The following is a 57,671-nucleotide window of genomic DNA, read 5'->3' on the forward strand; positions in this document are numbered from 1 at the left end:
GCCACCATAAGCCGAGGTGACCATCCGGCTGGCCCGCTGCTGCAGCAGATTGTCGTGCTTGAGGCGATAGGCGATCAGGTCGCTGATGGTGCCGATCTTCAGCCCGTGCGCTGCGGCGAATTCCACAAGGTCAGGCAGGCGTGCCATATCACCGTCGGGCTTCATGATCTCGCAGATCACGCCCGACGGATGACACCCGGCGAGCCGGCTGATATCCACGGCAGCCTCGGTATGGCCTGCGCGCATGAGCACACCACCATCGCGTGCCCGGAGCGGAAACACATGGCCAGGTGTAGCGATATCCGCCTGGCCTTTTTCCTCGTCAATGGCTGTTGCGATGGTCAGCGCGCGGTCACCCGCGGAAATCCCGGTGCTGACGCCCTCGCGCGCTTCGATGGAGACTGTAAACGCCGTTTCGTGACGCGAGGAGTTGTTGACCGCCATCATCGGCAGGCCCAGCGTATCGATCCGCGCAGCTTCCATCGGCAGACAGATCAGGCCCCGCCCGTGCAAGGCCATAAAATTCACCGCCGCGGCATCCGCAAACTGCGCCGGAATGACCAGGTCGCCTTCGTTCTCGCGGTCCTCGTGATCAACAAGAATGAACATGCGCCCCTGGCGCGCGTCTTCGATAATGTCCTGGATCGGCGAGATGCTGGCGCGCAGCGTCTGCTCGACGGGTCCCGGGGTTTCAAAACTCATGGATCACCTGGCCTCTGATATCCTGAGCATGGCTTTAGACCAGCCGCCCGCAGTTGACCAGATGCCAGCGCGATCAGACGCTGTGCATTTCCGCAAGGCGCGCAACGTAACGGGCCAGTGTGTCGATCTCCAGATTGACCTGGTCACCGACGGCCACATCACCCCACGTGGTCGCGACTTTGGTATGCGGGATAAAGTTGATCCCGAATTCCTGCCCGTCCACTTCGTTTACGGTCAGCGAGGTACCATTCAGGGCAACCGACCCTTTGGGTGCGATGAATTTTGCAAGCTCAGCGGGCGCATGCAGAACAACACGGGTACTGTCGCCCTCTTCGGTTACAGAGACGACCTCTGCGACCCCGTCCACATGACCGGACACGATATGTCCGCCAAGCTCGTCGCCCACACGCAGGGCCCGTTCCAGGTTCACCCGTTTGCCAGGCGTCCATGCGGTCAGATTGGTCCTGCTGACCGTCTCAGCGCTGATCTGCACTTCGTACCAGTCCGGGCCAAGGGCCACGACCGTCAGGCAGACGCCGTCCGACGCGATCGAGGCCCCCATATCAATAGCCGCGGTATCGTAAGCGGTGCTGATGCGCGCGCGCAGATCGCCTTCCTGCACGGTTTCGGTGATTGTGCCGATATCGGTGATGATTCCGGTGAACATTTCATGCCCCTGTGAAGTCTCTGCCCTGACCTAGCGGTGCGGTCAGGGCCTGGCAAGCCCTGCGGCTTGCTGCCGCCGGTTCATCGTCCTAGTCTGTCGCAACGCGCGCAACCGGCGGCGCCGGCAGAAAAGGCCTGAAGGCGATGCACACTCCAACTGCAAGCGATCGCGTTTTCATGTTCCTTCAGGGACCGCACGGCCCCTTCTTCGGCCAGCTTGCGCGCAGCCTGACGGCCTCCGGTGCCCGGGTCATCCGCGTGGGTTTCAACAGCGGTGATCGTGTATTCTGGCCGCGGCGCACAGAATATATCCCCTGGCGCAGATCAGCCGGTGACTGGAAAGTCGCCGTTCCGGAACTGCTGAGGCACCATGGCGTCACAGATCTGGTACTTTACGGCGACACACGCCCCATTCACGCCGACGCCGTTGCAGCCGCAAAGACCGCCGGGCTGTGTGTCCACGTCTTTGAAGAGGGATACCTGCGGCCGTGGTGGATCAGCTATGAGCGTGACGGGTCAAACGGAAATTCGGCTCTGATGGATCTGTCGCCACATGATATCTTGGCAGACCAGGGGACCGAAACACAGCGACAGCCTGCGCCACCCTGTCACTGGGGCGATATGCGCCAGCACATCTTTTATGGCGCTGTTTATCATTGGTTGGTCATGTTCGCGAACCAGACTTATGCCGGGTTTCGACCGCACCGAAGCCTGCCGGTTTCACGCGAATGCAGACTCTTTGCGAAACGGTTTTTTCTGATGCCACTGCACGGTCTGCAACGTCGGCTGGCGACCTGGCGTATCCGCCGCGGCGGTTTTGCCTACCATACCGTCCTCTTGCAACTCGAGCATGACAGCTCGTTTCTGGCGCATTCGCCCTACCGCCGCCAGTTCCAGTATCTCCGGGAGGTCGTCGACGGTTTTGCACATGGTGCACCGCGTCATCATCACCTTGTTTTCAAGGCCCATCCGCTCGAAGACGGCCGTGCGCCCCTGCGGCGGGATATCGACCGGCTGGCACGTGCCCGTGGCATCCGGAACCGGGTGCATTTTGTGAACGGCGGCAAGCTGGGTCCCTTACTCGATGAAGCCCGCAGCGCCGTCACCGTGAACTCCACTGCCGGGCATCAGGCGTTGTGGCGCGGGCTGCCGCTGCATCTCAGCGGCACGGCCATTTACGACAAGCCGGGGCTTGTGTCGCGCATACCCCTCGCCCGCTTTTTCGCTGAACAGCCGGCACCCGACCGGGCACTCTATGCCGCTTTTCGCAGTTTTCTGCTCAACTCCAGCCAGTTACCCGGCAGCTATTACGCCGCAGGCGGTCGCCGCCAGCTGTTGCGCCGACTGCCCGATCTGATGCTTTCCCGGACCGGTCCGTACGCCCGAACGGCTCCGAAAAGCGCGGCTCATCCGCAACAGTTTCGGGTCGTGAACAGTGCCTGAACAGCACAATACCTTGATTTTTCCGCACCTCAGCGGCTAGCGTTCATCCAAACACGCCGGCAAACCGGCGGTATGAGGCAGAAAATCAGGTCGAGGAGACCGAGCAGTGAAACCTTTCGGCATCCGGTGGGCGCACCCCATCGCTGTAGTGGCGGCCCTGGCCGTCTTATCGTCGTGCGGACTTCCCAAAACAGGCCCGAACAAGAAACAGATCTACAGCGGGTCTGTGCAGCAGGAAGGCGACGCCTTTGTGGTAGAGGTCAACGACCGGGTCACCCGCGCGACAGCTGTCGTGCCTGCCCTTGGGTTTTCGGACACCTTCCAGAATGCGGGTCTTATGGGGTCCGATACAATCCAGGCCGGTGACGTGCTGGGTCTGACGATCTGGGAAAACGTTGACGACGGCCTGCTTGTCGGAGAGACACAGAACGCGACGCTCCTGGAAACCGTACAGGTCGACGGCGCGGGCTTTATCTTTGTCCCCTATGCCGGTCGCATCCGTGCAGCGGGGAACTCTCCTGAAGCCATCCGTCGCATCATCACGGAACGCCTCGAAGAACAGACACCCGACCCGCAGGTCGAAGTGCGCCGTATGGCCGGCGACGGCTCGACCGTCTCTCTTGTCGGTGCGGTTGGCGGCCAGGGCGTCTATGCCATTGAACGGCCGACCAGGACACTGTCGACAATGCTGGCACGCGCGGGTGGTGTGACCATCGAGCCGGAGATTGCACAGATCACGGTTCTGCGTGGTCACGAATCGGGCCGCATCTGGTTCCAGGACCTCTACAGCTATCCCGAGCTGGATATCGCACTGCGGGGCGGTGACCGTATCCTTGTTGAGGAAGACACCCGTTCCTTCACATCACTGGGCGCCACCGGCACCCAGGCACGTGTATCTTTTGAATCGCAGAACCTGTCGGCTCTGGAGGCCATCGCACAGGTGGGCGGCCTTGTTTCCAGTTCCTCTGACGCCACGGGTGTCTTTGTGTTCCGCAACGAGCCGGACGTTATCGCCGCCGAAGTGCTGGGGCGCGATGATCTGGTGGGCGCGCAACGCATGATCTATGTCCTCGATCTGACACAGCCCAACGGACTTTTCCGTGCGCGGGATTTCGTAATCCGTGACGGCGACACGCTTTATGTCACTGAGGCCCCGCTGGCCCAGTGGAACAAAACGATCGCCGCAATCTTCGGGTCCCTCGTCGCACCGCTGGCGAATGTCGATCAGCTCGCCAACTGACGGCGCGTGGGCCGCGATCCTTCCATCTCTGATACCGCCGGGCCCGAATGCGCCCGGCGGATTTACGTTTACAACGGCGGTTTTCTGACCCAGCCGCGCGTGAAACGCATTCTCCAGCTCGCAGGTTTTACGGTTGCACTGGGGCGTCCAGGTGCCGAGGACCTGGTAGGTGTGTGGGGCAACAGCCCCACCGCACACCGCGGCGAGGGCGTGGCAGAAGCACGCAGCGCAGGTCTGGTACGTGTCGAAGACGCCTTTCTGAGATCACTGCGCCCCGGCCGCGCGGGCGAGCCACCGCTGGGGTTGACCATCGATACGAAAGGCGCGCACTACGACCCGGCGCAGCCATCGGATCTTGAGGTGCTGCTGGCCACGCACCCGCTTGATGACACAGTATTGCTGGACGCTGCACGTGGCGGTATGGCGCGTTTTAACGAGGCGCATCTGGGCAAATTCAGTGCAGTGCGCACAGATCTGCCGCCACCCCCGCCCGGATACGTTCTGGTCATCGACCAGACCCGCGGCGACGCCTCGGTGACAGCCAGCGGCGCCGACCGGAACAGGTTTCTCGAAATGCTGTTCGTCGCGCGGGAGGAACACCCCGGCGCACCCATTCTGATCAAAAGCCACCCGGAAACACTTCAGGGGCACCGCGACGGATACTTTGAACCGCAGGATGCAGGCGGTGATATCCATTTTCTGACGGACCCGATCAGCAACCAGACACTGTTTGAGGGGGCAATCGGTGTCTACACCGTGTCTTCTCAGACCGGGTTTGACGCCATTTTTTCAGGCCATCGTCCCCGCGTTTTCGGACAGCCTTTTTATGCAGGGTGGGGTCTGACGGAAGATGAGTTTCCGGTGCAGCGTCGCCAGCGGAAACTGACACGTGCACAGCTTTTTGCCGGCGCGATGCTGCTCTATCCGAAATGGTACAGCCCGTTCACAGATGATCTGTGCAGCGGCACCGAGGCACTGGAAATCATGGCTGCCGAGGCCCGCGCCTGGCGCGAGGACCACCAGGGCTGGGTCGCCTCGGAAATGCGCATGTGGAAGCGCAGCAGCCTGCAACAGACTTTCGGCCGATGGCAGCCTGTCATCTTTGAGGACGATCCCGGCAAGGCCCGCGCGACGGGTCGCCCATGGATGGTCTGGGCCGGAAAAGCAACCATCGGCCATCGGGACGCGACACAGGTCGAAGACGGGTTTCTGCGCTCCCGGGGCCTCGGGGCAGAACTGGTACCGGCCCTGTCTCTGGTGACCGACAAAACAGGCATTTACTATGATCCGGCGCAGCCGGGCAGGCTCGAAGCGCTGATCGCGGCGCGCGCGGAGCTGCGGCCCGATCAGGACCGGCGGGCCCGCGCACTGATCCGCACGCTTCGCGATCGCGGTCTGAGCAAATATAACACCGGAGGCCAGATGCCTGGTCTGCCGGAAGGGCACCGCGTTCTGGTTGCAGGTCAGATCGTAGACGATGCATCTGTGCGCAAAGGTGCGGGTCGCATTTCGGACAACGCGGCTCTGTTGCAGGCCGCCCGCAGGGCGCACCCGGATGCCGTGATCGTTTACAAACCGCACCCTGATGTTCTGGCCGGTCTGCGCGAAGGCGGCGATATCCCTGGTGACCTCGTTGATGTTACTCCTGGCAATGTTTCGGCATCAGCAGCTCTGGAAGCCGTATCCGAAGTCTGGACCATGACGTCCCTCATTGGGTTTGAAGCCCTGATCAGGGGTGTTCCGGTCACAACAACCGGCGCCCCCTTTTACGCCGGCTGGGGTCTGACGACAGACCTCGGAGACATTCCCCCGCGCAGACGCGCAAAACCCACGCTGGCCGGCCTGGTACATGCCTGTCTGATCGATTATCCGCGCTACACTGATCCGATAACCGGGTTGCCCTGCCCCGTAGAAACAGCAGTGCTCCGGCTGTCCGAGGGCGCTGCACCACCGCGCGGACCGACGCACAGGCTGTTGGCGAAGCTGCAGGGCCTTTTCGCCGGTCAGGCGCATCGCTGGCGGCGCTGAAACACCCCTCAGTTCCGGTTCAGGAACGTGGTCTGCGCCAGATGTGCAGGACATCTTCGCCCACAGTCGCACATGAAACCAGCCGGTAGCGGCCCGCTTGCTCCAGCCGGCCAAGGCCAAGAGCCCCGATCGAGGGAAGCCCCTCGGCACCGATCCCCAGCCCCGCTGTATACCCGACAAGCTGATCAACGAGATCCGCTTCGACGAGCGACGCCGCCAGAGCGCTGCCACCTTCACAGAAGACACGTGTCAGACCGTGAGCTGCCAGTTGCCGCATGATGTCGACCGGATCCAGCTGCGCACCGACCGTGGCACAGGGCAGCAGAACAGCCCCCAGATCTTCCCACGTCTGTACGAGGTTCTGGTCTGCGTCGCGACCATGGCACAGGATCACTGGTGTTTCGCGGGCCGTGCGCGCCAGCGCGCCCATGAGCGGCAGATCCAGCCTGCGGCTCACAACCACCCGTACCGGCTGCCAGCTGGTTCCAAGACCGCGCACGGTAAGAGACGGGTCGTCCTTGCGCGCTGTGCCGCCGCCCACCATCACGGCATCATGGCGGGCGCGCATTGCATGAACATGGCGGCGCGCCTGTGCGCCGGTGATCCACTGGCTCTGCCCAGTGCCCGTTGCGATCCGACCATCAAAACTGCTCGCGAGCTTAAGGGTCAGGAACGGGCGGTCCAGTTCCACGCGTGCGAAAAACCCAGCGTTGGCTTCGAGTGCCTCGTCCTGCAGCACCCCGGAGACAACCGGGATACCCGCCTCTTCCAGCATGCGCGCACCCTGCCCCGCAACACGCGGGTCCGGGTCCGGCGTCGCATAAATTACCCGTGCCACACCGGCATCAATCAAAGCCTGCGCACAGGGAGGGGTCTGTCCGTGGTGAGCACAGGGTTCCAGCGAGACGAAAGCATCGGCACCACCCGCCGCAGCACCGGCCTGTTCAAGCGCCATGGTTTCCGCGTGCGGCCGCCCGCCCGGTTGTGTCCAGCCGCGCCCGACAATGATGCCGTTTCGGACAATGACGCAGCCGACAGCGGGATTGGGCCAGACGCGTCCCAGCCCGCGGCGCCCCAGACCGAGCGCCAGTGCCATGAACCGCTGGTCGTTACTCACTCTTCCGGCGGCACGTCGGGCCGCAGCTCGCTCACAAATTTATCAAAGTCATCAGCAGCCTGGAAGTTCTTGTAAACACTGGCAAACCGCACATAGGCAACCGTATCAATACGGGCCAGCGCTTCCATGACGATCTCACCGATCTGCTTGGAGTTGATGTCGGTTTCGCCCATGCTTTCCAGCCGCCGGACAATACCCGATATCATCTGGTCGATACGTTCGGGATCTATGGGGCGCTTCTGCATGGATATACGTATTGACCGCTCCAGCTTGTCGCGATCAAAATCCTCGCGCTTGCCGTTGGACTTGATCACCACGAGGTCTCTCAGCTGTACCCGCTCATAGGTCGTAAACCGACCGCCGCAGGCCGGACAGAACCGGCGCCGCCGGATCGAAACGTGATCCTCCGCCGGGCGGCTGTCTTTGACCTGAGTGTCTATATTTCCGCAAAACGGGCAGCGCATGGGCCGTCCCCCTTCTCCAGTTCTCTGCCTCTTTTGTGGGGTCAGCGCCCCACTTGGCGATACTTATAGGCCACGGACTAAGTTTTGGGTAGAGGAGAAATCCGACCGCCTCATTTAGTGGCGGATCGTGGCTTTATCACGACGAAAGGAACTGCACCGCCACCTGGCGACGGTGCGGATGCCGCCGGTGTTCGAACAGATAAATGCCCTGCCAGGTGCCCAGAGCCAGCCTGCCGTTCTGGAAGGGAATGGACAGCGTCACCGGCATCATGGCCGCCTTGATATGCGCCGGCATGTCGTCAGGGCCTTCCATCGTATGGCGCAGATACCGCATGGATGGGTCGTCCGACGGTGGTACCAGCCGGTCGAAAAACGCGCGCAGATCGTGCTGCACGTCCGGATCTGCATTTTCCTGAACGAGCAGCGAAGCAGAGGTATGCCGCACCATAACCACCACAACCCCGTCCCCGCGCCCCTGCGCAAGGTCAGCGAGCGTCCGGGTGAACTCATAAAGCCCCGGACCATCGGTATGAATATCAATCAACTTCATGATGTCAGTCTCCGGCCCGGCTGTGCGGAACGCTCAGAAGCGATCCAGGAAATCGTCTACGGCCACGTCACAGAACTGATGGGCATGATGCACCGGGAGGTTCTCGCCTTTCCGGCGCACCGAGACCGAATAGGACGGCGGGGTGTTCTTCAGTGCATCATCCGGCGCCAGGGTAAACCCAACACCGGTTTCTCCCGGCACCGTTTGAGATGGCCCGCGTGGCGTCAGGATGTACAGGCGTTTGCGGGGACCATCGCGCCCGGTCCGCTGCGTATAGTCGGCAGCGGCGCACCAGATGTCCCGGGCCCCGGCACCACGGCTTTCGATGACCTCAAAGGTATTCGCCGACATCTCGTTCACTTCCAGCCGGTTGATCGTCAGATAAAACCGGGCGGTGACCGGCATTGCCAGTACAGTCAGAATGCATCCCAGAACCAGTGCGCGCATCGGCATTCCTTTCTCCGTTCGGTCACAGAGAAACCTATAGCGACTTTCCGCATCCGCCAAACGGGTTGACGCGCTATGGAAGGATTGGTCCGGCAGCTATGCCCCCGCGACAACAGAGGCTGACAGGAACTCACCGGAAAATACGATCGCCCTGCTCATCGATGACCTGTTTGGCCTTGCTGACCGACGCTTCTTCCGCCGCTTCACGACCCTGCAGTGTATCCGCGCGGATCAGCGTATGGCTGCGTGTTTCACCTTCAATCTCTTTTTCGACGGTCGCCGATATGCGGAACGTATTCCCCTCGGCAATCGGTGTTGGCGTAATGCGGAAGCCCTTGTGGGTCACGGGTTCAACCTCGGGTGATCTGTTCCCGCCGCCGCCGAAAAGGTTTTTGAAAAATGACATAGGTGCTCCCCTCTTCCTGTTACGTCTAACCTAGCGTGCAGCGCATACGCTGGAAAGGATGTCGCCCGGCGGATCACTCCCTGCTTCCTGACCCGCAAATAAGCGTTGTGGAAAGCTCCCCGGTACCAGTGCAGTTCCGAGACAGGTCAGTCACAAAGTTCCTGTGCCTGCCAATATCTGCGGAATGCCCAGATCAGTGCGGCTCGCTCCAGTGGGTAATATGCAATGTCAGCAGTTTCCAAGGCTGCGCCTTCCGAAATCCAGTCTTCGCCTGCCCTTTTTGTGTCCGCATCGGTACGGTCATCGTTTGCTTCGTAAAGGTAGCGTCCTTTTTCAAAAGCCTTCTTTAAAGCTGCGAACAACCGGTCAATATCCCGAAAATCGGCGTGAACCGTGAAACGCGTTTTGGCGTCGGCCAGCAACTCTCTGCGAACAGGAACCGGCAGACTCTTCCAGATTGTCAGAAAGTCATGGTTCCTGGGGCGGTGCCCGGTTTCGGACATCGCGATTGACTTCAGGTAGATTTCGAAACCGATCAAACCAAGCATTGCAGCGCCCGATCCGCTCGAATCCGCGTTAGGGGCAAGAAGCGCTTCGTCGGCCAGGTATTCTTCAGTCAGCGCAACCATTCGACGCGAAACTGATCGTCGGCGATCCCCCTGGAACAACCTCATCGCGGCGAGTTACTGATCGAGGAAACTCCGCAGTTTGCGCGACCGCGAAGGATGCTTGAGCTTACGCAGCGCCTTTGCCTCAATCTGGCGGATACGTTCGCGCGTCACGCTGAACTGCTGGCCCACCTCTTCGAGCGTGTGGTCGGTGTTCATCCCGATGCCAAAGCGCATGCGCAGCACGCGCTCTTCGCGCGGCGTGAGTGACGCCAGTACGCGGGTCGTGGTTTCCTTGAGGTTTTCCTGAATGGCGCTGTCCAGCGGCAGCACAGCATTCTTATCCTCGATGAAATCACCCAGCTGGCTGTCTTCCTCGTCGCCAATCGGCGTCTCAAGGGAGATCGGCTCCTTGGCGATCTTCATCACCTTGCGGACCTTCTCAAGCGGCATCTGCAGTTTCTCGGCCAGCTCTTCCGGCGTCGGTTCGCGACCAATCTCGTGCAGCATCTGGCGGCCTGTCCGGACCAGCTTGTTGATCGTCTCGATCATATGCACCGGAATACGGATCGTGCGCGCCTGATCCGCGATGGACCGGGTAATCGCCTGCCTGATCCACCACGTCGCATATGTGGAGAATTTATAGCCGCGGCGGTACTCAAACTTGTCCACCGCCTTCATCAGGCCGATGTTACCTTCCTGAATGAGATCAAGGAACTGCAGACCACGGTTCGTGTATTTCTTGGCGATCGAGATCACCAGACGCAGGTTCGCCTCGACCATTTCTTTTTTGGCCTGACGCGCTTCCTTTTCACCCTTTTGCACCTGTTGCACGATGCGGCGGAACTCTGAGATATCGAGGCCAACATACTGGCCGACCTGCGCCATATCCGCGCGCAGTTCCTCGACCTTGTCAGTGGAGCGTTCGATGAACATCTGCCAGCCACGACCGGACTTCTCGGCCATCCGCTCCATCCAGTTCGGATCAAGCTCGTAGCCCCGGTACTCTTCGATAAATTCACGGCGGTTGATCCGCGCCTGATCAGCAAGCTTCACCATCGCAGAGTCAATCTGCATGATGCGGCGGTTGATGCCATAGAGCTGGTCGATCAGCGCCTCGATACGGTTGTTGTGCAGGTGCAGTTCATTCACCAGCAACACGATCTCTGACCGCAGCTTCTGATAAAGATCCTCATCCGCCTGTGAAAAAGTCCCGTCCTCGTTCAGGGTGGCAGAAATCCGGCTGTCCTGCATTTCGCTGAGCTTGACGTAATCGTCGGCAATGATGTCGAGCGCTTCCAGCACCTGCGGCTTGAGCGCTGCTTCCATGGCCGCAAGGCTCATGTTGGCCTGTTCGTCCTCATCGTCGTCATCGTCCTGGGCAATCGGGTTGCCGTCGGCGTCGAGTTCGGGGCTGTCGTCCTCTTTTTTAACGGCGGTGCCGTCTGCGGCAACAACAGGCTCGTCCACGGCCCCGTCTTCGTCCATCTGATTGCCGAAGGTCGCTTCGAGGTCGATCACATCGCGCAGCAGAATTTCCTCTGACAGCAGTTCGTCGCGCCAGATCGTGATCGCCTGGAACGTCAGCGGGCTTTCGCACAGGCCGGCAATCATCGTATTGCGACCGGCTTCGATCCGTTTGGCGATGGCGATTTCGCCCTCGCGGCTCAGCAGCTCGACCGAGCCCATCTCGCGCAGGTACATCCGCACCGGGTCATCAGTACGGTCCAGCTTTTCAGCTGTACCAGACGAAACGGCAACCTCGCGCGCGCCATCTGTCGTGGTCAGTTCGGTGGAACCTTTGGCCTCTTCGTCCTCGGCATCCTCGTCTTCGATGATGTTGATGCCCATCTCGGAGAGCATCGACATCACGTCCTCAATCTGCTCCGAACTCACCTGATCAGGCGGCAGGACCGTGTTGAGCTGGTCGTATGTGATGTATCCCTTCTCGCGCGCCTCGCCGATCATCTTTTTGACGGCGGCCTGGCTCATATCGAGAGAGTGACCGGCTTCCTGGTCGTCGGGTTTGGCGTCTTCACTGGTGTCTTTCGCGGCCATTCAAAACTCCTGCATCCGAATCGATTCGCTGCGCCGAATCACTCAAGAATCATCTAGTGTTTTTGGGAAATCTTCCACCCGATACACCCGAATTTCTGCATCTTACGTATTCAGATATGGTTAATCGTGCGTTTTTTGCTTCTGTATGGTCTGCAACAGCGCGTCGAATGCACTGCGTTCGTCACGACTGATTCGCATCCCGTTGTCACCTACGTCGTACTCGGCTCTGTCTTCCTGTCCGCTGCGTCGCGCAATGTCGGCCGCGCGCGCTGCCTCTGACAGGCGCCAGGTCAGACCTTCGTCGGCCTCACCTGACATATCTTCTGCTGCTTCGCTGATTTCTGCGGTCAGTCCGCGTTCACTGCTCAGCTTGGCAAGCTCCTCGGCAACGGTCATGCGCGCTTTGTCCGGATCACCCGGCGCGCGGATACACGGCACCACCGACACGTGGCGCTGCGATAGCAGGTTTTCAAGGGCGTCTGCGCCAATTTTCTCGTCCAGTATCGCCCGGCACCCGGCTTCGGGCTGGCCCGCTGCCTGCAGGAGCGTATTCCGGAGAGTGTGGTGGAACGGATCGGAACAACGCATCTGTTCCAGCCCCGTCTCAAATTCCTCGATGAGCGCGGGCCGGGTTACAAGCACCGCCAGAATAACGGCCTCACGCAGCCGCTCCGTTGCCGCATCGCTTTCGGCGGTTGCCAGAACAGAGGCGCGGGTTGTCGCAAGTGCGTGCGCCGGTGGTTTCTGCCAAGTCCCGCGTGTGCCGGAACCCTTGCTGCCTGTCCGCCGGTGCCGGAAGAGCTGCCAGCGCAGATCCTTGATTTCCTGCCCGTAATGGCTGCGGATCGAAGGGTCCCTGATCAGCTGAATCTTTTCCCGAAGCGCTTTGTCCAGAGCCGCCTTGCGTTCAGGGCTGTCGAAAACGCGCCCTTCTGTTTCCCGCTGCCACAGCAGGCTGACCATGGGCATCGCTCCGTCCAGCAGCTTCTGCAGGGCACCCGGCCCCTGTGAGCGCAAAAGATCATCCGGATCCTGCCCTTCAGGCATCAGTGCGAACCGCAGGGACCGGCCTGCCTCCAGCAGAGGCAGTGCAAGATCGATCAGGCGCATCGCGGCGCGCAGCCCTGCGTTATCGCCATCAAGGGCAATCACCGGTTCCGGCGCGATCCGCCACAGCATCTGCAGCTGGCTTTCTGTTATCGCTGTCCCCAGTGGCGCCACAGCGGCCTCAAACCCGGCAGAGGCCAGCGCAATGACATCCATATAGCCTTCGGCGACGATCAGTTGTGCGCCCTTACCCGCCGCCGTTCTCGCAGGTCCGTGATTGTAAAGGCTGCGCCCTTTGTCAAACAGCTCGGTCTCCGGCGAATTCAGGTACTTGGCGTTGTCGCCGGGGTCCATCGCCCGCCCGCCAAAGGCTGTCGCGCGGCCCCGGGCATCGCGGATCGGAAATATGATACGACCACGGAAGGTGTCATAGGGCTTGCCACCTTTAGCGGACGGCTTGGCCAGCCCTGCGCCCAGGATCAGCTCGTCAGCAACATTCTTGCCCTTCAGGTGATCCCAGAGTCCCTGCCACTGATCCGGCGCAAACCCGATCTCCCAGCGCTCCAGCGCTCCGGCGTCCAGCCCGCGACGGTCAAGGTAAGCCCGCGCCTCGGCCGCGGCACCGGTATTCAGCTGCAACCGGAAAAACCGGACAGCCATCTCCATCACGTCAGCCAGTTCCGTCCGGCGGTCCGCTTTTTCCTGCGCCAGCGGGTCGCGCTCGGGCATGGTCATGCCCGCCTCACCGGCCAGGATGCCAACAGCCTCCATAAAACCAACATTCTCGGTTTCGCGCACAAAGGAGATCGCATCACCCTTTGCATGACAGCCAAAGCAGTAATAGAACCCTTTGCGGTCATCGACATGAAACGACGCCGATTTCTCCTGATGAAAGGGGCAAGGTGCCCACATGTCACCCTTGGCCTGGTTGGATTTGCGCGCGTCCCACATGACCTTGCGCCCGACCACCGAGGTCAGGCTCAGGCGGGTGCGCAGTTCATCCAGGAATCCGGGTGGCAGGCTCATTCAACGTTTATCGGCAAGCCCCGGCGGCGAGTCCACCCGCAACCGTCTGCCCCGGGGAAAAAGGCCGTTCCGTACTGACAGGAAAAACCGGCTGAGGTCACTGACCCAGCTTCAGGCACTCCTCGTACCACCAGCTTTTCAGATCCTCGTTTTTCAGATCGCCGCGCTTTTTTTCATAGATGGCCGGCGCCAGAAGAGGGATGATGTTATTGTACTTTTCCGGCCAGGACGCGTCCGCTGAAAGCGTCGCGGGCAGGTCGCGTTCTTTCACGCCATCAAGGCGCGCCTGTTTGACAGCGGCGACGACGTCGGACTGGTGCCCACAGCTGATCTCTTTTTCTGTCTGTGCGGCCACAGGCAGGGCAGTCAGGGCGAAAACAACAGGAACAATAAAACGCAGCATAGGTAACCTCCGGTGATTTCCGCCAGTTTAACCCCGCGCGGCAACACCTTCCATAGCTGTTTTGAGCTCGTGCACCAGGGTACTGGCCATAGAACGGAACACCAGGATCAGAAAACTGTCGGCCCCTGTTCGTGTAACAGATGCGTTCATATGCGTGATCTGGCTGCGCACAGTATGGCCGCGGCGAAACGCCGTAACGCGCAGGTCCACCGGGACGAGGCGCGCCAGCACGTCGTCAGCACCGGGACCGGTCAGTGTAACAGCCGCCCAGGCGTCGGACTGATCGGTCAGTGCGGCCGTTCCGGTCAGTGATGCATCCGGCGCCGGCCCGGCAAGCAGCGCCGTGTCTCTGCCAAACCAGATTGCCCGGGCACCTGCCCTGCCCGTGGACCGGTTCGGCGACGGGAAAGCCATACCGTGCGCAGTCTCAAGTGCGGCGGAAAATGCCTTTTCCTGCCCCTGATACGGCGCAAGCGTCGTCAGCACACCCATTTCCGCCTCTTCGAGCGAAACCTTTCCGACAGTCAGCGGCAACAACCCCTCACAGGGGCTTCTGGCGATCAGTTCAGCCACGCAGACGCCCTCCTTCCGGATCGACAAACACAGGGTCACAGATTTCAACGTCCGTTTCGATGTTCCGCAACCCGTCGACAAGGCGCACGGTTTCTCCCACGCGCTCTGGCCCGCGCGCGATGAACCCAAGGCCGATCATGTGGCCCAGCGTCGGCGAGAAGGCGACAGACGTAACATATCCCTGATCATGCACACGGGTGGTCGGTGTACCGGAATTAAACAGATGTGCCCCGGCGGTCATTTCGCCCGTGCGGCTGACGGGCCTGAGCCCGACCAGACGCTGGCGCCCCGGATCCACCAGACCTTCGCGGGCGGCCATTGTCTGGCCGATACAGTCCTTCTTCGCACTGACCATCCGTGCGAATCCGATATCAAACGCAGTGGTGCGCCCATGGATTTCCGAATGCGTTATGTGACCTTTTTCAATCCGCAGCACGTTCAGCGCTTCCATACCATATGCACCGCCGCCCGACCTTTCGGCCCCGTCAACGAGCGTCCGGAACAGACTGTCTCCGTAGCGTGCCGGCACCGCAATTTCATAGGCGTGCTCTCCCGAGAAGGAAATACGGAACAATCGGCCCGCGACACCGCACAGAGATACAGGACCACAGGACATGAATGGCCATGTGTCATTGTCGAGAGGAGCGTCCAGCAGTTCGTTCAGCAGTTCACGTGACTTTGGCCCCGCCACCGCAAACTGTGCCCATTGCTCAGTCACAGAAGTCATACGCACGTTCAGGTCAGGTCTCAGAACCTGATGCACAAATTCCAGGTGCTGCATGACATTGCCGGCTGCTGCCGTTGTTGTGGTCATCACATAGTGTTCAGGCCCCAGCCGTGCGGTGGTGCCGTCATCCATGACGTGGCCGTCCTCGCGGAGCATAAGCCCGTAGCGCACGCGGCCTTCCCTGAGGGTTGAAAAGGTGTTGGCATAGACAAAATCCAGCAGCGCTGCGGCGCCCGGACCCTGTATATCAATCTTGCCCAGCGTCGAGACATCGCAGACACCGACGGCACTGCGCACAAAACCAACTTCCCGGTCACAGGCTTCGCGCCAGGTCTGTTCTCCGGACCGCGGAAAATACGACGGACGGTACCAGAGCCCCGCCTCGATCATCGGCGCGCCCATGCCGGTACTGGCCGAATGGGATGTCGTAAAGCGCTCGGGCGCAAATCCTTTACCCTGTGCCCCTGCCCCCATGGCCGCAATCGATACCGGCACGAAAGGTGGCCGGTAGGTCGTCGTTCCTGTCTCCGGTATCCCCCGCCCCGTCGCATCAGCCAGTACCGCCAGAGCGCCGATATTGGAATTCTTGCCCTGGTCCGGCGCCATGCCCTGCGTGGTATAGCGCTTCATATGTTCGACGGACCGGAAATTCTCAGCGGCCGCCTGGCGGACGTCCTTGACGGTTACGTCGTTCTGAAAATCCAGCCAGGCCCGGCCTTCGCCCGGCACAGCCCAGAGTGGTCTGATCGCAAAAGCTGCATCAGTGGCAGACGGGATGTCTCCGGGTTTCGCGCTGATGCCGATTTCTTTCAGCGCCTCGCGCGCGGCCCTGGCACCGCCCTGCAGGCACCCGGTCGTTTCGAAATCGCCATGACAGGCACCGGCCGTAAAGAGGCCCGGCACTGCCCCGGGCGAAGGAACAAAAGCGGCGATATCCTCGCGCCATGCCGGCCTGCCATTCATGTGACAGGTCAGGTGTACCGATGGGTTCCAGCCGCCGGAAACAGCCAGGCAGTCGGCCTCGATCGTACGTGTCATCCCGGCGCCGCTTACGGTTACAGAGGTCAGGCCCATGCGCCCGGAACTGCCTGTCACCACGGCACCGGTATAGACCGGAAAATCAGAACTCGTGACAGATGCGTCCTCGCGGCTGTCCACCAGCCCGGCGACTTCGGCACCGGCCGCAACCAGATCATGCGCGGTCCTGTGTGCGTCGTCATTGTTGCCAAAAACAACAAACCGCTGTCCCGCCAGCACCCCCCACCGGTTCAGATACGCGCGTACAGCACCGGCATTCATGATGCCAGGCCGGTCATTGTTCTCAAAGGCCACCGGCCGCTCCAGAGCGCCTGCAGCGAGGACCGTGCGACGTGCAACAATCCGCCAGAAGGTTTCGCGTGGCATCCCGGAAACAGGCGCGCTGAGGTGGGTGCTCACCCGCTCCAGGGCACCATATGTTCCCTGGTCATAGGCCCCTGTTACCGTGGTACGGGTCATCAGACGCACATTGTCCATTGCCGCAAGCTCAGAGACCACAGCGGCCGCCCAGTCGCTGCCCGCCATACCGTCAAGGACGTGCGTTTCGGCATTCAGGCGCCCGCCCATCAGGCTGTCCTCTTCCGCGAGGATCACGTCAGCGCCGGCCCGCGCAGCCGTCAGCGCAGCCATCAGACCCGCCGGGCCGGAACCTATGACCAGCAGATCGCAGAACGCCCAGGCTTTCTCGTATCTGTCTTCGTTGTGGGCGCCACTCAGTCCGCCAAGACCGGCGGCCCGCCGGATCACCGGCTCATACAGGCGCTCCCAGAAGCCCCGGGGCCACATAAAGGTCTTGTAGTAGAACCCGGCGCCCAGAAAAGGCGAAACCAGATCGTTCAGTTCCATGATGTCATACGTCAGCGACGGCCAGGCGTTCTGGCTGCGCACCTCAAGACCGTCGAATATCTCCTGAACCGTTGCCCGCACGTTGGGCTCGGTTCCTGCGCCGCGTCCGGTGGTCACCAGCCCGTTGGGTTCTTCACTCCCCGCCGTCATCACTCCGCGCGGGCGGTGATACTTGAAAGAGCGCGCGATCACCCGCTGGCCCGCCGCCAGAAGTGCTGAGGCAACAGTATCTCCCTCAAACCCGGTATAGCCGATGGAATCGAACTGAAAGCGCACACTGCGCGACCGGTCGATCAGCCCTTTGCCCTCAACTCTCATGCGTTCCCTCCGCCCGGCCCCTGGCAAGCCCGGTTGCCAGAACCTCATGGGTCACTGTGTTCCGTGTCACCAGTATCCACGCCCCACAGCCACCATCATGCTGCCAGAGATCCTGTGTCACACCCGCCGGATTATCGCGCAGATGCACATAGTCGTCCCAGGCTTCTGTCCCCGCGTCCGGCGCAGGCCTGTTCAGCGCAACGCCATCGCCCTTGTAATAAAACTCCCGGCGATCACGTTCGCCACAGACCGGACACGTCAGCCGCATGCGCGCGCTCCCCGTTTCTTCTGGTCAGGAATATTCCCGCTGCAGGTTCCCGTCATCTGACCCCCCTCAGTGCAGGTTATGCTGAGAGCCGGTGCCCTCTTCATCCATCAGCCCACGCCCGGTACGGAACCGGTCGAGCCGGAAACCCGCTGCGCTTTCGTGATGATTGCCCGTCGCTACCAGATGCGCCAGTGCCCAGCCCGAGCCTGGCACGGCCTTGAATCCGCCGTAGCACCAGCCGCAGTCGATAAAAAGACCCTCGGTATCTGTGCGGTCGATGATGGGTGAGCCGTCCGGCGTCATATCCATGATCCCCCCCCAGGACCGAAGCACGCGGGCCTTGCCGATCATCGGCATCAGCGTCATGCCGGCCTCCATCACATGTTCTTTCAGCGGCAGGTTTCCCCGGCTGGCATAAGAGGCATAAAAATCGAGATCGCCCCCGAACACGAGACCGCCCTTGTCGGACTGGCTGATGTAGAAATGGCCCATGCCGAAACTGACCACATGGTTGATCACCGGCTTAAGACCCTCGGTCACAAAGGCCTGCAGGACGTGGCTCTCGATGGGCAGCCGCATGCCTGCCATCGCGGCCACCTGCCCCGAGCGTCCGGCTGTCACAATCGCCACTTTCTTTGCCCGGATGGCACCGCGGGTGGTCTGAACACCGGTGACCTTACCGTTCGCGATATCAATGCCGGTGACCTCACAGGACTGGAGCAGATCGACACCTCGCTGGTCCGCGCCGCGCGCATAGCCCCAGGCGACGGCGTCGTGCCGCGCCGAACCACCGCGCGGATGCAGCAGGCCGCCATAGACAGGAAAGCGGATATTGTCGAAATCCAGATAGGGCAGATGCTTGCGCACCCCGTCGCGGCTCAGCAGGATGGCATCATCTCCCTGCGCCAGCATCGCATTGCCCCGTCTGACAAAGGCATCGCGCTGACCGTCGGAATGAAACAGGTTGATCAGTCCGCGCTGCGAATGCATCACGTTGTAATTCAGCTCTTCTTCCAGCCCCTCCCAGAGTTTCAGCGAATGGCTGTAGAACTCGGAATTTCCGGGCAGAAAATAATTGGCACGCACAATCGTGGTGTTACGTCCGACGTTCCCGCCACCGATGTAGCCTTTTTCCAGAACGGCTATGTTGGTCATGCCGTGATTTTTCGCCAGGTAGTAAGCTGTTGACAAACCATGCCCACCGCCGCCGATGATGATCACATCGTATTCCGCTTTGGGCTCAGGATCGCGCCAGTGCGGCGTCCAGCCTTTATTGCCGGTCAGCCCCTCTCTGAGAACGCGCAGGCCAGAGAATTTCACGTAAGTACTCCATGCTGTTCGGGGTACCCTAACAACACTGTCAGCGCTGATCTACGACTGAAACCGACCTGAAATGTCGCGGAGAGAACGCCTTTGGCCGGGGAGGCCTCAGTCGTTATAGAGCGCGTTGCGCTGCGACAGGTCCAGCACCACGGGCGGCGAGACCGGCGCGCCGTGTTCATCGAAAAACGGAGACTGTCGCGCCGTTCCGGACATCCAGGCCGGGACCGCCCGCCCCAGCAGCCCGCCCATCATGCGGATAATACCCTTATCGCGCTTCGGCGCTCCCGGCTCGCGCACTGCATGTTTCGTAAAACCCAGAGTAGTGACCGGGCCGAATACCTCAGTCTGCCCGAACAGACCACGCCACATACCTGCCAGCGGCATACGCGGCGACCCAACCGTGTTCGCCAGCGGCGTGTTACAGCAGGCGGCGTACCAGCGGTGCAACCCTTTGGGAGACAGCCTGAGACAGGCGATCTGATCGACCCCGTCCGAGATTTCAATACGTGCCGGCAGGACCTGAACAAGCGGGCTGCCGCCCCCAGGTTCCAGATGCCCCGCCTGCCCCATATGGCGGGCAAAGGCCCGGCAGTCGCGGCAGAAACACACAAGATGGCATACATTCTGCGGCGTAGCCTCATGCAGCACGCCTTTCAGCGTGCCGCAGTTGCAGGAAAACGAAACACTGGTCATTGCTGATCCCTTCCCGGTGGCCGGGCCGGATCAGAGACCTTTGGCCTGATAGCTCGACGCGACCTTCTCAATGGCCACAAGATAAGCCGCCGTGCGCAGATCGTCTATATCCTCCCGGCTGTGCCAGACCTGCGCCATTGATTCATAGGCAATGCGCATTGTGTCATCGAGGCCGGACCTCACCAGCTCAAGCTCGCCCGCGCCACGCAGATACTTCTGCTTGAAATCCGGGCTCAGCTGCCAGCCGACACCGGTGTCCGTAGACAGCCGCTCCAGCTCATTGATCAGAAGCTCGTGGCGTGATTCCTCCTGGCGCCGCTGCATCCTGCCAAACCGGATATGGCTCAGGTTCTTGACCCACTCAAAATAGCTGACCGTCACACCGCCCGCATTGGCATACATGTCCGGGATGATCACAGTTCCCTTTTCACGCAGTATCTGGTCTGCCCCGGCCGTGACCGGCCCGTTTGCCGCCTCAATAATCAGCGGTGCTCTGATCCGGTCTGCGTTCGAAAGATTGATGACCCCTTCCAGTGCGGCCGGGATCAGGATGTCGCAGTCCTGCTCCAGAACCGAGGCGCCGTCGGTCACCTGATGCCGGTCCGAGTACCCGGCGATGCCACCGTGTTTCGCAATCCAGGCACGGATGTTTTCGACATCGAGGCCCTCGGGATTATAAAGCGCACCGTCCCGTTCGATGATACCGACAATAATACTGTCGTCTTCTTCCGAAAGGAATTTGGCGGCGTGATATCCCACGTTGCCCAGACCCTGTACGATTACGCGTTTGCCCGAAAGGCTGCCCGTCATGCCGGCTTTTTTCATGCCCTCGCCATCGCGGAAAAACGCCCGCAGGGCATACTGGACACCGCGCCCCGTTGCCTCGACACGGCCCGCAATACCACCCGCATTGGGCGGCTTGCCCGTGACACAGGCGTTGCCGTTGATGTCTGTGGTGTTCATCCGTTTGTACTGGTCGGCAATCCAGGCCATTTCACGCTCGCCCGTGCCCATATCCGGGGCCGGCACGTTCTGTGACGGATTGATCAGATCGCGCTTGATCAGTTCGTAGGCAAAACGCCGGGTGATCAGTTCAAGCTCATGCGGCTCATATTCGCGCGGGTCAACGCAAAGACCGCCCTTGGAGCCGCCAAAGGGTGCTTCTACCAGCGCGCATTTATAGGTCATCAGAGCCGCAAGCGCCTCAACCTCATCCTGATTGACGCCAAGTGAATAGCGGATCCCGCCCTTGACCGGTTCCATATGCTCTGAATGCACCGACCTGTAGCCGGTAAATGTCCTGATCTCGCCGCGCAGGCGGACACCGAAACGAACGGTGTAGGTGGCGTTGCAAACCCTGATCTTTTCTTCCAGGCCGGGCGACAGATCCATCAGGGCCACAGCCCGGTTGAACATCTGATCCACACTTTCACGGAAACTCGGTTCGCGCGCGTTTTGTGTCAAGTTCTCTCTCCTTCTGGTCGGACGTAATTGCCCGGGAACGACCCCCTGACCCTACGCTGGCATCACAAAAAGTGCCAGTTTTTTGGGCAGTTTGAAAACTTTTCAGAACGCCGCATGCAAACCGTTCGGCAAAAAACCTTAACAGCCCGTTAAAAACGGCCGCACAGACATGCACAGTGAGAGAACTGCACTCCTTTTCAGGAGGATACACCGTCCTGACTACGTTCCTCGATCATCATCGCAATGATTTCGGCCATCAGTTTGGTCTGGTTTTTCGGCGTCATTCCGCCCACACCCACACGCCTGCCCATGCGCCACCACAGCCCCGGCCGCCAGTGGCGCGTACCGGAAACGGTGGTGTGAATCAGAAAACCATTGGATGGCTTGAAGGCAAAGGCACCCCGGTCAATACCGGTAATGTCTGCTGTCCGCGCAATCACCGTGCCACCGCTTTCGCGCAGTTCGGACCGGGTGAGTTCCAGCACATGAGAGGTCGACCGTCGCATCGCATCCGCGATCATCAGCGAACCGGTGCCCAGCGCCAGGAGGAAAAGCTGCCAGCCCAGTGTCGGCGGCGACGCCAGCGCCACGTAAATCACCATCACTGCCAGAAAGGCAAGCATACCGATGCCCAGAACGCGCCGGCCGGTTGAGGCCGCAACGGTCGCGAGAATTTCTTCGTTGGCTGTGTCCTGCATCGTCGGCATCCCGGAAACGGTCAGATGACGCGTCCTAGCTGCCCCCGACGCCGGTCACAAGGGGTATCGCCCGACGCACACAGCGTCAGTCACCGTCGAAAAGCTCCGGAAAGAGCCAGCGGAGGCTGCCGGGCCGGTAGTCATTGCGGCGCGCCATCCGGGTCAGCACCGAGGGATGCAGGCCGCGTGGGGTCTGCGGACCTGCGCGCCAGCGCAGCAGCACCGGAAAAAACCTGTACAGTCCGCGCACATCGTCGATGTCCGGCGCCGGCCCGGTTGCATCCGGGCGCGGCAACCCGGCGCGCCGGCTCTGCAGCCCGAGGCGCTCTGCCTCCTCCATCACAAACCGGGCCGGAACGGCTGCCAGACCCTGCGCCGCAACGGCGCCACCGACAATACTGTGGTTGCCGGCAAACCAGACCTGCTGATAAGGCCGCTCAAGTCCCTGATCTCCCCGGTTAAGCCCGGGATCACCTGGCTTCTGATCCAGATTGTCCCACAAAGACGGCTCGAAAAGAACACGACGCTCATCAAGCGCCACAGCGTGTCGGGCATGCTCAACCAGTCGCGACAGAGATGTATCATGGAACTGATACCGGCGGTTCCAGGCCCGGGCTATTCCGCCCAGAACGGCCTGGGGAATACCCAGCGCGCCCACTGTATCCCAGACGCCAAGATAAGAGATGCGCACAAGATTACTGCCGTCAGCACGCATCTCAATATCCGCCTGGCTGGTCGCATACCCGGGCGACAGCCTGCGTCGGGCGGCCATCACATCAGGTGCGTCCGGTCCGTTTTCAGCACCCCGCCTGCGGTAGAGCCGGAATGCGCGCCAGGCGTTCAGCCTTGCCGGCTTTTCCAGAATACCACACTTGCGGATCATGCCGACCAGCGATCTGGCTGTGTATGCGCCCCGCGAAAAACCAAAAATCATGATCCGGTCGCCCGGCTGATAGATCCGACACAGCTCCAGATATGCGGCCCGGATATTGCGGTTCAGGCCCCAGCCGAAGAGGCCGCCCCCGATGCGACTGATCCGCCGCCCCAGCTCGCTGACCATCCCCGTGCCTGTCCCCACACCGGGAAAATACAGAACAATCTGGTCAGGCATGCGGGCACAGGCATCGGCCTCGCGCAGGACATGCGTGCTCAGCCCTGCTCCGGGGCTGTTCCAGGTTCCGTCACAGAATATCGCGATCACCGCCATTTGCTTCCCCTTTGCTGCGCACCAGGTTAGCTGGCAAAGACGCAGGCCCGATTACCCGGGCGCGCGGTGCCTTTACCGGCCCGTTGCAGGATCGAAGGAACAGGACTTGAAACTCACAGCACTTCTGAGCTTTGTGCTCTGCATCACCTTTGCCGGCTCGGCTTTCTGGGTCCCTGATTTCGGTGGATTCGATGCCGATCAGTTTCCCGTACCGCAGAATGATCCGCCTGTTCAGCCAGCGGGCTATGCCTTTGCGATCTGGGGGGTGATCTATCTTTGGCTGCTGGCTGGTATGGGCTTTGGCCTGATGCGCAGGTCCGGGGATGCAGACTGGCACGCCATGCGGGTGCCGCTCTGCGTGTCACTGGCCATCGGGTCGGTCTGGCTGCCTGTCGCGGTACAAAGCCCGGTCTGGGCCAGTATCCTGATCTGGGCCATGCTGCTGCCCGCGCTGGCAGCACTCTTTCGCGCACCACCGACCGACCGCCTCTGGGCGCTGCTGCCGGTCGGGCTTTATGCCGGCTGGCTCAGTGCGGCGAGCTCAGTGTCACTGGGGCTTATCGCGGCGGGCTATGGCTTTATGGACGAACGAACGGCGGCCTTTGTTTTTGTCTTCATGGCGCTGGTCATCGCGTCTGCGGTTCAGAACCAGCTCGGACGTGGGCCAACCTATGCCATCGCTGTGATCTGGGCGCTTGTGGCAATCGTCGTTCAGAACGCTGCCTCAGAAGCAACTGTTGCCGCGCTGGCCGCAGGTGGTGCCGCAGCGCTCACTGTTCCGGCCTGGCGGGCTTACCGCAACAGCTGACTGGTCAGTCGCGGCGCCGGCCGTCAGTGTGCTTGCGCAGTTTTGACGGTGGCGCTTTTTTGCGTCCCTTGTAGGGGTTTGCGTCGTTCTGGCCGCGCATCCACAGCCGGATCGGGGTGCCGGGCATGTCAAAATCGAGGCGCAGGCCATTTACCAGATACCGGCTGTAGCTTTCGGGCACCTTGTCGGGATGGCTGCACATCACCACAAAACCCGGCGGGCGCGTCTTGGCCTGCGTCATATACCGCAGCTTGATCCGCTTACCCTGCGGCGCGGGTGGCGGATGCGCCTCGACCATACCGGTCAGCCAGCGGTTCAGCTGTGCCGTTGTCACCCGGCGGTTCCAGGTTTCATAGGCACGCACGACAGCCTGGTGCAGTCGATCAAGCCCCCTGCCCGTTTTGGCAGAAACCGTGATGAGCGGTGCGCCGCGCAGCTGCGGGAGCAGACGCTCGAAACTTTCTTTCAGCTCCTTGAGCTTGGCCTGACGGTCTTCTTCGATATCCCACTTGTTTACGGCAACGACCACTGCCCGGCCTTCGCGCTCTGCCAGGTCGGCAATGCGCAGATCCTGTTGCTCGAACGGGATCGCAGCATCCAGCAGTACAATGACCACCTCGGCAAACTTCACAGCCCGCAGACCGTCGCCCACAGACAGTTTTTCCAGCTTTTCCTGGACCTTGGCCTTTTTGCGCATGCCGGCGGTGTCAAAGATCCGCATCGGCAGCGTCACATCGTCCGGGCCGGCCCAGTCAATCCGCAGGGAAATTGCATCGCGGGTGATGCCCGCCTCCGGCCCGGTCAGCAGACGATCTTCGCCGACGATCTGATTGATCAGGGTAGATTTGCCCGCATTGGGTCTGCCGACGACAGCGACCTGCAACGGCTTTTTTGCCGTGGGCATGGGGATCGCCGCATCCATATCCCCTTCGTCTTCGTCGAGCGACACATCGGTTTCGGGCGCATCTTCTGCGGCGCGTTCGGCAAACTGATCCGCGAGCGGCATCAGGTGAGTGTAAAGATCGTTGAGCCCCTCACCATGTTCCGCAGACAGACGGATCGGCTCCCCCAGACCCAGCGAATAGGCCTCGATCACGCCCGCATCTGCCGCCGCCCCCTCGGACTTGTTTGCCGCGAGGATAACATGTGCGGACCGTTTGCGCAGAATATCGGCGAAAACCAGATCAGACGGCGTAATGCCCACGCGCGCGTCGACCATAAACAGACAGATATCTGCCATATCGACCGCGCGCTCGGTCAGGCGCCGCATCCGGCCCTGAAGACTGTCGTCGGTCACTTCCTCGAGGCCTGCCGTGTCGATCACAGTGAACCGCAGATCCGCCAGCCGCGCAGCACCTTCACGCAGATCACGGGTCACGCCGGGCTGATCATCGACCAGCGCCAGGCGTTTACCTACCAGACGGTTAAACAACGTGGATTTGCCGACATTGGGCCGCCCCACGATGGCGAGGGTGAAAGACATGGATCGCTCCGGTTCGGGTTCAGATGCGCGCTTTAACGCACCTTGGCGTCAACGGAAAGCGTGCAGTTCACCTTTTGTCGAAACAACGTAGAGAACATTCCCCGCCACCACAGGTGCAGACGTCGCCCCGCCCGGTATCTCGACACTGCCCGTCAGGGTACCGTCGACCGGATCAAAAGAACGCAGAAGACCATCGCTTGATGCCAGATGGATCCGCCCCCCGGCAAGGATCGGGCCGTGGTGCACAAAAATTTCCGCGCGCCTGTTGGGCCGGTCTTTGACAAAGCCCGGCAGATTCACCGCCCAGATACGCTCACCGGTGGCGCTGTCGATCCGGACCAGCTGCCCCAGATCAGATACTGCAAAGATACTGTCGCCGGCAGGCTGGACCGGGCCTGTCGCGCCATCACGGGCCGTCCAGCGACGCTCTCCCGAGCCGAGGTTCAGCGAAACAATGCGTCCCGACTGGTTGCCGACATAAACGGAATTGCCTGCAATAACCGGTGCACCGGTCACGTCGCCCACATTGCTCAGTGCCCTGCCGAAACGCTCTCCGACGACCGACGCGTCCCACCGGCGCAGACCGCCGCGCCGGAAAACTGCCTGGATCTCGCCCGAGCCGAACCCGAAAATCGCCAGATCGCCTGCAATTGCCGGTGCCGGCGCGCCGAGCACGTTGTTTTCATCGGGCGACGCCGTCAGTTGCCATATAACGCGACCGTCTTCAGCAGACACCGCCCACCCGGTGTCATCACCGGATGTGAGGTACACAAGCCCGCCCGAGACAGAGGGCGCACCCGATCCTGTACCCTCGAGCCGCTGGCGCCACAGCAGTTCGCCCGAAACGGCATCCAGCGCAACCAGTGTACCATAGCCGCTGCTCACAAAAACGCGCCCGTCTGCAAAGGCAAGTCCACCGCCGGTCGCCTGACCGTCACTGTCGCGCCTGGGGCGGATGTCGGTCGCCCACACGGTCTGACCGGACAGCGAAATTGCGGTAACGCGCGATTCTGCATCCAGCGTGAAAATCTGGCCCAGAGCAACGACCGGATTGGCAGTGATGCGCTGGCGCCGGCTGTCGCCCTCGCCGATGTCAGCACTCCAGACGCGCTGCAGCGACGTGCCGAGCGCGGGGTGCGCGTTACGCGCATCTGGCGAGCCCGGAGACTGGGTCCATTCGGTGTTTGCAGTGGCGGCGGGCAGCGAAATGGCCCGGCTGCCTTCCTGAGGCAGCGTTGCAACTGTCAGTGCGTCTTCGCGGATTGGTTCACGCTTGCCGGGCAGGATAACCTCTTCTTCGGCGCAGCCGGCCAGGAATACGGCAAAAGCCAGCACCGCAAGGCCTGCACGGGCGCTGCGTCGTGGCGCAGCAGCGGTCTCAGTTACTGTCATGGCCTGTCGTATCCACCCTGCTTTTCACTCTGTGCCGGAGACCGTACCGTCGGTGCATCAGTTACCGGCGGTCGGCAGGTTTTCCATATCCGGCGTTCCCCCCAGAGACACAATCACCTGTAAGGCGCGCTGTTGCAAGTCCGCGGTCACGGCTGCATCCTGCAGCACTGCCTGATACCGGTCGATTGCTTCAGACGTATTGCCTTCGCGGATATCGAGCAGTGCCAGTTGCTCCTGTGCCAGCAGGCTCAGCGGCTGGCCCGGTGCTGCCAGCGCCTCGAACTGAGGCCTCAGTGTGTCTGCAGGCACGCGGTCCACCTGAAGTGTCAGCGACTTGAAAGCAGCAATCTGGCGGTAAATCGGATCAATGTCGCCATTTGTGGCAACACGGTCAAGCGCTTCGACCGCCAGACCGGTCTGCCCGGCATTATGCTGTTCTGCAGCGGCCATCATCTCGGCGACCGCGCCGGCTGCGGGCGACTCTGCAGGCACAGCTGTCAGTGCCTCTGCTCTCGCCGGCCCCTCCTCAATGGCAAGTGCTGCCAGCAGGCCATCACCCAGTGCTTCGGACTTCGCCCGTTCCTGCGCCTTGTTGTACTCGTTCCACGCGGCACCACCGACGATCAGAATCACAGCGACGATACCGATCCAGCCATAACGACGCAGCGATGCGTAAAATCTGTCGCTTCGGACCTCGTCGTTTACTTCGTCGATGAAACTGTCTGTGTTGCTCATGATTACCTGCCAGATACATTCGCGCTTGTCTTACCCTGCACGGGCAGCCAAGCCAAGAGCGCACAGGCGGCATTGCACTCAAAGCAAAAAATCCCTAAATCTGAACTGGTCAGTTCAGTCGAAGTATCGTAGAGATATTCCAGCCGGGCTGGCCCGGCCAGGCAGCAGAAGCTGCTGATGCATTCGAGGCGTTTACAGATGCGTGTATTTTCTCTGATCGCGGCTGTTGTGGTCGCATCCATTCTTTATGTTTATATTTTCCAGCGTCCTGCGCTCTATGCGTGGATGGGCTGGTCGGACACTGCCGAAACGACCGAAGAGGTCGCAACCGCAGATGACGCCGCTGCTGCGGCACCCGCCAGATCAGACCTGGTCAAGGTTGTGGTCCGGCGCTCCGAGGCACAGCAGATCGACACAGCGGTTGTGCTGAGGGGCCAGACTGAAGCCGCGCGGGAGGTCGACGTACAGTCCGAAACCTCTGCCACTGTCATCTCTGAACCCTTGCGCAAAGGCGCCCAGGTTGAGGCCGGACAGGCGCTCTGCCGTCTGGACGAAGGCACCCGCGGGGTAGCACTCGAGCAGGCACGCGCGCAGCTGGATGAGGCCCGGGCGCGGGTACCGGAATCCGCCGCGCGTCTGGATCAGGCGCTGGCGCAGCTTGATGAGGCACGGATCAACCAGAACGCGTCCAGCAAACTCAGTGAAGGCGGTTTCGCATCCACAACACGTGTGGCCAATGCAGATGCGGCCGTCGCCTCGGCGCTGGCCGGCATCGAATCGGCGCGTGCGGGCCTGCAGGCGGCACAGTCCGGTATCCGGTCGGCCGAAGCGGGCGTCGCTTCCGCCAGAAAGGAAATAGAACGCCTGACCATCCGGGCTCCTTTTGGCGGCCTTCTGGAAAGCGATACGGCCGAACTCGGCGCGCTGCTGCAGCCCGGCGCGCTCTGTGCAACGATTATCCAGCTGGACCCGATCAAACTGGTGGCCTTTGTGCCCGAGACCGAGGTCAGCCGCGTGCGCATCGGCGCTGATGCAGGCGCACAGCTGGTGGCAGGCGACAGTACAGCGCCCCTGGGTCGTGCCGCACCGGTACGCGGTCAGGTTACCTTCCTGTCGCGCTCTGCGGACGAAACCACCCGCACCTTCCGTGTGGAAATCGAGGTTCCGAACCCCGATCTGAGCATCCGCGACGGTCAGACTGCCGAAATTCTGATCTCCGCTGCAGGGGCTACGGCGCACCTGTTGCCGCAATCCGCTTTGACTCTGAACGACGAAGGCACGCTGGGCGTGCGCACAATCAACGAAGACGCAATCGTGGAGTTCCACGAGGTCCGGCTGATGCGCGACACGCCTGAAGGCGTCTGGCTGACCGGGCTGGATGACAGTGCCGACGTCATCGTTCTGGGTCAGGAATATGTGATTGCGGGCGTAAGGGTCGCGCCCACCTGGCAGGAGCTGAGCCAGTGACCGGTATCGTTGACTGGGCTGCCAGCCGCGCGCGGATGGTTGTCGCCTTTATCCTGCTCAGCCTTGTGGTGGGCGGATATTCCTATTCCACCCTGCCAAAAGAGGGTGAGCCGGACATCGAGATCCCGGCGCTTTTCGTTTCTGTTCCCTTCCCCGGTATTTCTGCCGCAGACAGCGAGACGCTGCTGGTCAAACCGATGGAGACAGAACTGGCGGACCTGGACGGCCTGAAATCCATGTCCGGCACCGCCGCAGAAAGCTATGCCGGTGTGGCGCTGGAATTCGAGTTTGGCTGGGACAAGACCAAAATTCTTGCAGATGTGCGGGATGCGATGAGCAAGGCCGAGGCCGAATTTCCGGACGGTGCCGAGACCTATTCCATCAATGAGATCAACTTCTCAGAGTTTCCGATCATCATCGTAAACCTGACCGGGCCGGTCCCCGAACGCACGATGAACCGTGTGGCCAAAGACCTGCAGGACGATATCGAGGCCATGGACGCGGTGCTGGAGGCAGGTATCGCCGGCAGTCGCGACGAAATGCTTGAAGTGCTGATCGACCCGCTGCGCCTGGAGGCCTACAACGTCACAGCAGGCGAACTGATCAACACCGTCCAGAACAACAACCAGCTGATCGCGGCGGGCGAAGTGGACACGGCCCAGGGCACATTTGCCGTCAAGATCCCCTCGTCTTTTGACGAGGCGCGCGACGTCTATAACCTGCCGGTCAAGACAAACGGCGACCGTGTGGTCACGCTGGGTGATCTGACCACGATCAACCTGACATTCGAGGACCGCGCAGGGACCGCCCGGTTCAACGGTGAAAACTCGCTGGCGCTGCAGGTTGTAAAGCGCAAGGGCTTCAATCTCATCGACACCGCGAACGAGGTCAAAGCCCTCGTGGCGGAGCGCAGCGAAGGCTGGCCTGAGGGCCTTCAGGCCGCTGTGACAGTCGGCACCTCCAACGACCAGAGCCGTATCGTCGATGCCATGGTGCAGCAGCTGCTGGGCTCGGTCTTTACCGCAATTGCCCTGGTGATGATCGTGGTGCTGGCCGCTCTCGGCATCCGCGCTGCCCTGCTTGTGGGTTTTGCTATCCCGACATCATTCCTTTTGTGTTTCGCGTTCCTAGCTGTCATGGGCATCTCAATCTCGAACATTGTCATGTTCGGTCTGATCCTCGCGGTCGGCATGCTGGTGGATGGTGCCATCGTGGTGGTGGAATACGCCGACAAACGCCAGCAGGAAGGCGTGGGCCCGATGAAGGCCTATGTGGAGGCAGCCAGACGCATGTTCTGGCCGATCATTTCCTCGACCGCGACGACGCTCTGTGCCTTCCTGCCGATGCTCTTCTGGCCGGGTGTACCGGGCGAATTCATGGGCATGTTGCCCGTCACCCTGATCTTTGTGCTTTCCGCTTCGCTTGTTGTGGCGCTTATCTATCTGCCCGTCATGGGTGGTGTGACAGGTCGCCTCGAGCGCTGGATGGCGGATTATATGCAGGCGGTCGCCGGCCTGCGCTGGTATCTGCATGCCGCACTTTTCCCGATCGCTTTCCTGATGATCGGCGCTGCGGCACTGATGGGACCGGTCTTTGGCGGTGTGGCCGCGCAGTTCGCCGGGATGGACGGTCTCGATATCATCGGCTCTGTTGTTCCGACCTTCCTGATTGTCTTCCTGCACATCCTGGCAGCAACCGCATTGCTTGCAGTCGCACTTGGCGGCGTTCTTGTGGCGCTGATCGCCACCTTTGCCCTGCTGACGCGTCTCGGGCGCTGGGGCAGCTGGTTCGTGTCAAAACTCTTCCGCGCCGAGCCGCAGAAGATCAACGCCGGCTACCAGCGCTCGGGCTTTGGCCATGTGATTGCAGGTATTGTCGGCAACCCCGTTATGCCGCTGGTGATGGCCGGAACAGTGTTTGTGTTCGTCGGCACGGTTCTGATCTTCTTCACCAACAACAACAACGGCGTTGAGTTCTTTGTCGAATCCGAACCCGAACAGGGCATCGTCTATGTGCTCGCCCGGGGTAACCTGAGCCTCGAAGAGAAAGACACGCTGGTTCGCCAGGCCGAGGACATCGTTCTGGCGCATCCGGGCATCATCAACGCCTTTTCCTTTGCCGGTCAGGGCGGCCTGAACACCGACAGCAGTGGCGCTGCGATCCCCAAGGATACTGTGGGCCAGGTTCAGTTTGAGACGATCCCCTGGGAGGACCGGGCCGGGCGCCCTGAACTGGACGGCAACATCGTGATCGCCGAGCTTACTGAGCAGCTGGAAACACTGCCCGGCGTCAAGATCGAGATCAGTGAACTGGCACAGGGCCCGGCATCCGGCAAACCTGTTCACCTGCGGCTCAAGTCGGACAGTTTCATCGACCTTGCAACGGCCGTTGAGGCTGCAAGAGTGCAGTTCGAAAACACGCCGGGTCTGACCCTGATCGAAGATACACGCCCCCTGCCCGGTATTGACTGGCAGATTGACGTGGACGTGGAAAAAGCCGGCCGCTACGGCGCCGACGTGGCGACCGTGGGTGCAATGGTGCAGCTGGTCACGCGCGGGATCACACTGGACACGATGCGCGTTGACACCTCCGACGAAGAAATCGACATCCGTGTCAGGTTGCCTGCAGAGGATCGCGTGCTGTCGACACTGGACACACTGCGCGTGCGCACCGTCGACGGACTGGTACCGCTGTCAAACTTCATCGAACGCACCCCGGTGCCGAAACTGGCGGAGATCAACCGCATCGATCAGAAGCGGTACTTTGACGTCAAAGCCGATGTGGCCCCCGGCCTGATGAAGGTCGTGGAAACAGTCGCCGCGGGCGGGACAGAGACCAGCACAACGCTGGCCATGCTGCGCCCTGCAGGGGCCGACGCCGATTTCACCTCGCTTGACCGGACGACCTACAAAGTCACCGACCGGACCCCGGCGGGTCAGGACCGTGACCTTGAGGCGGGTGTATCAGCCGGCGAGCTGCGGCTGATCCCGGTGAACCCCAACGAGCGGATTGCGCTGCTGACCGAGTGGCTCGACACCAACCCTCTGCCCGACAGCATCTCGTGGGAATGGACCGGCGATCAGGAAGAACAGGCCGAAAGCGGCGCCTTTCTGCAAAAAGCGTTTCTCGCCGCTCTGGGTCTGATGTTCATCATCCTGCTTGCGCAGTTCAACAGTTTCTACAACGCACTGCTGGTGCTGCTGGCGGTTGTTCTGTCGACCACGGGTGTGCTGATCGGCATGATCGTCATGGGACAGACCTTTTCGATCATCATGACGGGTACCGGCATCGTCGCACTTGCTGGCATTGTGGTGAACAACAACATCATCCTGATCGACACCTATCAGGAATATGAGCGCTACATGCCCCGGATCGAGGCGATCATCCGCACCGCACAGGCACGGATCCGGCCGGTTCTGCTGACGACCATCACGACCATGGCGGGTCTTGCACCGATGATGTTCGGGCTCTCGCTCAACTTTGCCGAAGGCGGCTATACCATCGACAGCCCGACGGCGCTCTGGTGGAAACAGCTGGCAACCGCGGTTGTCTTCGGGCTGGGCATCGCGACGATCCTGACGCTGATGGTCACCCCGTCGATGCTGGCCGTGCGGGTCTGGGCAACAACCTACATCCGCTGGATAGCGACGCTGCTGGCCAAGATGTCCATGGGCCGGGCCAGCCGGGCTGCACGGGACTGGGCGCTGCAGCGCGACGCAGGCCGTGCTGCTTTCCAGGAACTGATCTGGGACGACGACACCCCTGCACCCGAGGCACTGAGAGCGGCGGAATAATGCCGCTCACACCCTCGTGACGGGACGTTCCACCCGGAACGGGCTACCTGTGGCACATGTATTTCAACAGGAGCCACACAATGTTGCGCAAAGCCCTTTCAACCGCCCTCGTCTCCACCGTCGTCGCGACAGGTGCCCTCGCCGGTGACCTCGTCAGCAAAACCAGCCCGCATTCCGTATCCGATACGATGGACCGGCTGGAAGCAGCAGTGACCGGCGCGGGCGCTACGGTCTTTGCCCGTGTAGACCATGCAGCCGGTGCAGCCTCTGTCGATATGGAACTGCGCCCGACACAGATGCTGATGTTCGGCAACCCCAAACTCGGCACACCGGCGATGCTGGAAAACCAGACTGCCGGCCTTGATCTGCCGCTGCGGGTGGTTGTCTATGCTGACGCCGAAGGCGTTGTTCACGTTGCATACCACGCGCCCAAAGCACTCGCAGATGCCCACGGTCTGCCAGCGGACGCCAAATACATCGGAATGATGACCGGTGCGCTGGACAAACTGACCGGCAAGGCAGTCTCTGCCGAATAACCTGCCCGCAGAACAGACAGACACCAGGCGCATTTTCGCCAACGGGATGACCGGCACCGGACGTCCCGTACTTTACTCATGGCGTCTTTGGGGACAGTGTTTTCCCGTATGAAGCCCGGACACGGCCCGGCAACGGAGGTGACCCAAGCTGTCACGCGCCTGTCGTGAAACCTGGCCAGAAGACTGCTCAGAAACAACTTCCGAAGGTGCCACATGTCCACATCTCGCCGCTCTGCATTTTCCCGCCGCCAGTTCCTTGCCACATCGGGCGCCGGGGCGGCGGTGATCGCCCTGCACCCCTGGTCGGCTGCCGCCGCGACCAACCAGGCCCACCTGCGCATCATGGAAACCACCGACATCCATGTGCATGTCTTTCCTTATGACTATTATGCGGACAAACCACGCGACACCGTCGGTTTGTCGCGCACCGCATCGATCATCAGTGACATCCGGGCAGAAGCAAAGAATTCACTGCTGGTCGACAATGGCGACTTTCTGCAGGGCAACCCGATGGGCGACTACATCGCTTATGAACGGGGCATGAAAGAGGGTGACAGCCACCCGGTCATCAATGCGTTCAACACCATCGGCTACGATGCTGCGACGCTGGGCAACCATGAGTTCAACTATGGCCTCGGGTTTCTCGAAAAGTCGCTGGCCGGCGCAGAGTTTCCCGTGGTTCTGGCCAATATCGCCAAAAGCCGCGGCAGCAACCCGCGCGAAGACGACACACTGCTGCGCCCCTATGCGATCCTCGACCGCGAGATCGAAATGGGCGACGGCACAAAACACCCGATCCGTGTCGGCGTCATCGGCTTTACCCCGCCGCAGGTGATGAACTGGGACCGCAAGCACCTCGAAGGCAATGTCGAGGCGCGTGATATCGTTGAAACCGCCAGGGCCTGGGTGCCTGAGATGCGCGAACAGGGATGTGACCTGATCCTGGCACTGTCGCATTCCGGTATCGGTTCGGCGGACCATACCGACGGCATGGAAAACGCCTCGGTGGCTCTGGCAGGCGTTGACGGGATCGACGCACTTGTTACCGGCCACAACCACCTTGTCTTTCCCTCACCCACCTTCGCTGACCGGCCCGGGATCGACGTCGACAAGGGCACTCTGATGGGCAAACCTGCGGTGATGGGTGGTTTCTGGGGCTCGCACCTTGGTGTGCTTGACCTGCTGCTGGAGCGCGACGGGAATGCATGGCGCGTCGTAACCACGACATCCGAGGCGCGCCCGATCTCGAAACGCAACGAGGACAGGTCGATCACAGCCCTCGTCGGCGATGACCAGGCCGTGCTGGCCTCAGCGGCACAGGATCACGAGGAAACGCTGGCCTATGTGCGCCGCGCGGTTGGCAAGACCTCGGCACCGCTGCACAGCTACTTTGCGCTTGTGGCGGACGACCCGTCCGTGCAGATCGTCTCGATTGCACAGAAGTGGTACGTGAGCGAAATGCTCAAAGGCACCGAGCACGAAGGGCTGCCGATCCTGTCCGCGGCAGCACCTTTCAAAGCCGGTGGCCGCGGTGGTCCGGAGTACTTTACCGATGTGCCGGTCGGGGACGTAGCGATCAAAAATGTCGCAGACCTCTATCTCTATCCCAATACCGTGCGCGCGGTCCGCATCACAGGCGCCGAAGTGCGCGGCTGGCTCGAACGTTCGGCGGGCATGTTCAACCAGATCGAGGCCGGATCAAAAGACGCGGTCCTTCTGAACCCCTCTTTCCCGTCGTACAACTTCGACGTGATGGACGGTGTCACGTATCAGATCGACCTGTCGCAGCCCTCGCGTTTCGACCCCAAGGGCGTTGAGATCAACCCGGATGCGGCCCGTATCGTTGATCTGAAATTCAATGGCGCGCCCGTGACCGATGACATGGAGTTCATTGTTGCCACGAACAATTACCGGGCATCGGGCGGCGGCGATTTCCCCGGCGCCAAAGGCGATACCGTGATCTTCGAAGCGCCTGACACCAACCGCGACGTGATCGTGCGGTATATCGTCGAACAGGGCACGATTGACCCCAAAGCAGATGCCAACTGGTCCTTTGCACCAATGGATGACACGACTGTTCTGTTCGAAACGGGCCCCAGGGCGCGGGACTATATTGACGATGTCAAAGGCCTGTCGCTCGAGGACGCCGGCGAAGCCGCTGATGGTTTCGCAGCCTTCCGCATAAAACTCTGATCCTGAAGGATCGTGCGCTGGTGGGTCAGCAGGCCGCCGGCGCACAGGGTCCGCCACCCGTTACCAGACATTAACGCATTTGTGGCAGCCTGTGCCGCGGTGATGCCGATGCGAGGACGGGATGGAAGCGATACAACCCAGCGAAGCAACTGACTGGAGCAGTGTGATCCCACTGATCCAGGCACAGCAACGCGCGATCGCCGAGCGGAACCGCGGCGGCGAGGCACCGGAGACTGCGGCCGTTTCCGGCAGTCAGGTCGCGCGCCCGACGGAAAGCGGATTGTCCGAACCGGAGGCAGCGCCTGCCGGCGCAGGCAACAGGCCACGGGACAACGCCGGCGGGAAAACATCTCGGGCAATGAACGACCTGACCGATGCTGAAGAGCGCATGGTCGACGCAATGAAAGCCCGCGACAGCGAAGTACGACGGCACGAGCAGGCCCATGCCGCAGTGGGCGGGTCCTATGCATCTGCACCCAGCTACACCTACCAGGTCGGCCCCGATGGAAAGCGTTATGCCGTCGGCGGCGAAGTACAGATTGACGTGTCACCGGTGCCGGACGACCCGGCTGCCACAATGACCAAGATGGAAGTCGTCAAGGCAGCAGCGCTGGCCCCGGCAGAACCTTCATCCGCCGATCGCAAAGTCGCCGCGATGGCAGATGCCCAGCGCGCCCAGGCTGCAGCAGACCTGACCGCCCTGCGCGCTGCCGAGCGGCGCGGAGACGTCGACAGGCGCGCGTGACATCCCCGAAAATCCTCAGTCAGTCTCTTCAGACTGCTGCCGCCGCCACAGTTGCGCATAGCGTCCGTCACGGGCCAGCAGGGCGTCATGGGTGCCCTGTTCGACAATCTCACCCTTCTCCAGCACGATAATTCGGTCAGCTTCTGAAATTGTACTCAGCCGGTGCGCGATGGTCAGCACCGTACGGCCCCGGCCCGCGTGCATCAGCGCATCCTGAATTTCGGATTCGGTCTCGGAATCCAGCGCCGATGTTGCCTCATCCAGCAGCAGAATGGGTGGATCTTTCAGCAGTGTACGCGCGATGCCGACCCGCTGTTTCTCCCCGCCCGAGAGCTTGAGCCCCCGCTCGCCGACAGTTGTCTCATACCCGTCCGGCAGTGACAGAATGAAATCGTGGATCTGAGCGGATTTCGCCGCCTCTTCAATCTCCTGCTGTGTTGCCCCGTCACGGCCATAGGCAATGTTGTACCGGATGGTGTCGTTGAACAGGACTGTGTCCTGAGGCACCACGCCGATCGCCATGTGCAGGCTCTTCTGTGTGACCTGCCGCACATCCTGTCCGTCAATACGCAACGCACCGCGGCCCACGTCGTAGAAGCGGAACAACAGCCGTCCGATGGTGGATTTACCGGACCCGGTAGAACCCACAATCGCCACCATCTCACCCGGTTCGGCGGTGATCGACACGCCCCGCAGAATGGCCCGGTCTGCATTGTATCCGAAATGTACATCATCAAGTTCGACGCGGCCGCCATCGACTTTCAGGTCCTTGGCATCAGGTGCGTCCACGACTTCCGCCGGCTGTTCCAGCAGATTGAACATTTCACCCATGTCCACCAGTGCCTGCCGGATTTCGCGATAAACGGTACCCAGAAAGTTCAGCGGCACAGTAATCTGTACCATATAGGCATTGACCATCACAAAATCGCCCACCGTCAGGGTGCCGTTCTGCACGCCCATCGCGGCCATGATCATGACGCCAATGAGGCCACAGGTGATCAGGAAAGACTGCCCGAAATTGAGAAATGACAGGCTGTAACTCGTCTTGATCGCCGCCTGTTCATATTTTGCCATTGCAGAATCGTAACGATCCGCCTCGCGCTCTTCGGCTCCGAAATATTTCACCGTTTCAAAGTTGAGCAGACTGTCGATGGCCTTCTGGTTGGCGTCCGTGTCCTGGTCGTTCATCTCGCGGCGCAGTTTCACCCGCCATTCGGTGACGGCAAAAGTAAACCAGACATAAAGGCCGATCGTGACCGCCACGACGAGCAGGTAATAGAAGTCAAAAACCACCGCCAGGATGATACCCACCAGCAGCAGCTCGAGCATAAGCGGACCGATGGAAAAGAGCAGAAAGCGCAGCAGAAAGTCGACACCTTTCACGCCCCGTTCGATAATCCGGCTGAGCCCGCCGGTTTTGCGCGTGATGTGGTATCGCATACTCAGCGCATGAATGTGATTGAATGTCTCCAGCGCCAGCATACGCAGCGCTCGCTGACCCACGCGGGCAAAGACCGCATCCCGCAGCTGCTGAAAACCAACAGTCATCAGCCGCGCCATACCGTAGGCGATCGTCAGCCCGACCGCACCCAGGGCCAGCATCGGCACACCCTCTTCGGCCAGCGCATCAACGGCGCCCTTGTAGAAAAAGGGGGTCGTCACCGAGATCAGCTTTGAAAAAATCAGAAGGGCCATCGCCCACAGAACACGCTTACGCACCCAGGGCTGATCGGCAGGCCAGAGGTACGGGGCGACCCGCCGGATCGTCCGGAGGCCGGACATCCGTTCTTCCTGTTCCGGGGTCTGGTCGGCCTGCGGCGTATCCGCCTGTGCTGTCGTATCAGATGGCATGAAAGGTCCTGCGCTTTCTCAGAGCGCACTACCTAATCCACATCGGACCCTATTGCCAGTCGCCGAAGCGGTTTTCCCGCCGTTGCAGCGGTTTCAGCCGTCCTCTGGCAGGTCGAATATCTGGCCCGGATAAATCAGGTCCGGATCACGGATCGATGACCGGTTCGCCTCGAACACGCGCACATAGAGCAGACCTTCGCCATAGCGATCCCGCGCGATGGCCCAGAGCGTATCACCGGTCTGTACAGTCACCGCGCTGACAGGTCCTGTCTGGCCATCGGTTGCTTCTGCCAGCACCTCCGGCGCTTCACGTTTGAACGGTGTCTCGAGGCGGCTGGTGACATCACCCGCCGCGTCCAGGGCGTCAATGCGCAGGGTATAGACCCCCGGGGCCACATCAGGCACCTCGCCGCGCCATGCCCCGTCGTCATCCGTCAGAAGCGTCACACGGGGTGCATTGTCGAGGTATACGCGCACGGAAGACGCATCCACCCCAGCTCTGCCCGCCAGCTGCACAACACCGGTATCGGAGTAACCGATCGTATCGAGCCGGACAGTGCGGGGCGCTGCAGGCGCGGTGTCCAGCAGTTCCACGCCCTCTTCGGTCGATTGCAGGACCGCGATCTGTTGCTGTGCAGGTGCATCGCCCGTGTCCGCTGTCTCTGCGGTTGCTGTGACGGCGTCATTCTCGACGGACGCACCGCTACCCGATGGCTCAGACGACGCCGGCGCCGCGGCAGCCGCCACCTCTTCGACGGCGTCATCCTCCACAGGAACCGCCGCTGTGACAGGCGCGCCTGCAGGCGCATCGTTGCTGGCTCCTGTCTCAGCGGTTTGCGGGTCAGACTGCGCGTCAGCGGCAACTGTGTCATCTGTCTGTGTGGCGGTGTTGTTCTCCGCTACCACCTCTGGCATAGGCGCGTTGTTCTCGGCCGGTGTTTCCGGCGTGCCTGTTATTGCGGGCGGGTCCGGCTGATCTGCTGGCTGTGCGGTCCCGCTCTGCAGACCGGCCACCAAGTCCGCCACGGCCTCTTCAGCCTTTGCGACCGTACCTGCGATCTGCTCGCCTGCCTGCGCAACGCCGGTCGTGACGTCCTCCACCAGCTCTCCCGCCGCGTCCGCGACCGTCTGCGCCGCGTCCTCCACTGACGTCTGATCGCGAGGTGCCGGTGTTTCGTCTGGTGTCTCTCTCTCCGAAGGGGCTTCGGCCACATCCACCGGCACGGCAACAGGGGCCAGAATGACATCTGCGGCAGAAGCAACAACATCTGCGCCCTCGCCCGTTTCGAGCGTCAGAACGCGCGCGGCATCACTGGGTCCGAGCGTCGCAACAGCAGCAAAAGAACCCTGACTGTCCGCTGTGGCAGTCGCGATCTCTGTTCCGTCGATCAGGATACGCACGGTTTCTCCGGGGGCCGCCCGACCCGCAATAACCATCAGACCGCCAGCATCCACGCGCACTTCGTCGACAGAGGGCAGAACGGCCCGTGCCGGTTCCTCTGCCAGTCCGGATGCCACTTCCTCTGCGCTTTCAGAAACCGCTTCCTGAGAAGCCGCAGGCTGGCTGGCTTCGGTGGTGCCCCCGGCGTCGCCTGTGGCGTTCACCGCGCCGCTCTCCCCGGCAGCTGGCTGGCTCTCCGACCCCGGCGCAACCAGAGCGGCAAGATCTTCCTGCGTCGGCTCTGCATCATCGCGCAGCCCGAGATACGTGCCAGCCGCGATCACAACTGCAATCACGATACCGGCCGTCAGCAGCCCTGAGCCAGCCTGTCCGGTGGCTCCCCCCTTGTCGCTCATAGTCTTTTTCTCTTTCTGATCAGCAGCCTTACGCGAGCAGACGCGAAGACATTGAGCCTACATAGCAACTGCTCTATCACGGGTCAAAACCTCCTGGTTCAATTTCAGGACATCTCTGTCAGGAAAGAGTGATCATGCCTTCAAAATCCATCTGCGTTTACTGCGGCTCACGCACAGGCGACGACCCTGCCTTTATGCAGGAAGCCACAGCCCTGGGGACCGCTATTGCCTCCGAAGGGTGGCGCCTGGTCTACGGCGCCGGCGATGTCGGCCTGATGGGTGCCGTCGCGCGGGCGGCGCAGACTGCCGGGGCAGAAACCTTCGGGGTCATCCCTCAGCACCTTGTGGGCTGGGAGATCGGGAAAACGGATCTGACCTCTTACGTGGTCACCGAAACAATGCATGAGCGTAAGAAAGTGATGTTCATGAACTGCGATGCAGTCGTTGTCCTGCCGGGGGGGGCCGGGTCTCTCGATGAGCTTTTTGAAGTCCTCACATGGCGCCAGCTCGGGCTGCACGACAAGCCGGTTTTACTTGTGAATACAAATGACTACTGGGGTCCGCTCCTCGCATTGCTGCGCCACGTAACAGACCGTGGGTTTGCCGACGACAGCCTGCACAGTTACTATACTGCGGTACCCGACACGGCCTCTGCCTGCGTCGCTTTGCGGGAGGCCCTTTCCTGACGGAAGCCTGATGCAGAGTAGAGGGCCAGCGCTGTCCAGATGAGAGCGAAGGCCGCCAGATGCCACCCGGTGAACAGCTCACCGAACAGGAAGACGGCGACCGAAAACTGCATTGTCGGGTTGAGATAGAGCAGCAGGCCAACGGTCGACATCGCCAGCCTTCTGGCTCCGTAGGAAAACAGGATCAGCGGGACAGCCGTAACCGGGCCGGCCAGCACAAGCAGGACAGCCGAGGCAGGATCACCGCCGAAAACAGCATCACCGCTGTGCCAGGAATGCCACATAAGTGCCAGTGCGAGAGGCGAAACAAGCATTACTTCTGCGGTCACCGACACAACCGGACCGGCGGAAATGTATTTTTTGACCAGACCGTAGAAGCTGAAACTGACCGCCAGCGCCAGCGCCGTCACGGGCACTGTTCCCAGGCCCGCTACCAGCAACAGAACCGCCGCCGTCACCAGCGCAACGGCAACCCATTGCACAGCGCTCAGCCGTTCGGCAAAGAAGACCCGGCCCAGAACGACGGCTACGAGCGGGTAGATATAGTACCCCAGTGAAGACTGGGTGGTCTGCCCGGTCTGCACGGCCCAGATGAAAATGGCCCAGTTCAGCGCCACAAGCACCGCCGCAAGCAGCATCAGACCAAACGTCCGGCCTGTGCTGACAGCCTGCCAGACCAAAGGCAACCGCCGCTGCAGGGCCAGAACTGACCCGAACAGCACCAATGACCAGAGCAAACGGTGCGCCAGCACGTCCAGGGGCGGTACATGCGCAAGCGCATTGTAAAAGATCGGGGAAAGCCCCCAGATCACTGCGGCACCGCCGATGGCCGCTACACCCCGTACTGTCTCACTGACCATGCGCCGGCCCTTTCCCTGCCGCTGTTCATGCGCCCGATGGCGGGACGGTACAAGAAAAAAGGCCCCGTGCATCGCACGGGGCCTGACTGTCATGCTGGTGGCAGGAGTTACAGGCGCGAGGCCACGTTTTCCCAGTTCACCAGATTGTCCAGGAAGTTTGTCAGATACGCCGGGCGCTTGTTGCGGAAATCAATGTAGTAAGAGTGTTCCCACACATCACAGCCCAGCAGCGCAGTCTGGCCAAAGCACAGCGGGTTCACGCCGTTTTCAGTTTTGGTCACCGACAGAGAACCATCGGCGTTTTTCACCAGCCAGCACCAGCCAGAGCCGAACTGTCCGGCACCCGCGGCGGAAAACTGTGACTTGAATTCGTCAACAGAGCCGAAGCTCTCGGTGATCGCCTTTTCCAGCTCGCCCGGCATGGCGCTGTCGCCCGGCCCCATCATCTCCCAGAACTGGTTATGGTTCCACAGCTGGCTGATGTTGTTGAAAATACCGTTCTGGGCGACGGCATTGGCGTCATAGGTGCCGACGATGATCTCTTCCATCGATTTATCAGCCCATTCCGTGCCTTCAATCGCCTTGTTGCCGTTGGTCACATAGGCATTGTGATGCAGGTCGTGATGGTATTCCAGGGTCTCTGCCGACATGCCCTTCGAGGCAAGCGCGTCATGTGCATAAGGAAGATCAGGAAGTTCAAAAGCCATTGGGGCCCCCTTTGGTTATTCGATGGGTATACGGGGACATGAAGCGCACCGCGTTAAGACTTCAAGTCCCTTTTGGCCAAAACACCCGTATTTGGCGATTATTCGGTGCGTATCACGCACTTTCCCCGGCCATGAAAACGGTTCGAATAGCCCTCGGGTCTGGCCGAGACCGAAATCCTGTTGTTCTTTTTGTTGACCTGAGCCGTATAACTGAATTGCGCAGCTTTTTGTTTGTCCGCATTCTCAACGTTGGTCAGTGTCCAGACGATACTCAGCTTCCGGTCATCGTTGCGCTGTACGCTGGCCTGCATCGGCTTTTCGTGAAACTGTAGAATGATCGGATCAAGAACGGTGACCGAACCATCTTCGCCGAGCACGATGCCCATCTTTGCCGGAATCCAGCCGGGCCGGTCTCTGTTGGAGGGGATATCACAATCGTATACGTATCCACCCGCCACTGCCGGCGGAGTTGTCAGACAGTAGAGTAAAGCGGCAACCAGTTGTTTTTTCATCAGTAACCCGGATTTAGCATGGCAAGTCAGCACGGCATTTTCGGGCAGGACATGTGTGATCACACAGTGCCTGTCGATACCGCCCGCCCGACAGTTTCAGCCCCCTGCAGGCGGGTCAACCCGTTGAACACAGATGGTTAACTTCAGATCCTGGCTGTGCCGCTATGCTGAGCAGATCAAAGACGTACTGCGCCTGACTGCGAAAACAGATCAGCTGAAAACTGTCATCTGACGGCATCCAGATCGCTGCTGCGACCTGTGCCAGCCGCGTGCGCCGGAACATGCCTGTCCCGAACGCCCCGGGGGCCAGATCGACCGGGCAGAGTTTCGCCATGACGTCGCGCGCGTGCTCACCGCTCACCTGAAAGGAGGCCCGTGCGTCAGACACATTCACGGCGAGCAGATGCGCTTTGCCGGATGCCGCATCAAAAGCCTGCACAATGCCTTCGGCAGACCCGTAGTCGCACAGAACCAGCAGCTCATCCGGGGACATCCAGCACAGGGCAACGCCGTCTTTCTGTGCAAACGTGCCTGCACCAGGAACCGCCATGCCGGTCACTGATTTCACGGCTTTTCCGACTGCAGGTGCCGACAGGTCGCCGCGCAGGGTTACCATGCCCTGACGTTCCGCTTCGCGGATGCCTGCAATGCCGCCGGACGCGGCGACGCCACCCATGGCGGTTACGGGTTCAGACATTCTGCTTCTCCCCTTCTTTGTCGTAAAAGACCGGATCGACAATCCGGGCTTTGAACGTTGCCCCTTCGGTGCCCGGAAATTCGAGCACCTCTCCCATGCGATCCGGTCCGTCGAGAACAAGCCCCATCGCGATACCGCGCCCGAGCGTCGCCGAATAATATGCCGACGTGACCCGGCCGATCACATTCCGCTGACCGTTTGCATTCACGCCCGCCCCGGTGGCATAGGCACCATCTGGCAACACAGCGCCCGAAAGTGTTTCCAGACCAACCAGCTTCCAGCGTTTCGGGTCTGTCATGTGGCTGCGTTCCTGTGCCCGCTTGCCGAGGAAATCCTCTTTTTTCTTCGAGATGGCCCAGTTCAGTCCGAGATCCTGCGGGATAACAGTCCCATCTGTCTCGTCCCCGATCATGATGAACCCCTTTTCAGCCCGCAGCACGTGAAGACATTCGGTACCGTAAGGCATTGCGCCGAATTCGGCGCCGGCCTCTGTCAGAGCGTCCCAGAATGCCCGTCCCTGCCCCGCTTTTACGGCGATTTCATAGCTCAGCTCACCCGAGAATGAGATCCGGTAAACCCGGCAGGCAAATCCGCCGATCTCACCGTCAGCCCATTCCATAAAACCAAGCGCCTCGCGCGAGACATCCATACCACCGAGTTTTTCCAGCACTTTGCGGGCATTGGGCCCGACGACGGCAACCTGCGCATACTGCTCGGTGACATTGGCCACCCAGACGTTCCAGTCCCACCACTCGGTCTGCAGCCACTCTTCCATATGCTGGTGGATGCTTTCGGCCCCACCCGTGGTTGTGTGGCACAGGAAGGTATCCTCGTCGATACGGGCGACCACACCATCGTCGATCAGGAAACCGTTTTCCGAGCACATCAGACCATAGCGGCATTTGCCCGGCTTCAGCGTCGACATCATGTTGGTGTACATCATGTCCATGAATTTGCCCGCATCCGGCCCCTTGACGATGATCTTGCCCAGAGTTGAGGCGTCCAGCAGTCCAAGGTTCCGGCGGGTGTTCAGCACTTCGCGGTTTACGGCCTGCGAGACTGTCTCGCCCTGGCGCAGATAGGCATAAGGACGCCGCCACTGTCCGACTGGCTCCCAGTGCGCGCCATTGTCGTCGTGCCAGTCATGCATCGGCGTCCGGCGGACCGGCTGGAACACCTCTCCGCGGGCGTCACCGGCAATCGAGGCCAGCGAAATCGGCGTGTAGGGCGGACGGAACGTTGTGGTCCCGACCTGCGGGATCTCTGCCCCGAGCGCACCAGCAAGCGTCGCCAGGCCGTTGATGTTGCTCAGTTTACCCTGATCCGTTGCCATCCCCAGCGTGGTGTACCGCTTGGTATGCTCAACACTTTCAAACCCCTCCTGAGCCGCCAGCTGCACATCGCTTACCTTGACGTCGTTCTGATAATCCAGCCACGCCTTGGCGCGATGCTCATAGTCAGCCTGCGCCGGCATAAGCCAGACAGGCTCCATCCGGGCCTCTTCAGAGGCCTCGCCCACCGGCGCTTTCGTCCGCTTCGGTGTGAACCCGGCAGCCCTCGCAGCTGCCTTGCCCGCAGCATCCGCATCCGAAACGGTTTCGGCCAGAGACATCAGTCCGTTAGCGCTCCCGGCGGCGGTCACAAACGCAGCACCATCGGCGCCGGTCGGCGCTTTATCCACATCCGGCCGGAACATCGCCTGATCTGTGTCCCAGGTCAGCTTCCCGCCGCAGTGCGACCACAGGTGCACCACGGGCGACCAGCCCCCCGACATCGCAACAGCATCGCAGGCGATCTCTTCTGTGACTGCCCCCGATCCTTCCTGGCGACAGACCTCCACTGACGCGACGCGCTTGCCACCTTTGACCGCGGCGATACCATGCCCGGCCAGAACCCGGATGCCCAGCGCACGGGCCTGCACCATCGCCGGGCTTTCCAGATCAGGTGAACGTGCATCGAGGATCGCAGACACCGTCCGACCCGCATGATTCAGGGTAAATGCCGTCAGATACGCGTCATCGTTGTTTGTCACGATGACAGTCCGATCGCCCGCCGACACCCCGAAATTCACCAGATAATCCCGCACAGCCGAGGCAAGCATCACACCCGGAATGTCGTTACCGGCAAACGACAGCGGACGTTCAATCGCCCCTGTCGCCGTTACAATCTGCGCTGCGCGGATGCGCCAGAGGCGATGGCGCGGCCCCGGTTTTGCCGGCGCGTTATCGCGCAGCTGTTCGTATCCCAGGACATAGCCATGGTCGTAAACGCCCGCGCCCATCATCCGGGTGCGCATTGTGACATTCGGCATTGTTTCCAGCTCGGAAACGATTTGTTCCACAAATTCATCCACAGGCGCGCCGTTCACCGTGCCGCCATCGACGGGCGCACGGCCACCCCAGTGTGGTGTCTGTTCCATCAGAATGACACGCGCACCCGATTTCGCGGCAACACGGGCCGCCTGCAGGCCTGCGATGCCACCACCAACGACAAGTACATCGCAGAATGCATAGAAATGCTCATACGTGTCGGCATCCGCCTCTTTCGGCGCCTGCCCCAGGCCAGCGGACTGCCGGATGAAGGGCTCGTACACGTGCTTCCAGAGCGGGCGTGGATGAATGAACATCTTGTAATAAAACCCGGCCGGCAGAAACCGTGCCAGTTTGGTGTTGATGGCGCCAATGTCGAACTCGAGACTGGGCCAGTGGTTCTGGCTGCGTGCCGCAAGCCCGTCAAAAAGCTCGGTGGTGGTGACCCGCTGGTTCGGTTCAAACCGGTTGCCCTCGCCCATATTGACAAGACCGTTGGGTTCTTCGGCGCCCGATGCAACAATTCCGCGTGGACGATGGTATTTGAACGACCGTCCCACCAGCATCTGATCATTGGCCAGAAGGGCTGATGCCAGGGTGTCGCCCTCAAAACCGCTAAGCGTGCGGCCATTGAACGAAAAGGTCACCGGGTGGCCCCGGTCTACAAACCGGCCACCGGAGGTCAGACGCGAACTCATGAGAACTCCCTCCAGATCCAGCCCGGGCGTTTTTTGGAAATGGTTTTACGCAGCCCGGCCGGCGGCTCGAGGGTCTGCGCAGGATAGGTGCCAAAGACTTCCAGTGTGGTCGTGCAGCGGGCTGCGTGAAACCACTTGCCGCAGCCATAGACGTGCCGCCAGCGCTCAAAGTGCACCCCACGCGGGTTTTCCCGCATGAACAGATATTCTTCGAACTGCTCGTCCGGGCTGCCCGGGCCATAGCGCTTCAGATGCGCTTCGCCGCCGGCGTGAAATTCTGTCTCCTCGGCGGTAACGCCGCAGACAGGACAGGTCAGGATCAGCATGGTGTGCCTCCGGTGCTCTGGACGCCGCACGCAGAAAAGGCGGGCGTCATCAGACGCCCGCCTCTGGCGGTCATTGCAGTATGTCTTGGTTTATTCGACGACAGCGGGCGCTGTCGCCTCAGGATCAGCCGGTGCGGTCTGTATGGTTGCCGTACCGTCCGTTGCGTCAGGGTCCACGGGCACTGTTCCCGTGCCGAGAGCCGCCAGCAGCACCACGAAGGCGCCGATGACGACCAGCGCGATGAGGATGCCTTTGCCGCTGATGCCGTCACTGTGTGTTGTGTAGTCAGCCATTGGTCTGTCTCCTTGTTACGGGAGGCCAGTGTGGCGGCTGCAGGGGTCATCGCAATCCAGGCGGAAATCCCCGGCCGGTTTGGGCGGCGCGTGGCCAACCGGGCAGGCCTGCGTCGGCCATCTGTTGCCGGTTTGGTGCCAGCGGCCACATCGGTTATACTGGCTTCGGGCATGTTCAGAGGAGAATCGTGATGAGCAAGGAAATGATCGCCGTACTGGTTTTTGGTGGCTTCGCAGCCGTCGCGCTTGTCATGCTGGTGATCGAACGGCGCGGCATCGCCGCCCGCAAAGCCGCGCGTGGCGGGCGCGAGATTGACGTCGGCAACCTCATTGCTTTCGGCTCGGCCGCCGGCGAAGGGCCACGCACCCATGGCCAGGATGACTGACCTGTGAAATGGCTTTTCTGGCTTTCGGTGGGAATATTCGTCGCAGGCGTTTCCATCGCAATCTGGGAACGCCGCAAAAAGCGTACCCTGTTGGCACATGATCTGAATGCAACGGGCCCGCAGACCGAGGCCGACCGCCAGGCAATCCGCACGGTGCATGAAATGGCCGGGCGCGAAACCTCCCGTCCGCCGGACTGAGTCTGACGCTTTAAAGACCCGATGTGCATCCGAAACAAAGGGAACCTCAACTGAATGCATGACGCACTGCTGATCTTCGGAGGTCTGGCTATCGTCGCCATCCTTGCAATCGTGGCCAACGTGATGTCGACGCGAAACGCCCGTCATCACTCTGACAGCGGACTGGCTAAGCGGGGTGATGGCAGCCGGGAACAGGGGGCCGGCGGCGGTGGCGACAGCATCTGACATCAGTGCGCCACCCCGGCGGCCACGGATTCGTCGATAAACCGACCCTCGCGGAAACGGTCGAGGCCAAACTCATCCGTCAGCGGCCCGTGTCCTTTGGCGATGAGTTCGGCCATGGCCCAGCCTGACCCGGGCGTGGCTTTGAACCCGCCGGTGCCCCAGCCGCAGTTGATGAACACATTCTCCACGGGCGTTTTGGACAGAATGGGCGAGCGGTCGCCCGTCACATCCACGATCCCGCCCCACTGACGCAGCATTTTCAGACGGCTCAGCATCGGGAAAGTCTCGATCAGCGCGCGCACGGTTTCCTCGACGTGGTGAAACGATCCGCGCTGGGTGTAGTTGTTGTAGCCGTCGGTACCACCGCCGATCACCATTTCGCCTTTGTCGGATTGTGACAGGTACCCGTGCACGGTGTTGGCCATGACAACCACGTCCATGCAGGGTTTGATGGGCTCTGACACCAGGGCCTGCAGCGCCACACTCTCAATCGGCAGCCGGAAACCTGCCAGCCCGGCAACATGACCTGAATTGCCCGCCACGACGATGCCCAGCTTGTCGCAGTCAATGGCCCCGCGGTTCGTGTCCACGCCGACGACTTTGCCGCCCTCGCGGCGGACAGCTGTCACCTCGCACTGCTGGATGACATCCATACCCATGTCCGAACAGGCCCGCGCATAGCCCCAGGCCACGGCGTCATGGCGCGCCGTGCCGCCCCGCGCCTGCCACAGACCGCCCAGCACCGGATAGCGCGGCCCGGCAATGTTCATGATCGGCACCAGCTCTTTTACACGGGTGGGCGTTATCCACTCGGTTGTCACCCCCTGCAGCGCATTGGCATGGGCCGTACGCTGGTAGCCCCGTACCTCGTGATGCGTCTGCGCCAGCATGATGACACCGCGCGGGCTGAACATCACGTTGTAGTTCAGGTCCTGGCTCATCGTCTCATACAGCGAGCGGGACTTTTCATAAAGCGCCGCAGAAGGATCCTGAAGGTAATTCGAGCGGATGATCGTCGTGTTCCGCCCGGTATTGCCACCGCCCAGCCAGCCCTTTTCCAGGATGGCCACGTTTTTGATCCCGAACCGCTTGCCCAGATGATACGCCGTGGCAAGCCCGTGACCGCCACCACCGATGATGATCACATCGTACTTCTTTTTCGGCTCTGCCTTGCGCCATGCGCGCTCCCAGCCAGTGTGATAGCGTGCCGCCTCGCGGGCGACTGCAAAGACAGAATAGCGTTTCATGGCACCAGTTCCCGAACGTGACTGCGCGCCGGAATCGCACCGGCGCTGAGGTTGACACTCTTGTGCCTGTCCACCCGGAAAAGAGGATACTCAGCACGTCATATCCTGCCATGTTTGCGACACGCGGCGCAATTGCACAGAGCTGTGACGTGGCCGTGGCCTTTTGCCTCTTTTTACCGGCGCGCGCAGCAGCTACATGTCAGCTTGTAGTCTGAGGAAACGGCATGACTTTCTGGATCATCACAGCAGGCCTCGCGGTCGTCATTTCGGTGCTGATCGCACTGGCGATGCGCGCACCCCGTGCCGGCGGCACCGAGCCTGCTGCCGCCTATGATCTGCGCGTGTACCGGGATCAGCTGCGCGAGGTTGACAAAGATCTCGCACGCGGCGTGGTCGGCCCCGCCGATGCAGAAAGGGTCCGCGCCGAGATCTCCCGCCGGATTCTGGCTGCGGACGCCGCCCTGCGTGCCGGGCAGGCCGGCGAAGATGACAGAAAAGGTGCGCCCGGGGTCGTCTCAGCGGCCCTGGCGGTCCTGCTGATCGGTGGCAGCGTTGGTCTCTATACGCAACTGGGCGCCCCGGGCTACGGCGATCTGGCGCTGACAGACCGCATCAGGATGGCCGAAGAGCGCCGTGCCGACAGACCTTCTCAGGCCGCGGCCGAAGCCAGCCTGCCGTCGGTTCAGACACCCGCCAGCGCCAGTCCGGACTATATTGCGCTGGTCGAGCAGCTGCGTGAGACCGTCCAACAGCGCCCGGATGATCTTCAGGGGCATATCCTGCTTGCCCAGAACGAGGCCAACCTCAATAATTTCCCTGCAGCCGCCGAGGCCCTCTCAGGGGTTATCCGCATAAAGGGGTCCGGCGCGACTGTCACGGATTTCACCGATTATGCCGACATGCTGATCCTTGCCGCAGGTGGTTACGTTTCACCCGAAGCCGAAGACGCGCTCAACACCGCTCTCGCGATGGATCCCACAAACGGGACAGCACGCTATTACTTCGGCTTGATGATGGCACAGACCGGTCGGCCGGACACGGCGTTCCGCATCTGGGACGGGCTGCTGCGCGAGGGGCCGCCAGAGGCACCCTGGATCGAACCGGTACTGGCGCAGATCGAGGACATGGCCTTCAGGGCGGGCGTAAACTATCAGATACCGGCGATCGGCGGCGGGCGCGGTCCTACAGCGGCTGATATCGAGGCCGCGGGCAACCTGAGCCCGACCGAACGCATGGAAATGATCGGCAATATGGTCTCAGGCCTGTCTGAACGTCTGGCTACCGAAGGCGGCCCGGTCGAAGACTGGGCACAGCTCATCACAGCCCTTGGCGTGCTGGGCCAGCAGGGTCAGGCTCGTGCGGTCTATGACAATGCGGTAGAGGCCTTTGGCGATGATACCCGCGCTCTTGATCTGTTACTGCGTGCAGGACAGCGCGCACAGGTCGCCGAATGATCCTGGAAACACCCGAAGAATTTCTGGCAGCCCTGCCCCCGATGCGCAGTCTGGCCGGTCTCGATCTGGGCACTGCAACCATTGGCGTTGCTGTGTCCGACACCTTCTGGTCGGTCGCTACACCACTCGAGACCATCCGCCGGAAAAAGTTTTCGGCCGATGCCGCCGCCCTGGTGAATATTCTTCAGGCAAGGCAGATCGGCGGCGTCGTACTGGGCCTGCCCCGCAACATGGATGGATCGGAAGGGCCGCGCTGCCAGTCCACCCGCGCCTTTGCCCGCAACCTCGACCGGCTCGACAGCTTTGATATGCCCGTCACCTTCTGGGACGAGCGTCTGTCCACAGTGGCGGCCGAGCGCGCCCTGCTGGAGGCGGATACGTCCCGGAAACGTCGCGCAGAGGTCATCGACCACGTGGCCGCGGGCTATATTCTGCAGGGTGTGCTGGACCGTATCCGCGTTCTGCGCGCCGGGGAGGGAACGGTATGACAGACGATATCTGGAAACGCGACGAAGTGCAGAGCCCCTGCGTGAAAATCTGCGTTGTCCACCCCGAGGCGCGGCTCTGTACCGGCTGTCTGCGCTCCATTGACGAAATCACCCAATGGTCGCGCATGTCCCCTGATGAACGTCGCGCGATCGTCGACGACCTGCCCTCGCGCGCAGGTCAGCTTACAAAACGCCGCGGGGGCCGCGCCGCGAGGCGCGCCCGCTGACCTGAGGCCACCCCGTCGCCGGACCGGCCCGCACCGAAAACTTGATCAAAAGACGCGGCGCACATGCCTTCTAGACCGGCACCGCCCCTCCCGGGCCGCGAAAAAAAGGCAAAAACCGGTCAGAAACGGCTTATTCAGAACATATTTCTGGCATATCGGGTCCCGACAAGCAGAATAGCTGCGAAAGACACCTGCGAGGACTCCTATGCTGAACTTTCTGAAAATCGGTGTGTCGACACTGGCCATCTCCGCATTTTTTGTTGCACCCACGGTCACTGTCGTAACGGCTGACTACGCTTACGCCAAGAACGGTGGCGGAAATGGAGGTGGAAACGGCGGCGGAAACGGCGGCGGCGGTGGAAACGGCGGCGGCAAAGGTGGTGGCAACAGCGGCGACAACGGTAAGAGCGCCAGCAAAGGCGGATCCGACGGCAAGGCAAAGGGGGTCGGCCGCAGCAAAGACAAATCCGCCAATGGCCAGGGTAAGGCCAGGGCGGGATCATTCCGGGACACGATAAAGGGCCTCTTCGGCAAAAACAGCCGGTCAGAAACCCGCCAGGTGCGTCAGGCGACCAAACAGGCACGCAGTGCTCCCGAGGTCAAAGCCAGCCTGCGTCCCGCCACACGCCCGACCAAAGGTCCGCTGCACCCCAGCAACCTGGGCAAGCTGAATGGCGCGATCAATTCCAGTCCGAACGCCAAGCTGGCACATCTTCAGAACGGTAATTTCAACGGTCCCGTGGGCCTTGCCGCAGCACTCGCCGCCGCCGATTCCGGACTGGCGGAACTGACCGGAAGTTTTGATGAGGCTAACAGGACACTTGCTCTCGCTCAGGCCTTCGACCTGCTTGATACCGCGGCCGCACAGCCGACAGAAGAAGAACGTCTGGCGGCCGCCACGCTGACCGACCCGAATGCCACCGAAGAAGACATTGCGGCTGCACTCGGCGTGCTCGGCGAAGACATCACTGATACGGAACTTGCAGAGATCAACGACTATCCCGTGGTCTCCGCAGACCAGATCGCAGAGGCGGAAGCCGTCGTAACCGGCGAAGACGGCACGATTGCCGATGTCCCGGACGAAAATGCGATTGCTGCCGCTCAGGCCACCATCGACCAGTATGCGGGGGCAGAAAACGCTGTCAAAGCGGCCGAGGATGCTCTGCTGGCGGAATACAAGGGGTCGCTTGAAGCACCCGACCCTGACCGCCTGGGCGAAGCGGGCTATGTCAGCCCGGAAGACCAGGTCCTTGATGCCGTGCGCGCGTCAAACCCGACGACAGATCAGGTCGACGAGGCGCTGTCCCGTCCTGACGAGGTCACGCCCGTCGACGGTGAGCAACCGGTGGATTCGGCAGAGCTTGAGAGCCTGCAGGATCAGCCCGAAGAGAGCTGATGGATCATTGCACCTGGCCTGACGCCTGGGTGTCCTGTGACGCACAGGCTTCAGCCGGCTCTGCATGGTCGCTTTGTCCGGATCGTCTGTGCGCCCCACGGAAAAGAGCCTGCGCGTCATTCGGTGCCGTTGCTGCCGAACTGCCACCCGCCCCCGCCCGCGCCGGCTGATCAGGCGCCGTGGTGGCCGCACTGTCAGACGCGCGAACCGGGCCGCGTCAGGCTTTCCGTCGCTGCTTCATCATCGTCGCCGCCTGCGTATAACCGCCCGAGGCACCATCAATGAAATGGATGTGGTCATCGGTCATGATCGACGGCACGATACAGGTCATCATCGCCTGATCCTGTTCGAACACGCCATAGCTGACCAGCTGATCAGCCTCTGCCTTTGCCAGCAGATCCCTGATCTGACGCAGAGTATCCCGATCGCAATCCAGCGTCATTTTCAGCCCGTCGTCATATTTGCGAAAATCCGAATTGCTGGACACCGTGCGCGCGTAATGTTCCGCGCTGAAACCGCCCAGTGTGACCCCGGTGCGCATCAGCAGCCAGGCCACCATTGTCTCAAACAGCACTTTGAGCCCGGCAGCCCAGAATGCGCCTGTGCCCTTTGACGCATGCGCCTCCAGGCTGACCCCGGGCGGCGGCCACCGGGACCCGGGGCCCTCCACAGGGACCGGATGCCCGCCCCGTTCCAGCCCCTGGGCCAGTTCGATCACCTGTCCTGCGATGGCCGTGAATGCCGCATCGTCCACCCCGCCTACGGGCTGCAGCACAAGCGACAGAATTGTGCCGTTGCGCGCGGTGGTGGGCGACCAGCGGCACGACAGCCCCGTCAGGTCGGGCACGGTTCCTTCGGGTGCCGGGTCAAATCCGTAGCCGGATGATTTCAGGGCGCTTTCTGCCCATGACACCCCCCCACCGTTGAACATCGCATAGTCCGCTGTTTCAGACGCCTGATACCGTGCCACACCAATGCTCAGACCAGCTGCAAGTATGTCGCGCACAGGCACAAGCCCGGTCCGAAGCCCGATCCCGAACTCGTCAGCGGCCCAGCGCTGCACGGCACGCAAAGCATCTTCGGCTGCATCTGCCTGTTCCGGCCAGATCGCAAATGTCGCGCCATCACCGCCAAAAACAAAAGGAAACGGCACGCCACCTGACGCATTGATCTGCGCCGAAATGACAGCCGCACCGACCATGTTGACAGTTTTGTACCGTCCGTTCGCCACCTCAACCGTGGAATTGACCACATCAGAGACGCCAACAAGCCAGTCTTCGGGTACAGGGGTAAAACAGGCCGGATCACACAGGTCGTCAAAGGCGGCTGTCCGTGGCAGTCCGGCATAAAACTCTTTGCCTGTCCCCATATTTTCTACCACCCTCAACCGCCACCCCTGACACTTCGGCACAGGGTATCACAGCATGCCGTTGTTATGAAACACGCACGGTCTGTCCGTCTAGACGGCCTGCAGTTTGCGGGCCTCCTCCCCTGCAAGCTTCAGCAGGTTCTGCATAAAGGGCTTATCAAGATCGTCGCGCCGCACCGCCGCGTAAAGCCTGCGCGTGATCCCCTTTTCGGTCAGCGGACGCGTCACATAATCAGAGGAATATTTGACCTCGCGCACAACCCAGTCCGGCAAAACAGACACACCGCGGTTAGAGGCGACCAGCAGCAGAATGACGGCTGTCAGTTCGACCTGCCGGATGCCTGCAGGCTCGACTTTGGCCGGGATCAGCAACTGGCTGAACACATCCAGGCGTGACCTTTCCACCGGGTAGGTGATCAGCGTCTCTCCGCGGAAGTCGGCGGCATCCACATAGGGTTTCTGTGCCAGCGGATGTGCGCTGGATGCCACAAAAACAGGCGCGTAATCAAAGAGTTCAACGAATTCCACCCCGGCGAGGTCCTCTGGGTCAGAAGATACAACCAGATCGACCTCTTCCTTGAGCAATGCCGGCAGCGCATCAAAGGCAAGACCCGGACGGATATCCACGTCCACGTCGCCCCAGCTCTTGCGGAACTGCTCCAGAACCGGGAACAGCCACTCGAAACAGGCGTGGCATTCGATGGCGATATGCATCCGGCCCGTACTGCCATCGCGCAAACCGCTGAACTCGTCCTGCAATGCCTCGATCTGCGGCAGAACCTGTTCTGCCAGCTTCAGCAACCGCAACCCTGCCGGAGACAGTTTGAGCGGTTTGGAGCGGCGCACGAAAAGCTCGACACCGGCCTGATCCTCCAGTCCTTTGATCTGATGGCTCAGTGCCGATTGCGTGATGTGCAGCAGATCAGCCGCCCGCGCCAGGCCACCAGCCTTGTGGATGGCCTGAATGGTACGCAGGTGGCGAAACTCAATATGCATATCGAACTCATGTTAAAGATGAAAGTTATGAGTTTGTCTCATTATTCCCGATATGGCACAAGATGCGAAATCACAGGAGTCTGCCCCGATGACAACGCCCGCTGTTTCTTTTGAGGTCTTTCCGCCGCGATCTATCGATGCCTCGTTCCGTCTGTGGGACACAGCCCAGGCGCTGGCCCCGCTGGAGCCGCGTTTCTTTTCGGTCACCTACGGTGCCGGGGGATCGACACGCGACCTGACCCACGACGCCGCCTATACATTGCGGAAAACCTCTGGTTTGCCGGTCGCGGCGCACCTGACCTGCGTCGGTGCCACAAAGGCCGAGACGATGGCAGTTGCCCGCAGGTTTGCCAAAGCCGGTGTCACCGATCTGGTCGCCCTGCGCGGTGACCCGCCCGAGGGCAGCGATGGTTTCACACCTCATGAAAACGGGTTTGCCAGCTCGGTGGAGCTGATCGAGGCCCTCGCCGAAACCGGCCAGTTCACGCTGCGGGTCGGCGCTTATCCCGAAAAGCATCCCGAAGCCGCAACCCAGCAGGACAGCATCAACTGGCTCAAAGCCAAGATCGACGCCGGCGCAGCCGAGGCGATCACCCAGTTCTTTTTTGAGGCCGAAACATTCCTGCGCTTCCGCGACGCCTGTGTCAAAGCCGGGATCAATGCACCGATCACGCCGGGCATCCTGCCGGTGACAAACTGGAAAAATGCCCGTGCCTTTGCTGCGCGCTGCGGCACCGGCGTGCCGGCCTGGCTGGATCAGGCATTCGATACAGCGATCCGCGACAACCGGCATGATCTGCTTGCCAGGGCAGTCTGCACAGAAATGTGCTCGGAACTGGTCGACGAAGGTGTCGATGCCCTGCACTTCTACACGCTCAACCGCCCCGAACTGACGCGCGAAATCTGCCACGCGCTGGGTGTCACCCAGGCGGCAACGGGTGTGCGCGACGTGGCGTAACCCCTTGAGCCTGCAGCCCTGACTGCTAGCCTTTGGTGCAGATCACACCAACGGAGAGCCTCATGCGATATGCCGCCCGGACGCCTGCTGACCTGTTGCCGCCCGAGAAAATCGTCACGATGTCGGGCCTTGAATTTATGCAGGGCATCCTGAACGGCGAGATTGCAGGTGCGCCCATTGCGGAAACCCTTGGTTTTGATCTGCACGAGGTCGAAGAGGGCCGCGTTCGTTTCAGCGGTGAGCCTGCCTTTGGCGTGCTGAACCCCAGCGGCACCGTGCACGGCGGATGGTACGGTGCACTGCTCGACAGTGCACTGGGCTGTGCTGTGATGACAATGGTACCGCAGGGGTCCGTCTATACAACGCTGGAATACAAGGTGAACATCACCCGGGCGCTGCGCCTCGGCACGGTGGTCGACTGCGTGGCGGTTGTGGATCACGCGGGCCGTTCGACAGGCGTGGCGCATGCAGAAATCCGCGGGCGCGAGGACGGCAAACTCTACGCCACCGGCTCGACAACCTGCATCATCATGAAAATCGCCTGACCTTCATGCACCACTTTAAAAAATTGATGGTACTTACAGATTTTTATTGTTTTACCTGAATCACAGACAGCAAAACACCAGAGTCAACAAGACCTGAATCAGGGAAATTCCATCCGTGCAAACACTCCGCCTCGCCGCCACAGCATTCCGCGCGAACCTGCTGATCCTGCTGCTTGTGCCCGCCCTCAACATCGGTCTGGAAACATTTGGCCTGGGCGGAGGTGCGGCAGGCGCAAAACTTGTCCTGTCCGGCTGGATCCTGTTCATGCTGCACCGGACCATATTGCTGGGCAGCCCGTCCGGCACAGCCGTTCCGGTCGATCCGGTGCTGCCGCTGACTGAATACCCCGCGCAGCCAAAACTGAAATTCTGGCTTCTGGCGGTCGGGATTGCCGTGGCGGGGATCTTTCTCATGATCGGGTCCTTCGCATTGCTTCAACCGCTGGCTGCCCGTCAGAACCTCGACCCGGATACGCACACCGGGCTGGCGGTACTGGCAACTCTGATCCTCTACTGGATTTTTCTCGCCCTCTTCGGCACGGCTGTTCCCGCCGCGGTGATCGACCACCAGGCGGGTCTGGGCCCGGCGCTGAAGCGCGCACGGGTGTCGTTTTTCCGCGTGGCATTCGGGCTTTTCATGGGTCCGGGGCTGATCTTGGTTCTTTTACTCGCCCTTGGAGACCTGCTTGAAACCGTTGGGGTCTATAGTTACGACTGGATTCACCTGTCTGACTTCACGGCCATGGGCCTGGTGATCGAATTCCTGCTCTTCGGGCTCGGTCAGGGTTTCGCACTGGCCCTGGCCGCCGCCGTTCTGTCGCAGGCCTATCTGCGCGGCCTTCGTCACGCGGCAAACGCCGCGCCCTGAGCACATCAGACAGCGCCGCTTTCCGGACCACCGGTCCAACACATCTGTCCCCGGCCTCAGTCCG

Annotated in this window: 55 protein-coding genes (2 of these 55 cut by a window edge); 20 read left to right on the forward strand and 35 right to left on the reverse strand. The window is 61.2% G+C overall.

The features are described 5' to 3' along the window. Both ribB and Q0792_RS15290 read right to left on the reverse strand, forming a co-directional pair. A protein-coding gene (gene ribB / locus Q0792_RS15285) for a 3,4-dihydroxy-2-butanone-4-phosphate synthase (protein ID WP_298842608.1) crosses the window boundary here: on the reverse strand, positions 1-702 show its 5' portion. It extends 423 nt beyond the left edge of the window; only the first 702 of its 1,125 coding nucleotides appear in the window; it begins with the start codon at positions 700-702; its stop codon lies off the left edge, out of view. A gap of 73 nt (positions 703-775) precedes the next feature. Next, a complete protein-coding gene (locus tag Q0792_RS15290; protein ID WP_298842611.1) occupies positions 776-1,369 on the reverse strand; it encodes a riboflavin synthase in 594 nt (197 codons plus the stop codon). Between the two features lie 176 nt (positions 1,370-1,545). Between Q0792_RS15290 and Q0792_RS15295 the strand changes: the two genes are divergently transcribed. The 3 genes from Q0792_RS15295 (at position 1,546) to Q0792_RS15305 (ending at position 6,079) form a co-directional block, all read left to right on the forward strand. After that, positions 1,546-2,811, forward strand: a complete 1,266-nt coding sequence (locus Q0792_RS15295; RefSeq protein WP_298842614.1) for a capsule biosynthesis protein CapA — start codon at positions 1,546-1,548, stop codon at positions 2,809-2,811. Positions 2,812-2,917: 106 nt separating this feature from the next. Beyond that, complete coding sequence (locus Q0792_RS15300; protein WP_298842616.1) at positions 2,918-4,051, forward strand: polysaccharide biosynthesis/export family protein; 1,134 nt, start codon at positions 2,918-2,920, stop codon at positions 4,049-4,051. Positions 4,052-4,057: 6 nt separating this feature from the next. After that, entirely contained in the window at positions 4,058-6,079 is a 2,022-nt protein-coding gene (locus tag Q0792_RS15305; RefSeq protein ID WP_298842619.1) for a capsular polysaccharide biosynthesis protein, read from the forward strand. A 19-nt stretch (positions 6,080-6,098) separates the two neighbouring features. Here Q0792_RS15305 and ribD read toward each other — a convergent pair whose 3' ends face one another. The 17 genes from ribD to Q0792_RS15390 form a co-directional block, all read right to left on the reverse strand. Continuing rightward, entirely contained in the window at positions 6,099-7,196 is a 1,098-nt protein-coding gene (gene ribD, locus Q0792_RS15310) for a bifunctional diaminohydroxyphosphoribosylaminopyrimidine deaminase/5-amino-6-(5-phosphoribosylamino)uracil reductase RibD (protein WP_298842622.1), read from the reverse strand. Further along, positions 7,193-7,660: a transcriptional regulator NrdR gene (gene nrdR / locus Q0792_RS15315; RefSeq protein WP_169639892.1), complete on the reverse strand. Its 468-nt coding sequence runs from the start codon at positions 7,658-7,660 to the stop codon at positions 7,193-7,195. The genes ribD and nrdR overlap by 4 nt, the downstream gene beginning before the upstream one ends. 136 nt (positions 7,661-7,796) lie before the next feature. Next, entirely contained in the window at positions 7,797-8,210 is a 414-nt protein-coding gene (locus Q0792_RS15320; protein ID WP_298842624.1) for a secondary thiamine-phosphate synthase enzyme YjbQ, read from the reverse strand. A gap of 33 nt (positions 8,211-8,243) precedes the next feature. Then, complete coding sequence (locus tag Q0792_RS15325; RefSeq protein ID WP_298842626.1) at positions 8,244-8,663, reverse strand: hypothetical protein; 420 nt, start codon at positions 8,661-8,663, stop codon at positions 8,244-8,246. Between the two features lie 124 nt (positions 8,664-8,787). Then, positions 8,788-9,063: an HlyU family transcriptional regulator gene (locus tag Q0792_RS15330; RefSeq protein WP_298842629.1), complete on the reverse strand. Its 276-nt coding sequence runs from the start codon at positions 9,061-9,063 to the stop codon at positions 8,788-8,790. 146 nt (positions 9,064-9,209) lie between these two features. Further along, positions 9,210-9,692: a hypothetical protein gene (locus Q0792_RS15335; protein ID WP_298842631.1), complete on the reverse strand. Its 483-nt coding sequence runs from the start codon at positions 9,690-9,692 to the stop codon at positions 9,210-9,212. A gap of 54 nt (positions 9,693-9,746) precedes the next feature. Continuing rightward, positions 9,747-11,729 carry an RNA polymerase sigma factor RpoD gene (gene rpoD, locus Q0792_RS15340; RefSeq protein WP_298842634.1) on the reverse strand — a complete coding sequence of 661 codons (1,983 nt, stop codon included), beginning with the start codon at positions 11,727-11,729 and terminating at the stop codon, positions 9,747-9,749. Positions 11,730-11,849: 120 nt separating this feature from the next. Next, positions 11,850-13,802 carry a DNA primase gene (dnaG, locus tag Q0792_RS15345; RefSeq protein ID WP_298842637.1) on the reverse strand — a complete coding sequence of 651 codons (1,953 nt, stop codon included), beginning with the start codon at positions 13,800-13,802 and terminating at the stop codon, positions 11,850-11,852. A gap of 97 nt (positions 13,803-13,899) precedes the next feature. Further along, positions 13,900-14,205, reverse strand: coding sequence for a hypothetical protein (locus tag Q0792_RS15350; protein WP_298842640.1), 306 nt, complete (start codon positions 14,203-14,205; stop codon positions 13,900-13,902). 27 nt (positions 14,206-14,232) lie between these two features. Further along, a complete protein-coding gene (locus Q0792_RS15355) occupies positions 14,233-14,778 on the reverse strand; it encodes a sarcosine oxidase subunit gamma (protein WP_298842644.1) in 546 nt (181 codons plus the stop codon). Further along, on the reverse strand, positions 14,771-17,707 hold the full coding sequence (locus Q0792_RS15360) for a sarcosine oxidase subunit alpha family protein (protein WP_298842647.1): 2,937 nt from the start codon (positions 17,705-17,707) through the stop codon (positions 14,771-14,773). The genes Q0792_RS15355 and Q0792_RS15360 overlap by 8 nt, the downstream gene beginning before the upstream one ends. Continuing rightward, positions 17,697-17,975: a sarcosine oxidase subunit delta gene (locus tag Q0792_RS15365; protein ID WP_298842650.1), complete on the reverse strand. Its 279-nt coding sequence runs from the start codon at positions 17,973-17,975 to the stop codon at positions 17,697-17,699. Before Q0792_RS15365 ends, Q0792_RS15360 begins: the two co-directional genes overlap by 11 nt. A 66-nt stretch (positions 17,976-18,041) precedes the next feature. Beyond that, the gene (locus Q0792_RS15370; RefSeq protein ID WP_298842653.1) at positions 18,042-19,295 is read right to left on the reverse strand and encodes a sarcosine oxidase subunit beta family protein; all 1,254 of its coding nucleotides are present in this window, start codon (positions 19,293-19,295) and stop codon (positions 18,042-18,044) included. Positions 19,296-19,403: 108 nt separating this feature from the next. Beyond that, positions 19,404-19,991, reverse strand: a complete 588-nt coding sequence (locus Q0792_RS15375; RefSeq protein WP_298842656.1) for a DUF6151 family protein — start codon at positions 19,989-19,991, stop codon at positions 19,404-19,406. 30 nt (positions 19,992-20,021) lie between these two features. Then, entirely contained in the window at positions 20,022-21,407 is a 1,386-nt protein-coding gene (locus tag Q0792_RS15380) for a Glu/Leu/Phe/Val dehydrogenase (RefSeq protein WP_298843821.1), read from the reverse strand. Between the two features lie 245 nt (positions 21,408-21,652). Next, positions 21,653-22,153, reverse strand: coding sequence for a hypothetical protein (locus tag Q0792_RS15385; RefSeq protein ID WP_298842658.1), 501 nt, complete (start codon positions 22,151-22,153; stop codon positions 21,653-21,655). Between the two features lie 85 nt (positions 22,154-22,238). Then, positions 22,239-23,360, reverse strand: coding sequence for a DUF2235 domain-containing protein (locus Q0792_RS15390; protein ID WP_298842660.1), 1,122 nt, complete (start codon positions 23,358-23,360; stop codon positions 22,239-22,241). A 106-nt stretch (positions 23,361-23,466) separates the two neighbouring features. On the opposite strand from Q0792_RS15390, the gene Q0792_RS15395 reads away from it, so the two are divergent. Beyond that, positions 23,467-24,168, forward strand: coding sequence for a hypothetical protein (locus tag Q0792_RS15395; protein ID WP_298842661.1), 702 nt, complete (start codon positions 23,467-23,469; stop codon positions 24,166-24,168). 4 nt (positions 24,169-24,172) lie between these two features. Here Q0792_RS15395 and der read toward each other — a convergent pair whose 3' ends face one another. The 3 genes from der to Q0792_RS15410 are packed head-to-tail and all read right to left on the reverse strand — an operon-like array spanning position 24,173 to position 27,778. Continuing rightward, the gene (gene der / locus Q0792_RS15400; protein WP_298842664.1) at positions 24,173-25,651 is read right to left on the reverse strand and encodes a ribosome biogenesis GTPase Der; all 1,479 of its coding nucleotides are present in this window, start codon (positions 25,649-25,651) and stop codon (positions 24,173-24,175) included. Between the two features lie 48 nt (positions 25,652-25,699). Further along, on the reverse strand, positions 25,700-27,043 hold the full coding sequence (locus Q0792_RS15405; protein WP_298842666.1) for a PQQ-binding-like beta-propeller repeat protein: 1,344 nt from the start codon (positions 27,041-27,043) through the stop codon (positions 25,700-25,702). 57 nt (positions 27,044-27,100) lie between these two features. Further along, on the reverse strand, positions 27,101-27,778 hold the full coding sequence (locus tag Q0792_RS15410; RefSeq protein WP_298842668.1) for a hypothetical protein: 678 nt from the start codon (positions 27,776-27,778) through the stop codon (positions 27,101-27,103). Between the two features lie 198 nt (positions 27,779-27,976). Here Q0792_RS15410 and Q0792_RS15415 point away from each other — a divergent pair, with 198 nt between their 5' ends. From Q0792_RS15415 to Q0792_RS15435, 5 genes are all read left to right on the forward strand, one after another. Further along, positions 27,977-29,245: an efflux RND transporter periplasmic adaptor subunit gene (locus tag Q0792_RS15415; protein ID WP_298842671.1), complete on the forward strand. Its 1,269-nt coding sequence runs from the start codon at positions 27,977-27,979 to the stop codon at positions 29,243-29,245. Further along, on the forward strand, positions 29,242-33,039 hold the full coding sequence (locus tag Q0792_RS15420; RefSeq protein WP_298842674.1) for an efflux RND transporter permease subunit: 3,798 nt from the start codon (positions 29,242-29,244) through the stop codon (positions 33,037-33,039). The genes Q0792_RS15415 and Q0792_RS15420 overlap by 4 nt, the downstream gene beginning before the upstream one ends. Before the next feature lie 80 nt (positions 33,040-33,119). Further along, complete coding sequence (locus tag Q0792_RS15425) at positions 33,120-33,575, forward strand: DUF302 domain-containing protein (RefSeq protein WP_298842676.1); 456 nt, start codon at positions 33,120-33,122, stop codon at positions 33,573-33,575. Positions 33,576-33,788: 213 nt separating this feature from the next. After that, entirely contained in the window at positions 33,789-35,768 is a 1,980-nt protein-coding gene (locus tag Q0792_RS15430; RefSeq protein WP_298842679.1) for a bifunctional 2',3'-cyclic-nucleotide 2'-phosphodiesterase/3'-nucleotidase, read from the forward strand. A 121-nt stretch (positions 35,769-35,889) separates the two neighbouring features. Then, entirely contained in the window at positions 35,890-36,513 is a 624-nt protein-coding gene (locus Q0792_RS15435; RefSeq protein WP_298842682.1) for a putative metalloprotease CJM1_0395 family protein, read from the forward strand. 15 nt (positions 36,514-36,528) lie between these two features. On the opposite strand, the gene Q0792_RS15440 is transcribed toward Q0792_RS15435, so the two are convergent. Together Q0792_RS15440 and Q0792_RS15445 are read right to left on the reverse strand one after the other, a co-directional pair. Beyond that, the gene (locus tag Q0792_RS15440) at positions 36,529-38,364 is read right to left on the reverse strand and encodes an ABC transporter ATP-binding protein/permease (RefSeq protein ID WP_298842685.1); all 1,836 of its coding nucleotides are present in this window, start codon (positions 38,362-38,364) and stop codon (positions 36,529-36,531) included. Between the two features lie 93 nt (positions 38,365-38,457). Then, on the reverse strand, positions 38,458-40,161 hold the full coding sequence (locus Q0792_RS15445; protein WP_298842688.1) for a LysM peptidoglycan-binding domain-containing protein: 1,704 nt from the start codon (positions 40,159-40,161) through the stop codon (positions 38,458-38,460). A gap of 134 nt (positions 40,162-40,295) precedes the next feature. On the opposite strand from Q0792_RS15445, the gene Q0792_RS15450 reads away from it, so the two are divergent. Beyond that, positions 40,296-40,847, forward strand: a complete 552-nt coding sequence (locus Q0792_RS15450; RefSeq protein WP_298842691.1) for a TIGR00730 family Rossman fold protein — start codon at positions 40,296-40,298, stop codon at positions 40,845-40,847. Here Q0792_RS15450 and rarD read toward each other — a convergent pair. The 7 genes from rarD to Q0792_RS15485 all read right to left on the reverse strand — a co-directional run bounded on the left by rarD (position 40,787) and on the right by Q0792_RS15485 (position 47,250). Beyond that, entirely contained in the window at positions 40,787-41,707 is a 921-nt protein-coding gene (gene rarD / locus Q0792_RS15455) for an EamA family transporter RarD (protein WP_298842694.1), read from the reverse strand. The two genes, Q0792_RS15450 and rarD, sit on opposite strands and share 61 nt — an antisense overlap. Positions 41,708-41,814: 107 nt before the next feature. Next, complete coding sequence (locus Q0792_RS15460) at positions 41,815-42,414, reverse strand: superoxide dismutase (protein WP_298842697.1); 600 nt, start codon at positions 42,412-42,414, stop codon at positions 41,815-41,817. A gap of 98 nt (positions 42,415-42,512) precedes the next feature. Continuing rightward, positions 42,513-42,926 carry a hypothetical protein gene (locus tag Q0792_RS15465; RefSeq protein WP_298842700.1) on the reverse strand — a complete coding sequence of 138 codons (414 nt, stop codon included), beginning with the start codon at positions 42,924-42,926 and terminating at the stop codon, positions 42,513-42,515. Between the two features lie 115 nt (positions 42,927-43,041). After that, positions 43,042-43,623, reverse strand: a complete 582-nt coding sequence (locus Q0792_RS15470; RefSeq protein WP_298842703.1) for a sarcosine oxidase subunit gamma — start codon at positions 43,621-43,623, stop codon at positions 43,042-43,044. Further along, entirely contained in the window at positions 43,616-46,630 is a 3,015-nt protein-coding gene (locus tag Q0792_RS15475) for a sarcosine oxidase subunit alpha family protein (protein WP_298842706.1), read from the reverse strand. Before Q0792_RS15475 ends, Q0792_RS15470 begins: the two co-directional genes overlap by 8 nt. After that, positions 46,627-46,956 carry a sarcosine oxidase subunit delta gene (locus Q0792_RS15480; RefSeq protein WP_298842708.1) on the reverse strand — a complete coding sequence of 110 codons (330 nt, stop codon included), beginning with the start codon at positions 46,954-46,956 and terminating at the stop codon, positions 46,627-46,629. The genes Q0792_RS15475 and Q0792_RS15480 overlap by 4 nt, the downstream gene beginning before the upstream one ends. 90 nt (positions 46,957-47,046) lie before the next feature. Continuing rightward, on the reverse strand, positions 47,047-47,250 hold the full coding sequence (locus tag Q0792_RS15485; protein ID WP_298842710.1) for a hypothetical protein: 204 nt from the start codon (positions 47,248-47,250) through the stop codon (positions 47,047-47,049). A 191-nt stretch (positions 47,251-47,441) separates the two neighbouring features. Between Q0792_RS15485 and Q0792_RS15490 the strand changes: the two genes are divergently transcribed. From Q0792_RS15490 to Q0792_RS15500, 3 genes are read left to right on the forward strand one after another with little or no spacing between them, the layout of a single operon-like run. After that, positions 47,442-47,636: a hypothetical protein gene (locus Q0792_RS15490; RefSeq protein ID WP_298842713.1), complete on the forward strand. Its 195-nt coding sequence runs from the start codon at positions 47,442-47,444 to the stop codon at positions 47,634-47,636. A gap of 3 nt (positions 47,637-47,639) precedes the next feature. Further along, on the forward strand, positions 47,640-47,834 hold the full coding sequence (locus Q0792_RS15495) for a hypothetical protein (protein ID WP_298842715.1): 195 nt from the start codon (positions 47,640-47,642) through the stop codon (positions 47,832-47,834). Positions 47,835-47,888: 54 nt separating this feature from the next. Beyond that, on the forward strand, positions 47,889-48,059 hold the full coding sequence (locus Q0792_RS15500) for a hypothetical protein (protein ID WP_298842717.1): 171 nt from the start codon (positions 47,889-47,891) through the stop codon (positions 48,057-48,059). A gap of 2 nt (positions 48,060-48,061) precedes the next feature. On the opposite strand, the gene Q0792_RS15505 is transcribed toward Q0792_RS15500, so the two are convergent. Beyond that, complete coding sequence (locus Q0792_RS15505; RefSeq protein WP_298842720.1) at positions 48,062-49,306, reverse strand: sarcosine oxidase subunit beta family protein; 1,245 nt, start codon at positions 49,304-49,306, stop codon at positions 48,062-48,064. Positions 49,307-49,530: 224 nt separating this feature from the next. Between Q0792_RS15505 and ccmI the strand changes: the two genes are divergently transcribed. The 4 genes from ccmI (at position 49,531) to Q0792_RS15525 (ending at position 52,871) form a co-directional block, all read left to right on the forward strand. Then, positions 49,531-50,760 carry a c-type cytochrome biogenesis protein CcmI gene (ccmI, locus tag Q0792_RS15510; protein WP_298842723.1) on the forward strand — a complete coding sequence of 410 codons (1,230 nt, stop codon included), beginning with the start codon at positions 49,531-49,533 and terminating at the stop codon, positions 50,758-50,760. Continuing rightward, positions 50,757-51,248 carry a Holliday junction resolvase RuvX gene (gene ruvX / locus Q0792_RS15515; protein WP_298842726.1) on the forward strand — a complete coding sequence of 164 codons (492 nt, stop codon included), beginning with the start codon at positions 50,757-50,759 and terminating at the stop codon, positions 51,246-51,248. Before ccmI ends, ruvX begins: the two co-directional genes overlap by 4 nt. After that, positions 51,245-51,475 carry a DUF1289 domain-containing protein gene (locus Q0792_RS15520; RefSeq protein ID WP_298842729.1) on the forward strand — a complete coding sequence of 77 codons (231 nt, stop codon included), beginning with the start codon at positions 51,245-51,247 and terminating at the stop codon, positions 51,473-51,475. Before ruvX ends, Q0792_RS15520 begins: the two co-directional genes overlap by 4 nt. Before the next feature lie 205 nt (positions 51,476-51,680). Next, entirely contained in the window at positions 51,681-52,871 is a 1,191-nt protein-coding gene (locus Q0792_RS15525) for a hypothetical protein (RefSeq protein ID WP_298842732.1), read from the forward strand. Positions 52,872-53,088: 217 nt separating this feature from the next. Here the strand turns inward: Q0792_RS15525 and Q0792_RS15530 are convergent, their stop codons facing one another. Continuing rightward, entirely contained in the window at positions 53,089-54,252 is a 1,164-nt protein-coding gene (locus Q0792_RS15530; protein ID WP_367276784.1) for a DUF3095 domain-containing protein, read from the reverse strand. Positions 54,253-54,330: 78 nt separating this feature from the next. Beyond that, positions 54,331-55,236 (reverse strand): LysR family transcriptional regulator, encoded by a 906-nt coding sequence (locus tag Q0792_RS15535; RefSeq protein WP_298842739.1) that lies wholly within the window; start codon positions 55,234-55,236, stop codon positions 54,331-54,333. An 88-nt stretch (positions 55,237-55,324) separates the two neighbouring features. Here Q0792_RS15535 and metF point away from each other — a divergent pair, with 88 nt between their 5' ends. The 3 genes from metF to Q0792_RS15550 all read left to right on the forward strand — a co-directional run bounded on the left by metF (position 55,325) and on the right by Q0792_RS15550 (position 57,607). Further along, positions 55,325-56,194, forward strand: a complete 870-nt coding sequence (gene metF, locus Q0792_RS15540) for a methylenetetrahydrofolate reductase [NAD(P)H] (protein ID WP_298842742.1) — start codon at positions 55,325-55,327, stop codon at positions 56,192-56,194. Positions 56,195-56,256: 62 nt separating this feature from the next. Further along, positions 56,257-56,739: a PaaI family thioesterase gene (locus Q0792_RS15545; RefSeq protein ID WP_298842745.1), complete on the forward strand. Its 483-nt coding sequence runs from the start codon at positions 56,257-56,259 to the stop codon at positions 56,737-56,739. A 115-nt stretch (positions 56,740-56,854) separates the two neighbouring features. Then, positions 56,855-57,607 carry a hypothetical protein gene (locus Q0792_RS15550; protein WP_298842748.1) on the forward strand — a complete coding sequence of 251 codons (753 nt, stop codon included), beginning with the start codon at positions 56,855-56,857 and terminating at the stop codon, positions 57,605-57,607. Between the two features lie 56 nt (positions 57,608-57,663). Here Q0792_RS15550 and Q0792_RS15555 read toward each other — a convergent pair whose 3' ends face one another. Next, on the reverse strand, positions 57,664-57,671 hold the 3' portion of the coding sequence (locus tag Q0792_RS15555) for a hypothetical protein (protein WP_298842751.1). The gene runs 379 nt beyond the window's last position; the window shows 8 of its 387 coding nt (coding positions 380-387); its start codon lies beyond the right edge, outside the window — the gene reads right to left on this strand; its stop codon occupies positions 57,664-57,666.

The organism is uncultured Roseobacter sp., assembly GCF_947495025.1.
Taxonomy (GTDB): Bacteria; Pseudomonadota; Alphaproteobacteria; order Rhodobacterales; family Rhodobacteraceae; genus Roseobacter.

Coding starts and splice junctions, on each gene's coding strand:
- Q0792_RS15290 (WP_298842611.1), bottom strand. CDS start 1,369: ATGTTCACCGGAATCATCACCGATATCGGCACAATCACCGAAACCGTG.
- Q0792_RS15295 (WP_298842614.1), top strand. CDS start 1,546: ATGTTCCTTCAGGGACCGCACGGCCCCTTCTTCGGCCAGCTTGCGCGC.
- nrdR (WP_169639892.1), bottom strand. CDS start 7,660: ATGCGCTGCCCGTTTTGCGGAAATATAGACACTCAGGTCAAAGACAGC.
- Q0792_RS15320 (WP_298842624.1), bottom strand. CDS start 8,210: ATGAAGTTGATTGATATTCATACCGATGGTCCGGGGCTTTATGAGTTC.
- Q0792_RS15325 (WP_298842626.1), bottom strand. CDS start 8,663: ATGCCGATGCGCGCACTGGTTCTGGGATGCATTCTGACTGTACTGGCA.
- Q0792_RS15330 (WP_298842629.1), bottom strand. CDS start 9,063: ATGTCATTTTTCAAAAACCTTTTCGGCGGCGGCGGGAACAGATCACCC.
- Q0792_RS15335 (WP_298842631.1), bottom strand. CDS start 9,692: ATGGTTGCGCTGACTGAAGAATACCTGGCCGACGAAGCGCTTCTTGCC.
- rpoD (WP_298842634.1), bottom strand. CDS start 11,729: ATGGCCGCGAAAGACACCAGTGAAGACGCCAAACCCGACGACCAGGAA.
- dnaG (WP_298842637.1), bottom strand. CDS start 13,802: ATGAGCCTGCCACCCGGATTCCTGGATGAACTGCGCACCCGCCTGAGC.
- Q0792_RS15350 (WP_298842640.1), bottom strand. CDS start 14,205: ATGCTGCGTTTTATTGTTCCTGTTGTTTTCGCCCTGACTGCCCTGCCT.
- Q0792_RS15360 (WP_298842647.1), bottom strand. CDS start 17,707: ATGAGAGTTGAGGGCAAAGGGCTGATCGACCGGTCGCGCAGTGTGCGC.
- Q0792_RS15365 (WP_298842650.1), bottom strand. CDS start 17,975: ATGCGGCTGACGTGTCCGGTCTGTGGCGAACGTGATCGCCGGGAGTTT.
- Q0792_RS15375 (WP_298842656.1), bottom strand. CDS start 19,991: ATGACCAGTGTTTCGTTTTCCTGCAACTGCGGCACGCTGAAAGGCGTG.
- Q0792_RS15380 (WP_298843821.1), bottom strand. CDS start 21,407: ATGTTCAACCGGGCTGTGGCCCTGATGGATCTGTCGCCCGGCCTGGAA.
- Q0792_RS15385 (WP_298842658.1), bottom strand. CDS start 22,153: ATGCAGGACACAGCCAACGAAGAAATTCTCGCGACCGTTGCGGCCTCA.
- Q0792_RS15390 (WP_298842660.1), bottom strand. CDS start 23,360: ATGGCGGTGATCGCGATATTCTGTGACGGAACCTGGAACAGCCCCGGA.
- der (WP_298842664.1), bottom strand. CDS start 25,651: ATGTCTTTCACCCTCGCCATCGTGGGGCGGCCCAATGTCGGCAAATCC.
- Q0792_RS15405 (WP_298842666.1), bottom strand. CDS start 27,043: ATGACAGTAACTGAGACCGCTGCTGCGCCACGACGCAGCGCCCGTGCA.
- Q0792_RS15410 (WP_298842668.1), bottom strand. CDS start 27,778: ATGAGCAACACAGACAGTTTCATCGACGAAGTAAACGACGAGGTCCGA.
- Q0792_RS15415 (WP_298842671.1), top strand. CDS start 27,977: ATGCGTGTATTTTCTCTGATCGCGGCTGTTGTGGTCGCATCCATTCTT.
- Q0792_RS15425 (WP_298842676.1), top strand. CDS start 33,120: ATGTTGCGCAAAGCCCTTTCAACCGCCCTCGTCTCCACCGTCGTCGCG.
- Q0792_RS15430 (WP_298842679.1), top strand. CDS start 33,789: ATGTCCACATCTCGCCGCTCTGCATTTTCCCGCCGCCAGTTCCTTGCC.
- Q0792_RS15435 (WP_298842682.1), top strand. CDS start 35,890: ATGGAAGCGATACAACCCAGCGAAGCAACTGACTGGAGCAGTGTGATC.
- Q0792_RS15440 (WP_298842685.1), bottom strand. CDS start 38,364: ATGCCATCTGATACGACAGCACAGGCGGATACGCCGCAGGCCGACCAG.
- Q0792_RS15445 (WP_298842688.1), bottom strand. CDS start 40,161: ATGAGCGACAAGGGGGGAGCCACCGGACAGGCTGGCTCAGGGCTGCTG.
- Q0792_RS15450 (WP_298842691.1), top strand. CDS start 40,296: ATGCCTTCAAAATCCATCTGCGTTTACTGCGGCTCACGCACAGGCGAC.
- rarD (WP_298842694.1), bottom strand. CDS start 41,707: ATGGTCAGTGAGACAGTACGGGGTGTAGCGGCCATCGGCGGTGCCGCA.
- Q0792_RS15460 (WP_298842697.1), bottom strand. CDS start 42,414: ATGGCTTTTGAACTTCCTGATCTTCCTTATGCACATGACGCGCTTGCC.
- Q0792_RS15465 (WP_298842700.1), bottom strand. CDS start 42,926: ATGAAAAAACAACTGGTTGCCGCTTTACTCTACTGTCTGACAACTCCG.
- Q0792_RS15470 (WP_298842703.1), bottom strand. CDS start 43,623: ATGTCTGAACCCGTAACCGCCATGGGTGGCGTCGCCGCGTCCGGCGGC.
- Q0792_RS15475 (WP_298842706.1), bottom strand. CDS start 46,630: ATGAGTTCGCGTCTGACCTCCGGTGGCCGGTTTGTAGACCGGGGCCAC.
- Q0792_RS15480 (WP_298842708.1), bottom strand. CDS start 46,956: ATGCTGATCCTGACCTGTCCTGTCTGCGGCGTTACCGCCGAGGAGACA.
- Q0792_RS15485 (WP_298842710.1), bottom strand. CDS start 47,250: ATGGCTGACTACACAACACACAGTGACGGCATCAGCGGCAAAGGCATC.
- Q0792_RS15490 (WP_298842713.1), top strand. CDS start 47,442: ATGAGCAAGGAAATGATCGCCGTACTGGTTTTTGGTGGCTTCGCAGCC.
- Q0792_RS15500 (WP_298842717.1), top strand. CDS start 47,889: ATGCATGACGCACTGCTGATCTTCGGAGGTCTGGCTATCGTCGCCATC.
- Q0792_RS15505 (WP_298842720.1), bottom strand. CDS start 49,306: ATGAAACGCTATTCTGTCTTTGCAGTCGCCCGCGAGGCGGCACGCTAT.
- ccmI (WP_298842723.1), top strand. CDS start 49,531: ATGACTTTCTGGATCATCACAGCAGGCCTCGCGGTCGTCATTTCGGTG.
- ruvX (WP_298842726.1), top strand. CDS start 50,757: ATGATCCTGGAAACACCCGAAGAATTTCTGGCAGCCCTGCCCCCGATG.
- Q0792_RS15520 (WP_298842729.1), top strand. CDS start 51,245: ATGACAGACGATATCTGGAAACGCGACGAAGTGCAGAGCCCCTGCGTG.
- Q0792_RS15525 (WP_298842732.1), top strand. CDS start 51,681: ATGCTGAACTTTCTGAAAATCGGTGTGTCGACACTGGCCATCTCCGCA.
- Q0792_RS15535 (WP_298842739.1), bottom strand. CDS start 55,236: ATGCATATTGAGTTTCGCCACCTGCGTACCATTCAGGCCATCCACAAG.
- metF (WP_298842742.1), top strand. CDS start 55,325: ATGACAACGCCCGCTGTTTCTTTTGAGGTCTTTCCGCCGCGATCTATC.
- Q0792_RS15545 (WP_298842745.1), top strand. CDS start 56,257: ATGCGATATGCCGCCCGGACGCCTGCTGACCTGTTGCCGCCCGAGAAA.